Genomic DNA, 43,183 nt, shown 5'->3' with positions numbered 1-43,183 from the left:
AACATCATTGATAATTATAAAACACCTGAAGCAACATCATTAATTTCTAAATTATAAAAATACCGCGTAATACTGTTCTATATAATTAATTCGCGATGCGAATATACCGAAAAATGGTTTATTGCATCGAGATGAATCTTATATTAATAACGATCAGAACGAGGTTAATTTGAATAATCCACGATACGATTTAGTAAGCCGTGTACTGCACTGGGTAATGGCTTCTGTAATCATCTATGCAACAATCGCAGGGTATGTGATGCACTATGTCACCAGTCATCCAGAGCTGTTTTCTTTTCTGTCAGTGCTCAACATGTCATTGGCGACCGTTGCGACGCCACTGCTTGTGGTTCGTTATATCTGGAGCCACTTTCGCTCATCGCCAAACATGCCAACCTCTGTGCCTGAAGGGCAAAAATGCGTTGCCAAGCTTGCACACTCTTTGATGTATCTTGTGATGTTTATGGTTTTCAGCACCGGCTACTTAATGCTAAAAGAACCGTACTCTTTATTTTGGTTAGTGAGTGTAAATAATCTAATTACCGACTCTGCAATCAACGGCTTCTTTTTCTATTTACATCGTGCCAGTTGTATTGCCCTAGCCTGTTTAATTGTGCTGCATATCAGTGCCGCACTTAAACATCACTTTGTCTCGAGGAACTATGTATTGAAGATGATGCTCTAGATTCAGAGAATTCAACACGGTTTGCACAAAAAAAGCCATAGAATGTTCGCTATGGCTTTCTTATTTCAATTTGATTACTTGGTTTGAGTATCAAGCATCACTTGCCAGTATTCACACTTGGCCAAAAACTCTTTTAAATAAAGCTCTGGGTTAGCAAGCTTCTCACCGCCCTTAACATCAGCGCCAGTCACTCGCCAAAATCCACGAGTGACCAAGTTTCGATGATAAATAAAATCGTTGAGTTCATTGGCCTTCAAAGGAAGTTGCTCACCAAACGTATTTTCGTAGCGGCTTAGAGTCGAGGCTTGTTCACTTGGCTTCTCCCTTAAAAAGGTATCCAAATCCAAACCTAATGACTGTTGCTGCTCTTTTGATAAGGCTTTAGCTAATTTAGAGATCAAACTGAACAGAGCCAACTCAACTTTTTGAGACGCTAATAACGATGCACCTAATAGCGCATGTTCGTTGGAAATGTGTTGTTCTGTTGATGAAACGGTTGCTGTTGTCACTGTGTTAACCTCAAATAATCATAACGGGTGTTACTGAACTGGATAGAGTCTTTTCACTAAGCTGAATCTTATTCTTGTCATTAAGAAGAATCTTGCAGCTAAGCAGAGTCTTGCGCCTAAGCAGAATCTTTTAGCAGAACACGGTCAGCATCAATAATGGTGAAGCCTGATGCATCTTCATTCTTTTCGACTTGCACTAAACCTTTAAAACCAATCTGCGACAGCTTCTTCGCAAGTTGATCTGGTGCTGTTTCAAAAACAACATTCATAAAAGGTAAAGACTCAGCATCAACAAAACCATGCTCGTTAAACAGTTCCATTGCTTGAGATAAATGGTCTGAGTCGGTTAATTCGATAATTTCTACAACTTCTTCCAACAACATTTTCGATTCCATATTCGCCAGAAAGTGACTGACACAAGCACTTACGTTTTGCTCGCATACATCCCGATGCCCGAAGACACCCCTTTAGTAGTAGGGAGATCATAACATATTAATAATCGAAAAATATGTTTAATTTCCCTAACCTATTGGGAATATTAGAAAACAAGATAAATTGGTGAAGCATAGACAAGACCAATTCGTCTTATTGAAAGCAACAGCCTGATTTTGGGCAATTAGGCTAACGTAGCTTGAGAATCGCCCGTTTCTACAATCGATTCTTGTAACAAGCCAGCATAAATACCATTGTGCGCCACCAGTTGTTGATGATTACCTTGCTCAACAATTTCACCCTTTTCCAACACCAAAATGGTGTCTGAGTGACGAACAGTACTCAAACGGTGTGCAATCGCAATCACGGTTTTTTCCTTGAAAAGGCGCTGCATTGCTTTTTGAATCAGGTCTTCAGTGATTGAATCTACCGAACTGGTCGCCTCATCAAGCATCATCAATTGACCACCCTGTGCAACCGCTCGAGCGAACGAGATAAGCTGCGTTTGCCCTACAGACAAGTTAGAGCCGTTCTTTTCCAAGTGGAAGTCATAACCTTGTGGCAATTGTTCAATAAACTTATCGGCATAAACATAGCGCGCCGCCTGCTCAATCTCGGTACTTGATAGATGTTCTTTACCTAGTGCGATATTGAACGCAATCGTCTCTTCGAATAAATGCACATCTTGCATCATCATCGAGAACAAATGTGCCGAGTCTTCACTAGAGATCTGCGACAGCTCAATGCCATTCAACAAAATGCTGCCTTCATAGTCTTGGTAGGTTTTCGAGATCAAACGCAGAATCGTTGACTTACCTGAGCCTGTAGAGCCCACAAGCGCGATTTGATGCCCTTTCTCCAATACAAACGAGACATTCTTTAGAACGTACGGAGCATCATCTTTGTAGCGGAAGCTTACGTTCTTAAACTCCAGGCTCACAAACTGTTCGAGCTGTTTTTCAACCTTGTTAGATGGCAGCAGGTTGCGCCCTTCCTCTTCAGTCGGCTCAACAAACAGCTCTTCAATATGGTCAAACGCTGCAAATGAACTCTGAATCGAAGCAATCTGTGAAGTAAAGTCACGGATCGGAACAAACACTTTTTCTAAGGTGTTGATGAACGCAATCAGCACACCCAATGTGAGTGCCCCTTCTATCACTTGCTCAGAGCCATACCAGATCATAATCGCGATGGTGATAGAGGTGATGCCAGAGATAAACGAGAACAAAATCGCATCGTATTTATTGATCTTCTTCTGCGCTCTTAAAAACTCATCGGTATAGCCTTGGTAGCGTTGTTCGACTTGCTCTTCCGCTCGGTACATCTGAACGGTTTTCATGCCAAATAAGACTTCTTGCAAAAAGCCAATACCGCGAGCGAGCGAAGAACGAGTCACCTTATAGAGAGCACGAAGTCGGTTTCTCACATACACCGTCAAATACATCACTGGCGGCATAATGATCAATACAATCATCGTTAACTGCCAATCAATGAAGAACATCATCACCAACAGAGCAATGGTATTGATGCTGTCTTTAACTAGCCCGACAACCGACTGAACAAACGTCTCGCCGATGGTTTCCAAGTCACTGGTTAATCGTGAGAGCGTTACTCCAATCGGTGTGTTATCAAAATAGCTGCGCGGCAGTTTGAGCACGCGAGCAAACAATACTGATCGCATGTCAGTTATCGTGTATTGACCAGTTTTACGCAGGTTGTACGAATAGGTGGTATCCACCACATAACTCGCCACCAGCACGGCAACGAGATAGAAGACGTATTCGAGCAGGCCATCCATATCCCCGTGACTCAGGTGAACATCTATCACTTGAATGATCAGCCAAGGGAACAACAAGCTCGTGATGACAGAAAGAGGAAGCATTGCGATACCCAGAATCGCAGAACCTTTGTATTTCTTAGCAAACTTAAAAAAGTGCTTGAGGTACTTGAGATCAACACCTTTTAACATGCTGCTGCCTCCGTTTCATTCTGCTGTAGTTGCCATGTATCGTAATAGTAATCGCACGTTTTCAATAACGTGGCGTGGTCGCCCTTCGCGATCACTTTGCCTTCATTCAAGACGATGATTTCATCCATATATTCAAGGGCATTCACGCGGTGTGAAACCACAAGAACGGATTGATTTTCCAAACGCTTAAACAAGCCTTCTAAGATCCTACGTTCTGTTTCATAGTCGACAGCCGATAAAACGTTATCCATAATAATCAGGTCGGTTGGCTGCAATAAAGCACGAGCAATACTTAATCGCTGCTTCTGGCCACCAGACAACATGATCCCTTTTTCACCGACTAAGGTTTGATCGCCATGCTCAAAACGAGTGACATCACTGGCTAACTGACTTAGCTCTAAAACCTCATTAACCTGACTCTTCGCTAATTCAGTATCTGAACTACCAAAACGAATATTGTCTTCAACAGTTGCGGAGAACAAATAAGGGTCTTGAGTCACAGTTTTCACGTAACGACGTAAGTCACTGCGTGAGAAGCTAGTGATATCTCTTTCGCCAAGGAAAATAGAACCTTGTGGTACATCCAAGTGGTGGTTCAAGCAGTTTACTAAGGTTGTTTTACCCGCTCCGATTCCGCCTAGCACACCTACTTTCTTACCTGCAGAAATGTCAAAGCTGATGTCATCGAGAATCAGATGTTCTTCACCTGAATAGCTGAAGCTGAGGTTGCGAATAGAGAACGTTTTTCCCTTCAGCGATTCAACGTCTAACTCAGTAAGCTTACCTTCATCAAGCTCTGGAACTTTGGCATTAAGAATGGTTTGTGCACTTTGAATGCCCACCATGCCACGTTGATAAATGGTCGCGATTCTGCCTAATTGCATCAATGGCATTGCCAACAAAACGGAGTAAGTCAGAAAGGCGGTAATCTCACCAAGGGTTAGCTCTTGTCTCATTAACATGTAGCCACCAAGCCCAAGAATGATGATTTTCATCAGGTCATTGGCGTAGTCGAGTACCGGCATAAAGAAGACTTGGATACGTGTAATTTTAAGGCGGCATTCAAGTAATAACTGATTAAGCTTTTCAGTTTCAGCTTTCACCCAAGGTGACATCTGCTGGCTCTTAATCAAGTCAATCCCAGATAGGTAACTCATTAGCTGAGCAGACAGGTTTTGCAGACGTTTCATGTGCTCTAAATGCAGTGCTTTCATGCGTTTAAAACCCACACGGAAAATCACAAAAGCGATTGAGATAGGAATAATCGAATAAAGCGTTAATTCTGGCGATATGCGCCACATGTAAAGAGGTGTCAGCGACAACGCCAGCAGCGCATTAAAGAACTGGAGGAAACCCACACCAAACAACAAGCGTATGCCACCAAGATCATTATTGATAATGGATATTAGCCGACCAGAAGCAAAACGCTCATGAAAACTATTCGGTAAACGATTTAACTTTTTGAGCAATGTACTTTTAAGTGTAGCCTCTGTAATTCGCCCTGGATTAAGCGCGTAAATACGAGACAGAATACGTACTACTACCATAGCGACCGACATGCCAACTACCATCCACACATAACTTTGAAGTTGTTGATGGCCACTGGGAGAAGCATCATCAATCAAATCTATGGCGAGTTGAATATAGCGAGGGATCTCAACTTGCAACCAGTTGACGAGAAAAATGAACACAATCGCCAAAAAGTAAGAGGTGCGATTCATGCGCAGGTAATGGGCAATAAACTGTCTTTTATTCATAGTATTCTTTGTTTAGGGCAGGCTCACAGCGAGATTTAGCGATTTAACCGAGCAGTTTAGCTAAATAGGGTCATCGCTGAGGTAAAGGTACATCAAAAACACATAGTTGACAATATCAACCATATTTAATAATTAGTTTTCGCTATTACATTTTAGCATCGCTAGAAACAACTTTGCCGCCAAAAGTGGCGGCAAATAAATAGCTTAGCAGACTTGGGGCTGTTGACCTTTCGTGGTTAAGTTTTGTTCGATATAAAATCGTTTTAGGCGCGGCGAAGAGTATGTAGCCTAGCATTCTAAGCAAATATTCTTCAACAAAGCATAAAACGATTTTAGCCGAACCCTTCGGGCAGCTCTTGTGGTTCATTTCTACTGCGTTATCGGCTTTTCATGTAGGCCAACTACACGTCAAAACCTCTTCCTTGTATAAATTTCCCACAAGATGCTGCAAAACCCAGCTCGAAAGGTCAACAGCCCCAAGTATTGATAACGGCTAAAGCATCTCTTTGATAATCAAATGCAGCAGAAACGTTTCCCGCTCAATGCTCATGCCCTTTTTAGGGCTCTCTGCCATCGTCTTTTCGTTATGAGCGATCGCTTCATGGATATTCATCCACACCGGCTTCATCCCGTTTTTCACTTCATAATCTTCGTAAGCCGTTTCGCCAAGCTCACGATCAATCTTGCATGAGTAGCAGTAAGAAATCATGTGCATCATGTCTGCATCGTCTTTGTACCAAGGACGAAACTCTTCAAAAATACCGAACGGCTTGATGCTATGGATATTCTTCGCGCCAGTCTCTTCTTCAAGTTCACGAACCATACCTGCGATCACATCTTCACCTTCGTCCAAACCGCCACCAGGAATGGTGTAGTCGTGATAACGCTCTGTATAAAGCATCAAAATATCTTCGCCATCTAACACAATCGCACGAGCCGCGTTGCGCTTATATACCGTCTTATTGTCTAGGTGATCGATATCAGGGTGAATAGTGGTTTTTAGGTGTCTCATGATTCTGACTGCTCTACTGAATTTGGCGGCATCATATCATAATCATCAATAGATTCGAGGTTCTCCGTACCCCACAAGAACACATATCCTCTGGTTTTGATCGCAGTTCTCCCACGGCTATCGAGTCAAAGTAACCATCAAGTAGCACCTTATTGACGGAGGCCGTTCCTGTTATAACATCAGCTATGTCAGCTATGTCAGCTATGTCAGCTTGATCAAACACTCAAAAAGCACTTAAAAATAGCGAAATATCAACCTATTTCAATATCTTGACCAAATTAGGACAACCTTTTCTGAAATCTAAAATATACTAATTTCATAGAGCTTCTAATCTGGTTCTGTAGAACTTAACGCATTCGATTATAGAGTTATCACATAGGAGATAAACATGAAGAAAATTGGTTTGATGGCTGTATGTGCCGTTGTATTAGGCGGTTGTGCAAACGACTATGCAGAATATAGCGAAGGCCAACGTGTTTCAGTCGCTAACCCAGCAGCGGTTTATTGTGTTCAACAGGACGGTGAATTAGACACGGTTACTGAAAACAATCAGCGTACAACTTACTGTGTATTCGATGACGGCGAGCGCATTGAACAGTGGGAGTACTACCGCAATAACCATGAGCAAGATTCAGAAAACCAAAGTTAATCACTGTAAAAAAACACATGAGCCTTCTGGCACAATGTTATGGGCGATGATTACGTTCGAGCGGTTAAAAACATCGCCGAAGAAGGCACTGAACTTTTGGCTTACTGCCTGATTGCGTTTGCAAGCTTAAAGACCGTTATTGGCATCACCAAAAAAAAATAACGATTTATCGCCACCAGCGATGTGTGTGACCCGATTCCGGATCTAAATAACGATTCAATAAAGTCAGGTTAGTATCTAGTAGAGCTAGGTATTCCCTGACTTTTTTTACATCGCTACCCACTGAAGTCTGCTGGATACAGCGCTCCAATGCTGGGAGTAAACTCTCCACAATGTCAAAGTCAGATGAACGCCCAACGAGTTCCTTTACGGCTATCAGTGCTTCCAAAGACAGTCTTTCTGGCTCTTGTCTAACCAACTCCAAATCTCGCTTAAATGTGCCCGCACAGACACCTTCAAGATAAACTCGATAAGTGGTCAGTACATCCATGAGCAAAAACAATTGCCCTTGAGGGCCTTGATGAGGATATGGCACCGCCACATGAGCCTCTAACTGACGATCTATTTGCAAATCCACACCAAGCGCGGAACACCTGTCAACAAGCACTTTAAGCAAACCTTGCTCGTCCATTAGCGTTTGAATCTCAAAGATTCGTTGCAAGTGATAGTCATTCGACACAAACGTTATCTTTACACCTTGCCCACGAGTAAATAGACCACTCTCTATCATCTCAGCAGCTAAATTTTGGATGTTTTCTACAGTATTGGTTGAATGCTGCTCTAATAAAATCGCTCCCAGAGTAAACGGGACTTCGCGGAGGCTTTCCAACTCTCGAAAGTATCGGTGCATCGCATCAGCTTCCGAAACACTCTGCCCTTTGGTTACCCCACCACAAAAAGCGACCGCTGTGGACGAGCGAGGCTCTGCGTTCAAGGACTCCGCCAGATACTTCACCAAAGCATCAACTCGACTGATTCCTTCCTCAGTCAATTCATTCTCATTAAGCCGTTTACCCAGCACAATAAGGAGGTTATTAATGCTCATTTTATGTTCAAGTCTCGTTTTGGGGATTAGATGGAGTGAATTATGTATACAATACTTGTGAACAAAAGTATTTTGAAATTCTTATAAGTTGCTCGCAATAATGCTCACTATTGCAAAGCAACACAATAAGGTACTCGACAATCAAAGTGCAGCTTAAAAGCACAATAGCACGATCATAGGGTCCACAGGGCTACGCTGGTTAGCGTTAGTTTTAAACAGAGAACGCTTTCACATATATAAGTGAAACGAACAAAATACAAATTTTACACAGAGTTCGTCCATCGAACCGTCTTCACAGGAAGTTACTATGCTGTCTATTTTTGATATCTATAAAATTGGGGTTGGGCCTTCTAGCTCCCATACAAATGGACCAATGATCGCAGGGTTTAATTTTACCCAAAAGATTGAATCTGTACTTGACCAAGTTACCCGTATTCAAATCGACTTATACGGCTCACTATCATTAACAGGTATCGGCCACCACACTGACCGAGCAACCCTGTTAGGTCTACTTGGCAACCGCCCAGATACCATCAAAATAACCAGTGCTAATCTAGCAATGCGCAAAGCGATTGAAGACAAGTCTCTTATGGTGAGTGGTCACCATGAGATTCACTTCGATGTAGAGAGCGACTTGCTCTTTCACAAAACCAATCTGCCGCTTCATGAAAACGGAATGACAATCTCTGCGTTTGATGCGAGCGGTAAACTTTTGGATATGGAAACCTACTACTCGATTGGTGGTGGTTTCATCGCAACTGCAGATGAGCTGCAAAACGGCAAACAAGAGTCTGAAACCCAAGTTGAATTCCCTTTCTCATCTGCTGACCAACTCCTTGAGCTCGCTGATAAGAATGGAATGAGCCTTGGCGGATTAATCCTACGCAACGAAGTATCCTTCCAAGATATGGAAGCTATTGACCAAAAAGCAGATCAGATCTGGAAGGTGATGTCACTGTGTATGCAGCGTGGTTTTGATACTGAAGGTATCCTAGATGGTGGCCTTGAAGTCACACGTCGAGCACCCGCTCTTTTGAAAAAACTTGAAGCGAATGCCTCGATTGAGAACGATCCAATGGAGATCATGGATTGGATTAACCTATTTGCCTTTGCCGTAAGTGAAGAAAATGCAGCTGGTGGCCAAGTGGTCACATCGCCAACCAACGGTGCGGCTGGCGTTATTCCTGCAGTATTAATGTACTACCATCGCTTTATCAAAGAACTTGATACCAAGCAGCTCAAAGACTTTTTAGCGGTATCTGGCGCTATCGGTATTCTATACAAAACCAATGCGTCTATTTCAGGTGCAGAGGTAGGCTGCCAAGGTGAAGTTGGCGTATCTTCTTCAATGGCAGCAGCTGGCTTAACGGCCCTTCGTGGTGGCAGTAACGAGCAAATCTGTATCGCAGCTGAGATCGCGATGGAGCACTCACTGGGTATGACCTGTGACCCAATTGGCGGACTGGTTCAAGTACCATGCATTGAGCGTAACGCGATGGGCGCAATGAAGGCGATCAACGCATCACGTATGGCACTAAAACGTACGAGTAAATGTCTTATCTCGTTAGACAAAGTTATCGAGACCATGTACCAAACAGGTAAAGACATGAACAAGAAGTACCGAGAAACGTCGTTAGGCGGCTTAGCGGTGATCCACATGGCGCCACCGTGTGAATAGCAGACAAGAACACGAGTTCACAATACCCTTGTAGAAGGGTCATTCTTGTAAACTTAGTTTTCAATATCAAAACAAAGCCAGCCACCAAGCTGGCTTTTTATTGGCTCGAACCCAACCGGCAATTGAAAGTGATACTCACTTAAAAGCATATACCGAATGAGTCTCGCTAATTTTCCCTTTAATAGTTCATTACTTAGCCACAAATGAAACCGACTAATTTTTGCACAACCATGCATCCACTAGCAAAATCTAACATTGCAAATTTCATTCATGAGAAATATGAATGTACTCATAAGAAAAGATATATCGAGCAAAGTCCGGTTTGGGATAGATGTTTCAGTTTATGTATTACTATCAATGGTATTATAATTGGGTAATTACACTACATATTAATACTAATGTGAGAATAAAATAATGTGGAATAGATTAAACAAATCAATGATGTTCTGCCAAATGATGTTTGGACTTTCGTTCTATGGCGTCATGGTGATCTTGACTCGTTTCTTCCTTGAGGACCTGAACTACAACGAAGCCGACACCATGATGGTAGTTGGTGCTTTCTCTGCAATAGGACCGCTGTTTGCTATTGCCGGTGGTTTCATCGCCGACAAATTCTTAGGTGCTTACCGATCTCTAACTATCGCTTTCCTAGGATTCGCGAGTGGTTACGTTTTACTGGTACTCGGCGCAGCAGCAACCAATGTTCCTATGGCATTGTGTGGTATTGCGTTAGCAAGTTATGCACGTGGTTTGATGTCTCCTTCTTACCCAAGTCTCTACAAACGCACGTTCAAAACACAAGAAGATTTTGAAAACTGCTACCCTATCAACTACTCAGTAAACAACATTGGTGCACTGTTAGGTCAGTACTTATTCCCAATGCTAGTGCTTGTTGTTGGCTTCCACGGTGGCTTCCTTCTGTCTGCTGTTCTAGCAGGCGCGGCACTACTGATGATGTTGTTTGTTCGTAAAGGCCTTGTTGAAGCAAGTGCTGAAATCGACCAGCAACCAGTAAGCACTAAAAACTGGGCTGCTTTCCTAGGCTTATCTGCAGCAATGATCGGCTTAGTATTTTTCATGTTCTCTAACATGGATATTGGCCAAAACATCGTTTACGCGATCGGTGCTGCAGCCATTATCTACTTTGTCTCTTTGATGGTGAAATCAAAGAAATCAGACATGCTGAAAATGGGCACCATCTTAATCATCACATTCCTGACTACATGTTTCTTCGTGTACTACGGCCAAATGATGACATCGATGACAATGGTAGCAATCAACACCATGCGTGGTGACCTATTTGGCTTCATTCCTGTTGCACCAGAAGCGTCAATGGCAATGAACCCACTATGGTGTATGGTCGCTGGCCCTATTATCGCGGGTATCTTCTCTAGCCTAGAAAAGAAAAACATCAACTTCTCTACAGCAACGAAAGTAGGTTTCTCTTTCATCCTGACGGCTATCGCTTTTGGTATCCTGACAATGGCCGTGACTACCGTTGGTGAAGACGTTCTGATTCGCCCTGAAGTATTCCTAGCGATCCATTTCTTCCTAGCATTCGGTGAAGTAATTGTGGGCTCTATGGTAGTGGCGTTCATACTATCTGTGGCACCTAAGCACATCGAGAACTTCTCTGTAAGCTTATTCTCTGTAGCAATCGCACTATCAGGTATCGTTGGCGCGGTATTCTCAACGTCAATTGCACTAGAGAAAGGTCAAGAGATCACACAAGAGATCGTTCAAACAGTTTACGGCGACTACTTCCAAATGCTGACAATTCTTGCGGTAGTAATGGTAGGTATTGCAATGGGTGCATCTTTCATTATTCGTAAGATGCTAGAAGCAGCAAAAGCCGCTGATGAAACGATTGAACTAGAGCAAGCAAACAACTAATTCTGTTCGCTGAGCCAAACTAATCCTAAGAGCCCTTTAGTTTTCTAAAGGGCTCTTTTTTTGTCGGTTCTATTTCTTAATAGGATCTGTCGTATAAGTAGGTAGTACATGTGTAAATCAAAGTAAATGATAACTATTAGTATTGAGTGTTTTTTAGTTCAGGATTATGATGTGGAAATCAAAATCTAAGAGATCCTTATATGAGCAAACCTAGCCCTATCACATTAACCGTTACTCAAACCTCAACAATTACTCCAAACATGCAGCGCATAACGCTTAGCGGTGAGGGATTAAGTAAATACCCAACAGAATGTGCCGGCGGCTACATCAAGCTTTTATTCTCGCCACTCGGCACGACTGATTTAAGCCAACTAAACGAAGGTGAGCGCCCAACCATGCGCACTTACACCATTCGTCAGTACAATCCTGTAGAACAATGGATTGAAGTTGATTTTGTTCGCCATATCACTACAGATTTGCAATGTGGTTTTGCGGCTCGATGGGCAATGAATGCAAAAGTGGGTGACACGGTTTCAGTGGCTGGCCCAGGTTTAATTCAAGGTCTTAATCTAGAGTCAGACTGGTTCTTCTTAGTTGCAGACATGACCTCGCTCCCTGCACTTTCTGCAAAAGTAAAATCACTTCCAGAGCACGCAACAGGTCACGCTGTCATTCAGATCAATTCAGCATCAGACAAGCAAACACTTGAAGCGCCTCAAGGCATCAAAGTCACTTGGTTAATTGAAGATGAAACCTCAGAATCCCTTTCACAAACGGTTCGCAATTCAGAATGGTTAGACGGTCAGGTTTCGATTTGGACAGCGTGTGAATTTGAAAGTATGCGCGAGCTGAGACAATACTTCCGAAACGAAAAAGAAGTCGCGAAAGAGAACATCTACATTAGCAGTTATTGGAAGCGTGGCGTCACTGAAGATGGCCACAAAGTGTTGAAGCAACAAGATGCTCAAGCTTTAGCGGGTTAAGCCTGTTACTGCATACATCTTTTTGCTAGAGAAATAGAAAACGCCATAAATAGAAAACGCCCTTAGCGAAATTCATCTCGTTAAGGGCGTTTTAGTTTGAATCCGATGAAGATCAAAGCCGAAGTGTAAGATTAAATACTCTCCCCCACTTCAATCTCGTAACCGAGATCCAGCTTCGCTACCCAGTCATTGTTGCCTTGTAAACGCGCTACAACTTGCTCAGCAGCGACTTTACCGATCTGCTCCCTAGGTGTTACGACAGTCGCTAAACGCGGCGTCATCGCCACTGTGATATCGTGTCCGTGGAAACCTGCAATCGCCATCTGCTCGGGTACTTGAATACCACGTCGTACACACTCGTAAAAAGCACCAATCGCTAAATCATCGTTAGTACAGAAAATGCCATTCACTTCAGGGTGTTTCTCAAGTAGCTCACCAATCAGTTTTGCACCAAGAGTAAACGAGGAAGCGTCTTCCGTTTGCAGTGTCACAGGCGTTTTGTCGGCTTCTTGCATCGCATGCTCATATCCCGCCATTTTCAAGCGAGTACGTTCATCCATTCGAGCAGCCAAATAAGCGATATTGGTACGCCCTCGATCGAGCATGGTTTTAGTCATCGCTCTAGCCGCTTCGAAATTATCAAAGCCAACCGCTTGTTCAATTCTTGGAGACACCGAATCCATAATCTCAATCACAGGGATAGAAACGGTTTGGAGCATTTTACGCGCTCTATCGGTGTGCACGTTTTCTGAAAGGATAATCGCATCAACGTTGTAAGAAAGCAGTGAAGCGATGCTCTGCTCTTCCAGTTCAGCGCTATAGCCATAGTGGGCAATCATGGTTTGGTAGCCTGCGGGCGCTGTGACTTGTTCAATGCCACGGATAACTTCAGCAAAAACTTGGTTGGTTAACGAGGGAACCAAAACACCAATCGCATTGCTTTTTGCATTGGAAAGAATGTCTGGCGCACGATTAGGAATATAACCTAGCTCGTCTACTGCAGCGCTGATCTTATCGCGCAGAGCTTCTGATACTTGAGAAGAGTCTCGTAGGCAGCGACTGACGGTCATCTTAGTGACACCAACGAGGTTGGCAACATCTTGTAATGTGGGACGTTTTTTCTTATTCGACATAATTAGTAATTATTATTTTTGAGTTATGTTACTGGTAACAGTGTATCCGACTGACGTGGAATTTGAAGCCTAATTTAGTAAAATGTTGATACAGCGTCATAATTACAAACGCCCTCTTGTTGAGGGCGTTATTGATTGTTTAAGCGTTCACTTTTACTTCCGTTCTTGGAGACTGACTCCAAGTCACGTGAAACTTTTCAGCTTCATCTCTATCGACTCGCGAATAAGTATGAGAGCCAAAATAGTCACGTTGCGCTTGCAGCAGATTTGTAGGTAACACCTCACAACGTAATGAGTCGAAGTAACTCAGAGCAGAGCTGATTCCCGGCATCGGCACACCATATAAGGCCGAATTAGCCACAGCAATACGCCAAGCCAACTCACGCTCTTCCACTGGTTTGATGAAAGTCTCATCAAACAACAAGTTCGCCAACTCACTATTTTGTTGGTAAGCCGACGTGATACTTTGCAAGAAAGCAGCACGGATAATACAACCCGCTCGCCAGATCTTAGCTATTTGAGTGAAGTCTAGGTTCCAGCCTTCTTTGTCTGACGCTGTTTTCAACAAGTCAAAGCCTTGAGCATAAACAGACAGCTTGGCGCAGTAGAGAGCGTCATGAAGCTCAGAGACTACCTCCGCTTTGTCCAACTGGCTGGCATCCACAATATTGCCTTTTAGAAGCTGACTCCCTTGAATACGTTGTGATTTTTGACCGCTCATTGCACGAGCATAAACCGCCTGTGCGATGGTTGGTGTTGGGCAACCTTCTTGCAGGCTATTAACAGCCGTCCACAAGCCAGTACCTTTCTGTCCTGCTTTATCAAGCACAACCTCAACGAACGGCTTACCCGTTACAACATCTTCTTGTTGAAGAATGTCGGCGCTGATTTCCATCAGGTAACTGTTGAGAACACCTTGATTCCACAGCCCAAAGACTTGACCAATCTCTTGAGCTGGCATGTCCAGAACATCACGCATGAAATGATACACTTCGCAGATGAGCTGCATATCGGCGTATTCAATGCCGTTGTGCACCATCTTAACGTAATGACCGGTGCCAGAAGGGCCAACATACGCCGCGCACGCCTCACCCACTTCAAATTGAGCAACGGGTAAACCGTTCATATCCACTTTAGCAGCAATCGCTTCCCACATTGGTTTTACATATTGCCAAGCAGACTGGTCACCACTCGCCATCAGCGCAGGGCCAACACGCGCTCCTTCTTCACCACCCGAAACAGCGGTACTGAAGAAACGAAGCTTACCTTTGTAATTATGTTCACGTGTCTCGGTATCAGTCCACAAGCTGTTGCCCGTATCGATAACAATATCGTCGCTCTCCAAACCTGCATCAAGCAGATTATTTACGACGATATCGACCGGCTTTCCTGCAGGAACCGATAACGCAATAACACGCGGTTTTGCTATGTTCTGAAGCACATGTTCAAGGCTAGTGCCTTTGGTGAACTGACCTTTACCTTCAAAGGATTCATTAAGCTGCTTCGCTTCTGAATTTGCGCGATCGACGTTGTCAGCGTTTAAATCAAAACCCGCGACGTTGAATCCATTGTCGAGTAGGTTGAGCGCTAAGCTTTTGCCCATCACACCTAAACCAATCATCGCGATGTCATTTTTTATCTGAGTCATGGTTTAGCCTATCTGCTTAATTTGTTTAAGTGCACTTTCTACGACTTGCTCAACATCTTGCGAGATATCGACAAATAACGCTTCATCTAGCTCCGGTTCAACCAAGGTTTCAAACTGGCTTTTCAACATCTCTTGACCATTAAAATAATGATTTTCACGAGCTTTGTGACGATTCCAAATCGTATCGAAACTACCCTGTAGATAAACAATCACCAAGTCTTCATTGTTGTTGCGCAGAATATCGCGGTATTGCGGCTTTAGTGCCGAACAAGCGATCACAGCGCTTGGTTGTTCAATATATTGCTTATTCAGTGTTTCCAGCCATCCTTGACGATCTTCGTCTGTCAGCGGAATACCTTGACGCATCTTTTCTACATTGCTTTGCGGATGGAAGTCATCTCCATCAAAAAACTGGAGCGTTAATGCTTCTGCGATACGGCTACCAATCAGGCTTTTTCCGCATCCAGATACGCCCATCACGAGTATTTTTTTGCTTTTCATAAGGCAAGCCTTCCCTAAGCCCCAACCAAAACTGGGGCTGACAATCGAATCTAATAGTTAAACTTGTGTTGTTGCGGTTCGGTTCCTGACGCTAAGTCTGGTCAGGAACCTTCGCTGTTATTGCCACCAAAGCGCGAGTTGTGGAAAGACGATAACCAAGCCTAAAACCAACACTTGAAGTGCAATGAACGGCAGTAGTGACGTGAATATCTCACCCAAGCTGATGTCTTTTGGCGCTACCGATTTCAGATAGAACGCCGCAGGGCCAAATGGTGGTGATAAGAAAGACACCTGCATGTTTAGACAGAACACAACACCAAACCAAACTGGGTCGAAGCCAAGGCCAGTAATGATTGGAACGAAGATTGGCATTGTCAAAAGTGCTACACCGACCCAGTCAAGGAACATGCCAAGCACTAGCAAGATAGCCATCATGATTAACAGCGTAACCATTGCGTTGCCGCCACTTAGCGCAAGGATGGTTTCTTCAACAAAATCAATACCGCCCATCAGGTTGTAGATACCAACCAGAGCACTTGCACCGATACCAATCCACATGATCATGCCGCAAGTACGCATTGTTGCCATGGCACTCTCTTTCAGCATGTTGTAGTTCAGCTCACCACGGATTAGTGCACTGATCATAATACCAACCACACCCAAAGCAGAAGCTTCGGTTACTGAAGCGATACCTGTGTAGATACTGCCTAGAACGGTTGCTACTGAAAGCAGCGGGAAGAACAGAGCCTTGAAGTAGCTAGGTTGATTAGCGATGTCTTCTTCTGTCTCATCATCACTCGGAATCGGCGCAAGAGAAGGGTTTAGCTTACAACGAATCAATACGTAGCCGATGTAACAACCCGCGAGGATAAAGGCAGGTAAGAAAGACGCTTTAAACAAATCGCCAATTGATACACTGGCTGTCATGCCATAGATGATCAGTACGATACTTGGCGGAAGCATGGTGCCTAGCGCGCCACCCGCACAGGTTGTACCAATAGCAAGCTTACGGTCATAACCCAAGCGAAGCATTTGAGGCAGAGCAAGAATACCAAGTAGTACGGTTTCACCACCGATAACACCTGACATTGACGCCAATAACACGGCTACCAATAAAGTTTGTACCGCAACACCGCCGCGAACCTTACGGCCAACCGATTTCATGGCATCAAACAGGTCTCGTGCGATACCTGAACGGTCTAAGAGCGCTGCCATCAATACGAACATTGGGACGGCGAGGAATACATAACCAGAAGCAAAGCTGTAAGTTCGGCTCGCAATCAAAGGCAAGGCATCAGGGCCGAACCAACACAAGGTGAAGAAGATCGCCACGAAGCCTGTTACGAAGGCCAGCTGCATACCAGTGAGTAACAAGCCAATCATCATAACCAGCATGAGCAAACTGCCCCATGCGATACCAATAGAAGATAAATCAAACATCGTCACTCTTCCTTAGACCCATCAACTCTTGGATTAGGTGCAATACAAATTGGACAACAAGAACACACAAAACGACAAAGATCAGACCTTTAAGCAGCGCAGGATAAGGCGCGTTTAACACTGAGCCTGATGTCTCAAGACGAAATTCCCCCCAAGGTGCAAACCACGCTTCTTCTGCAGTGAAGTAAGCTGCGTAAGCGAGCATGCCTGCAAAGGCCAAACCAACAATGTGATGAACAAGATTAAGATACTTACGTGTTTGGTTAGACACTGAATCGTAGATAAGAACAACACGTACATGTTTATCAGCCGCGAAAGCGTAGATGCCGCCGATAATGAATAATGAACCACCGATAAATGAAGCCGTCTCGTGCACCCAAGTGGTTGGAGCGTCAAATGCATAGCGCATCACAACTTCGTAAAATGAAATCAATACAGTGAAGATAAATAACCAGCTAACTAAGTTACTGAATTTTATGATAAGACGATCAAGACCGTTTCTTGGCTTTTCATCGTTTTCAGCTGGTGCGTGAGGGATTTTGTCTGTCATGGGCCAAATTTCCTGGGAGAAAACGGGAGAGCAATGCCCTCCCCCATCAATAAGCTAAGTTTGAATTACAGTAAGCCGTTCTCTTCTAGGAACACGGTAACTGAGGTGTAAACTTTCTGTGCGTTATCAGAGCGCTCTGCAAATACTTTCCATTGACCTTTTGCGATCTCACGGAACTTCTTACGCTCTTCTTGAGACCAGTCATGAATCGTGATTTCTGGGTTCGCTTGTGCTTCTTTAACTGCTGCTTGGTCAGCCATCTTCAGCTGAGTTGTCATGTCGTAAGAGAAGTCACGAACTGACGTTTGTAGAATCGTTTGTAGATCAGCTGGCATCTTGTCCCACTTCTTCTGAGATACAGAGATATCGATAAGAGGCAGTGAGTGGAAGCCCGGTTGAACTGGGTGAGTAGCGATATCGTTCATGCCCGCTTTTTGGTTGGTAGAGAATACTGTGTAGTCCGCAGCATCAATTACGCCCTTGCTTAGACCGGTAAATACTTCAGAGCCCGGAAGGTTTACTGGAGTCGCACCCGCTGCTGCGAACACTTGTTGTACTAGACCTTCAGGTGCACGTAATTTAAGACCTTTAAGATCCGCGACACCGTCAATTGGCTTTTTAGAAATGAAAGACTCAACACCTGTTGTTGAAGCACCAACGAACTGAACACCGTAAGGCTTGTAAAGCTCAGTCATTAGCTCGTTACCGCCACCGTAGTTCATGTACTGAAGCAGTTGTGTTGTGTCTGACCATGCACCAACCATGTTACCGATAAGACCAAATGCTGGATCTTTACCAGAGAAGTAACCTGTTGCTGTGATGTGACCATCTAGGATGCCCATTTTGATCGCGCCTAGCGTTTCTGTGTGCTTAACCACAGCGCCTACAGGCAAAAGATCGATATCAATACGTCCGTTAGACATCGTCTCTACGCGCTCAGCCCACTTCTGCTGAACTTTGAAGTTCAAGTCACCAGAAGGGTCTGAAGATTGAATTTTAAGTTTAAAGTCCGCAGCCATTGCTGAAGTAGCAAATAGACCAGTGAGGGAGGCAGCAATCAGCGTTTTAGTCAGAGCTTTCATTTGGGTATCCTTATGAGTTTCACAGAGTCCGGTTTGTAATTATATGTTACCGGTAACGTTGAGATGGATGTTACCGGTAACTTTACAGCCTTGTCTATGAGAAGGATCACATCTTTAACATTAGTAAAACGTTTGCTATCAATAAGAAAAATGCGACTGAAAAGTCACATTATAGGTTGGAGGTAGGATTTAATTTCTTTTTAAGTCAGTGAGATAACTAAACCTGCAATGATGAAAACGACGCCTACACCGCATGTAACGTGCCACTTTTCCTTTAAAAAGTAGATCCCCATCACTACGCCGAAGATGATACTTACTTGCCTAAGTGCCACAACCAAGCTGACGTTCTCAGTCATGGTCATCGCAAACAACACCAAACCATAAGTCGAAGCCATCATGATGCCGGCCACTGTGGCTTTCTTTCGCAGTATCCAAGCATTAGTAAACTCGATTCTTTGGTTGGTTACGAATAACCAAACACTCAGCGGAATCACAATCGCCCAAAACTGAATGCCTAGGTAGAAAATCGCGGTGTGCTTGTTAGTAATGGTGGGTGTACTTAGAGGCTCTAATAACAGAAGCGCCTCTTTATCAATGATGGAATAGCCCGTGGTACCAATAGCGGCGATTAACGCCCACAACACGCCAAGGTTCAGATATGCTTTTAACCTAAGATCTGAAAACTGCTTTAGTGGTACAAACATACAGCCTAAGGTTATTAAAGTGAACCCAATCCATTGATTCGCTGACAATTCATAGCCGATCAACACCGTGCCTAAACCTACCATCAACACAGGCAGTGCTCGTGCCATTGGGTAAATAACACCGATATCAGCTTGTTTATAGGCCGCACCTAACCCAATCAAATAGATGATTTGACAGATCCCACTCAAGAAAACCAGTTGCCAGAATGGAAGTGAGATATTTGATAGCCCTACACTGTGAACATACCAGATCAAGTAAGGCGTTAATATCGCTGCGGCGGCAAAGCCAGAGGCTAAGAAGAATGACGAACCCGATCCTTGATTAGATTTACCTAGAACGTTCCAACCCGCATGAAGCAAAGCCGAAATAATCACGATTACAATGGCAGAGAATTCCATTTCATTCCTAAATTATTGATGAATTAGCACAACGGCTGACAACCGGTGATAAAAAAGGCCTCGGAATAAGAGACCTTTGATCGTTTCAATTGGGCAATACTGCATAATTGCAGATATGCCAGCATTCTAAAGTATGACTAGCGCTCTAGCTGTGCTATCGACTCAATGCTGATCGCATCATGACGCCAATACTCAATATCGCAGTCAATCAAATCACCGTTCTGATTGTAGTTAACACGCTCAACCACCATCGCTGGAGACCCAGACGTCGCACGCAGAGCTTGTGCTGTTTCGCCAAGTAAAGACGTTGTGCTTACTCGGTAACGGATCTTCTGATACACCACACCAAAGTGTTCTCGGTAGATGTCAGTCAATGATTTAGACAAATCATAGTCCAGCAAGTTGGGGAACAGCTCAGGTCGAATATAGTTCGTCACATACACAACCGGCCTGTCTTCAAGGTAACGAACTCTATCTACACGATAAACATCCGAAAAAGGTTGAAGCTCAAGAAGCCTAGTTGCTTCCTTGGTTGCTAACATGCCTTTCGCTGCCACTAATTCTGTTTTCGGCTTACGATTCTGCGACAAAGCCATATTAGTGAAGTTCAGCGTTTGCGTTGGGTCGTAGCGCAGTGGAGCTGGAGAGATAAACCAACCACGGCGGTCTTCTCGATAAATGCGCCCTTCAGCTTCAAGTGAAGACAAAGCTTCGCGCAAAGTAACTCGTGTCGTATCAAACGATTCAGCCAGTTTACGTTCTGCAGGCAACTTCTGTCGTGGCGTTAACATCCCCGACTCTATCTGCTCTACGATGACGTCTTTAATTTTTACGTACTGCACTTCATTTCCTTTCATTCTTGTTCTTGTCGTCAGCCATTCCTTGGCCAACTGCAATATAAATTGGTTCGCTAGCGTTTACGCCAAGCTTGGGTGCGCTTCTCGAATAACTTGTTGATTAACATATGAATCAACTTCGCACTCGCCGCAGATATCATGATCATCACCGCCATGGCGGCTGCTGCACCGGTCTGCCCCGCATCGTCCATATTCAATACTGAAACTGACGCAGGTATCGTATCGGTAGAATACAAGAATACTACCGCAGATGTCGTGGTAAGTGCATTAATAAACAGGTATGTCGCAATATCTAAAATCGCAGGCAGACAAACGGGCACCGTCACCTTAAAGAACAACTTGTATTGCGGTAGGTTAACTGAGGCCGCAGTTGCTTCAATTTCGTCAGGTAACTGCTTTAATGCCGTTAACGCCGTCATGTGTCCTACGGTGTAGTAATGAACCACGGTGTTGATAACCAGAAACGCCATCGTGCCATACAAGAAGTTAAGTGGGTTGCTCAAGTCATTGAAATAGAAGATATACCCCAAACCCAACACCATCCCCGGAACCGCCATCGGCACAACGCTGAGCATCTGCATTGCCTGACGAACTGGACCGAACGCTCTGCCTTTCTCAATGCCGTACGCACCTAGGAAAATCAGAACCGTACCGATAATAGCAGTCCAAGCACCGAGCGTTAGAGAGTTGAAGAACGGCGTCCAACCGTAGGTACTCATTTCTGCGAAGTTGTAGTTATTCAACGTGAGCGCTTTGTTCCAAGGCCAAAATGTGACCATAGAACCGTATATCGCCATACCCAACACGATAACCACAGCAGCAGAGATGATGGTGCAGTAAAGGAAACACATGCCATCACGCATGGTATTTGGTTCTGGTTGGTACGCGACAGAACGAGTATCAAACAAGCTCTTCTGTTTCTTTTGAACCCAGCGGTCAACGGTAAACGCAAGCAACGCAGGCAATAGCAGCAAGATACTGGTTACCGCACCCATAGAGAAGTTCTGTTGACCAACCACCTGCTTAAAGATGTCAGTCGATAGCACGTTGTAGCTACCACCTATCACCTTTGGCACACCAAAGTCACAAACCACCAGCGTAAACACAACGATCAGAGTGCTGATCAAGCCGTATTTTGCCGCAGGTAACGTCACCATAAAGAAAGTTTTTAACGATGAAGTATTGAGTGCTCGAGCTGCCTCATAAAGGCGAGCGTCAGAGGTTCTTAATGAGGTGGTCAGAATCATCAAAGCGTGTGGAAACGTCCAGAATATCAAACCCAGTGAGATACCAATCAAGCCATAAACCGAGTTGCCACCCAAGACTTCTTTAGCGATACCTTGGTTACCAAATAAGAAGATAAGACTGATTGCTGGAAGCAGCGACGGAGCAAGAATAGGCGCAGAACCCAGTACTTGAAAAAGCCCCTTAAAAGGCATGCATGAACGAGTTAGCGCATAAGCATAACCAAACGCCAAGACACCCACGACAACGGTCACTAACAACCCGAGCGTGAAGGTATTGCCCACCGACTGCCACAGGCTTTGAGACGCAAAATACGTAGCGAAATTCTGTAAGCCTACAAATTCACCATCTGCGTTCTGAACACTCTTTTCCAACATTGCCCACAGTGGCATCAGGATAAACAACGTCATGACCACAGACAAAAAGGCCAACAGCCCAAACAGAATTACGTTGTCTTTGCTTAACCGAGCCAGAAAAGGTTGTACTCGTCGTTGAATTAGCAGCTTAGATTGCATCATTTGAATCGATTCCATGATTGTTTACGCCGCCTCGTCTTTCATCACTTGCAAGCTTTTCGATGGGTAAGCTCTCAGACCTTCTTGATCGAATGCAACGTAACGAATATCACTGCGACGCAGCTTCAATCGGTTGAACTCTTTGACGGGTACATCCACGATGATCTCTTTCGCCGTTGAGTCATGTTGCAACTCGCACTCCACGCGATAAAACGCCCCTAAGAATTCGCTTGATACGATTCTCACTGGCAAGGATTCACTAAAACGATCAACAAACTGGATTTGCTCAGGACGAACCGCGATATCAAACATATCACCCTGCTTTGGTGTCAGGTTGTCTAACCCAGGCAATGGCAACATAGACTCAGCAATACGCATCTTGCCTTGAGCTGCTACAGAAGCTTGAATAAAGTTCATACTGCCGACAAACTCAGCCACAAAACGACTGACGGGTTTTTGGTAGATCTCTTGTGGAGCGCCCACTTGCTCGATAATACCGTGATTCATTACCACAATGCGGTCAGCCATGGTCAAAGCTTCATCTTGATCGTGCGTCACCATAATCGTGGTGATGCCCAATTTACGCTGCAATTGACAGATCTCGTCGCGCAGGTGTGTTCTTACTTTTGCATCCAATGCAGAAAGCGGTTCATCAAGGAGTAGCAGACCTGGAGACAAAGCCAAAGCACGAGCCAAAGCCACACGCTGCTGCTGCCCACCAGACAATTGATTTGGGAATTTCTGACCAGACGTCGGTAAGCCGATGGTCTCTAACCAAGACTCAACCGTCTCAAGAGCTTCTTTGGTCGACATGCCTTGGTTTTTAAGGCCAATCGCAATGTTTTCTTCCACAGTAAGGTTCGGGAACAAAGCGTAAGACTGGAACACAATGCCAAAGTCGCGCTTTTCTGGTGGTAAGAAGGTCGTATCCTTACCGTTCTGCTCAATAGAACCTGAAGTAGGTAAATCTAAACCTGCAATCGCACGTAATAAGGTGGTTTTTCCACAGCCAGATGGGCCAAGGAAGCAGACGAACTCGCCTTTATCTATCGATAGGGAAATGTCTTTTAACGCTGTGAATTGGCCAAATTGCTTTACAACGTTTTCAATATTCAAATAAGTTTGGTTGCTCATACTACAGCACTCTCTATATGGTATATACCAAATTTAAACTGAGAACATTGCAGTTAAGTGACAAATTTATAGAAGCTAAATGACAGTTATATTGCAGATATAATAAGCATTAAAGATCATTATTTGTTCAGCATTGAAACTTAATTCAACGTTGAAAGCCCTCAATGACTTGCCCAAAGATCACTGAGAGCCCAAATGTAAACTTCTAATTTAAACGCTAGATTAATCTATGATTTAACCTTGTCGGCTTTGCCCGCCGCACCAGCCAGCTTTGCCAATTGCTTATCCAGCCACAATGGCGTTTTACCAGAATCTTCCGCGTTCTCTTTTCTTCGTACCGCGTCACGCACCATCATCGCACCTACCCAACGAAATGGCTCTGGCGGGAAATGCCCAAGCGGTCCGTTGGTTAATCCGCAACAGGTCCAAGCGTTATCAGCTCCAAGTACCATAGATGAGAGAATCTTTCCGCCCATACGAGTTTGAGCCACACCATTACCTGAATAACCAAGCCCATAATAGATGTTGCTTTGGCCTTTCAGATTACCGAAAAATGGCAATCCGGTGACCGAACGATCTGAGCCGCCCGACCAGTTGTAATCGAATTCATTCTGCTCCAGTTTAGGGAACAATTTCTGGAAAGATTGACTGAGAATCGGTAGGTAGTTAGTCGTTTGGTTGAACATGCTTTCAACCTGATTCGCAAACGAGAATTTATTGCCGCCTTTGCCCAACATGAGTCGTCCATCCTCAGTGTCACGGTAGTAATGAACAAAGATACGTGAGTCCACTACCGCCGCTCCTTTTTCGGGACCAAACTGCTTGAGTTTTTCTGGAATAGGCTTAGTCACTACCATGTCAGACGAGACGACCACAATGCTGCGTTTGAACTCTTTAAAGTGATCGAGCATCCATGCATTGAGCGCTAAGATCACTTTATCGGAAGTTATCGCCCCACCCTTAGTTTGGACGAGAGCTGGTGAGCCGTAATCAAGAGAAGTCATTTCTGTATTTTCGTAAATTTCGACACCCAATTCGATCGCAACGCGGCGTAAACCTCTCGCCAATAAAGCTGGCTGAACGCTACCCGCAGCTTCTGAGTAGTAACCTTCAATGTGGCGATCCGACCCCGCTTTATCAGCTAAGGACTGATCACACTTCTTCCAGCTATTGATACCCTGCTTAACCAACTCATTAACGATAGGCTTCATTCCGCCCTTTTGAGATTCATTGGTTGCCGTGTAGTAAGTGCCACTTCTATAAAGATGCGCATCGATTTTATGCTCGTTACAGAAAGCTTCGATCTCGTAAATTACCTTTTCAGATTCCTTAACCAGCCATTTGGCTTGCTCTTTTCCATAGAGTTTTTTCAAGGTTGGATATTTGGTTGACCACGTCAGCATACACCCGCCGTTCGCCCCAGAAGCTCCGCTACCACATAGGCCTTTTTCAATCACGACAACATGCTTTTCGGGTTGCTGTTGTTTGATTAAAATCGCCGTCCATAAACCCGTATAGCCACCGCCAACAATGGCGATATCACAGTTGACGTCTTTTTGGAGCGGCTTAGCCGAATCTAACCCCGCATTGATGTTGCCAAACTCTTGTTCCAACGCTTGCTTGAACCAATATGAGTAGTGCTTTGTCATTTGTTGTACCTTACTTAAAACCTAAAGGCGTAAAACTAAAAAAGGAAGACCGAAGCCTTCCTTTACTGATTTCTAACTTCTAATGAACTAAATAGTTAATTAACTGAATAGATCGTCAGATTAAGATTTTGGCTCTGATTTAGCATCAAACTTCTCAGACCATGTTTTTAGAACATCAGCACGTTCGCTGCCCATGCGAGCGAAGTCCATTTTTGCCATGTTCTTTTCTACATTCGGGAAGTTCTCTGCTTTGCCTGTCACATCTTTGTGACCAACAACTGGGTACATTTCGATGTAAAGTTCATTCGCTGCTTTAGAGATAGACCAATCGATAACACGTTGCGCTGCATCCGAAGGCTTAACAAGGCCTACCGCTTCAGATTCCCAACCGATACCTTCAGGCGTAATCACAGAAAGCGGCGCACCTTGAGTTTTCAGCCTTGCACCGCGGCTCGCCATAGAAATACCGATAGCCACTTCACCCATACCCGCTTGAACACATGGCTTAGAACCAGAGTGCGTGTAGTGAGCGATGTTTTGATCTAGCTTCTGCATGTAGTTCCAACCTTGGTCTTCACCCATGTTTTGTAACCAAGCCGAAACCTGCATGTAGCCCGTACCAGAAGATGCTGGGTTTGGCATTGCAATGTGGCCTTTGTAGATAGGCTTCGTTAGGTCATCCCAAGATTTAGGTGCAGGTAGGTTCAATTGCTTAGCAACGACTTCATTGAAACAAACCGCATTGAAGAATGCATCGTTGCCATACCAAGCTTGAGTAGATTGCGGATCGTTAAGGTTTACACGCAACTCTTCTACACCTTGAGGTGTGTAAGGCTTGAGAATGCCCTCTTCTTTAAGCAAAGCCATTGAAGAACCCGCAAGGCCCCATACTACTTCTGCACGAGGGTTGTTTTTCTCGGCCAATAATTTTGCCGTCATGATCCCTGTTGAATCACGAACCCATTTGATGTTGATGTCTGGGTTTTCACTTTCAAATGCGTTTTTGTATTTCGCTAAAATGTCAGTTTCAAAAGCTGTGTAAACCGTCACTTCCTGTGCTGCATAAGCATTACCAGCTAGTAGAGTAACTAATGCTGCAAGTGATCCTTTCATAAAACGGTTTTTCATCATTTTCTCCAGTCAGGCCCGATGCCAAGGTTAGGAATTGCCAAGGTTAAAGTTGTTAAGGCTAGAAGCTCCATCTAGAGGCTTCTATATCCATAAATTCATTTAGGTTATTAGCACAGACCCTCACATTGGTATGCACCAGATTTCGAGTATTAAGCTAACTGGCTTTTATGACGATTAAATGAACAAAAAATGGCAATTTAAAGATCGGGAAATTTCTCAACACAAGTGACAAATTTGAATATGAAGCTTTTGTGAAAATAACGTTTGGGCTATTTACGACGGTTTAAATTGGTTGTTAAAGTAACCGCAAATATTGGTATAGTCCAAAATGCAAATAACGAGAATTGAACATGAGAAACGAATACTTACTGCTGACACCGGGTCCTCTATCTACTTCTGAAACCGTTCGCCAAGCGATGCTAAAAGATTGGTGTACTTGGGATGACGAGTACAACAAAGACGTTGTTGAAGTAATTCGTAGCAAGCTTGTGACTTTGGCGACTAAGCAGGCGGGATATACAAGTGTATTAATGCAAGGCAGCGGCACTGCTTCAGTTGAAGCAACAATCGGTAGCGTTATCTCTAACAACGGTAAACTTCTTGTTGTTGATAACGGTGCGTATGGTGCTCGTATTGCTCAAATCGCAGACTATTTAAACATTCCATGCCATGTCGTTTCCCCAGGTGAAACATCACAGCCTGACTTGAACGAAATGGAAACGGCATTGGCCATGGATTCAGACATTACTCACGTTGCGATTGTGCACTGTGAGACCACCACTGGCATGCTGAATCCAATTGAAGACATTGCCAAATTGGCAAAACAGCACAACAAAACCGTCATTCTTGATGCTATGTCTAGCTTTGGCGGCATCCCGATGGATATTGCTGACTTAGGCATCGACTACATGATCAGCTCGGCAAACAAGTGTATTCAAGGTGTGCCGGGGTTCGGCTTTGTTATTGCCAAGCAATCAGAACTGGAAAAGTGCAAAGGCCAAGCTCGCTCATTAAGCCTTGATTTATTTGACCAATGGCACTGCATGGAAAGCAACCATGGGAAATGGCGCTTCACCTCTCCGACTCATACGGTGCGCGCTTTCTACCAAGCTCTACTTGAATTGGAACAAGAAGGCGGCATCGAAGCTCGTCATAGTCGCTACCAAACCAACCAAACCACATTGGTTGTAGGTATGCGCTCTCTTGGTTTTGAACCTCTGCTAAATGATGATCTTCATTCACCTATCATCACCTCTTTCTATTCTCCAACTCATAGCGATTACCAATTCAAGGCGTTCTATGACCGTTTGAAAGAACAAGGGTTTGTGATTTACCCGGGCAAGGTTTCAAATGCAGACTGCTTCCGGATCGGTAACATCGGTGAAGTGTACCCATCAGACATTGAAGCTCTCATTGGCGCAGTTAAGAATGCTATGTACTGGGATATCAAGTAATGACGATAACTAACCAAGAGCCAGTGGTGAACGCGGCGCACTTTCGAAGTGAAGGTGATGTGAACACCACACCAGCACGCGAAAAATGGAACGAATCACTAAACGATGACGCGACTCAAGCGATGTTAAAACGTGATTCTGACGTATTTCTTCATCAAGCCATGTCAACGCCTTGTCTAGATACACTTGAAGCCGCAGAAGGCATCTACATACAAGATACGTCAGGCAAGAAGTACATGGACTTTCACGGCAACAATGTTCATCAACTAGGCTATGGTCATCCCCACATCATCAATAAAGTGACTCAACAAATGGCGTCATTGCCGTTTTCACCACGTCGCTTCACCAATGAAACTGCGGTTCAGTGCGCTGAAAAACTCACACAGATCTGCGGTGGTGATTTGAATCGCGTGTTGTTTGCTCCCGGTGGCACATCAGTGATCGGCATGGCGCTAAAACTTGCTAGACATGTCACCAACAATTTCAAAGTAGTGTCATTGTGGGACTCATTCCATGGCGCGTCACTCGATGCAATTTCAGTAGGTGGCGAAGCTTGTTTCCGCGAAGGCATGGGGCCATTAATGGCTGGCGTAGAACGCATTCCACCCGCGGTTTCCTATCGTGGTGCTTTTCCCCTTAATGTCTCTTTATCGCGTTGCGGGCAAAACTCAGGCGATAACAATGATACGGCATGTGATGTGCACTACGCCGATTACCTAGAATATGTGATTGAAAAAGAAGGTGGCATTGGTGCCTTCATTGCCGAAGCAGTGCGTAACACAGACGTTCAAGTTCCAAGCAAAGCTTACTGGAAGCGAATCCGTGAGATTTGTGATAAGCATAACGTCATGTTGATCATCGACGATATTCCAAACGGTATGGGTCGTAGTGGCGAATGGTTCACTCACCAAGCTTTTGATATCGAACCTGACATTCTTTGTATCGGTAAAGGTTTTGGCGGCGGCTTAGTACCAATCGCAGCCATGATCACTAAAGACAAATACAACACGGCAGCGCAAGTTTCTCTTGGTCACTACACTCACGAAAAAAGCCCAATTGGTTGCGCGGCAGCACTCGCCACCATGGAAGTGATTGAGCAAGAAAACCTACTTGAAAAAGTACAAGCGGACAGCGCATTCGTGCGTGAACAGCTGCTTCAAATGAAAGAGAAGTACCCAGTCATTGGTGACGTTCGCGGCATCGGCCTGCTTTGGGGAGTGGAATTGGTCACTGACCATATCACCAAAAACCGAGCGTACGATGAAGCAGAAGCAGTACTTTACCAATGTCTGAACGATGGCCTGAGCTTTAAGGTATCACAAGGTAACGTGATTCAATTGAGCCCACCATTGATCATCAGCCGTAACGAGCTAGAAGCCGCTCTGTCTGTATTCGAAAAAGCGATAGCAAAAGTCTGCAAAGACTTTGAGTACCTTTAAACCATCATCTAACCAATAACTTAAAACAATCATTTGTCTCCCAGAACAACTTGAGCTGGGAGAGAACAGAAATAGGACACGACTATGAACACAACATCACCTATCCAAGCAGTTATCTTTGACTGGGCTGGCACTATCGTTGATTTTGGATCATTTGCTCCAACCAGTATTTTCGTTGAAGCATTCAGACAAGGTTTCGACTTTGATATCGACTTAGCAGAAGCGCGTGAACCTATGGGGATCGGCAAATGGGACCACATCCAAGCAGTGGGTGGAATTCCAGCTGTTGACGCTCGTTGGAAGGCTCAGTTTGGACGTTCGATGACAAGTGAAGACGTTGACGCGATCTACGCGGCATTTATGCCTCTTCAAAAAGCGAAAGTAGCCGACCACGCAGCGCCAATTTTAAACGCGATTGAAGTAGTGAATAACCTAAAAGATAAAAACGTAAAAATCGGTTCTTGTTCCGGTTACCCACGTGAAGTGATGGATGTTCTAATTCCTGCAGCAGCAGATTATGGCTATCGTCCAGACAACGTGGTTGCAACCGATGACTTACCTCAAGGTGGTCGCCCTGCACCATTCATGGCACTTAAAAACGTGATTGACCTAGGCGTAACAAACGTTGCAGCCTGTGTGAAAGTGGATGATGCAGCCCCGGGCATTGATGAGGGTCACAACGCAGGCATGTGGACGGTAGGTCTTGTGTTATCAGGCAACGAAGCAGGCTTAACGTATCAAGAATACTTAGATGCAGACGAAACAACACTGGCAGCAGCACGAGAAAAAGCGAGCCTTAAGCTAAACAAGTCAAACCCTCACTACCTAATCGATACCATTGCAGACCTACCAGGTGTCATTGCAGATATTGAAAAACGTTTGTTAGTTGGTGAACGCCCATAACGGTAATCCCCCAGATTCCTCAACCAAACATTCAGTACACATGAAAATGAAACCTCGTATTGCCTAAAAATGATACGAGGTTTCTTCTTTTCCAACATTTGAGACAGCAATTAATTGACAAAAACCTCTGTAAATAGCACCTTAAATATATAATTTTTAACAATTTCATTGACCATAATAAGCAACTGCACTAACAATGTAATAACAGTTCCAAGATAGGTTCGACCTGAATCTACGCCTTGAACGATCTACTGTTGCAGTGTCCCAATCAGTAAGTCGTCGCTTTAAAGGCTCATTCAGATAACAATAAGAGTTAATCCAAGGATAAGATTATGAAAAAATTGTCAAAAATCATGTGTGCTGTGATAGCTGCTTCAGGTTTCGCTGCTGCTCCATCAATTGCCGCAACGACATACGTAGGCGCAAAAGTTGGCATGGGTTGGCTAGATAGCGCTTGTATCGACAACATTGATTGTGAAGATGATTCAGTGGCGGGCGGTATTTACGGTGGTTACAACTTTACCGATAACATTGCTCTAGAATTGAATGCAGATTACTTAGGTGATTATGAAACCAGCTTTAACAACAACGGAGCGACTCAAAGATACAGCGATTCTATCGTAGCCATTTCTTTAAGCCCAATGTATCGACTAGCGATTAAACAAGAGTTTGATATCTTCTTTAAAGCAGGTCCTGCTTACATCATGCACGATGACGAAGACGACGTTGTTTTAGCCTTAGGTATCGGTGCCGAGAAACAGCTTTCAGACGATTGGGCGCTTAGAGTTGAATACCAATACTTCGATGATTTTGACGATAAGATTATCCAAGACCTTAACTCTAACCTTGTTACCATTGGTCTAAGCTACAATTTCGGTACAGGTAACACGACAGCTTCAGCCGCAACAGTAGCTACTGCGGCAGCGGTAACCCAGGCTCCAGCTGAACCAATTGCAGAACCTGAAGCCGTTGTAGTTGAAGAAGAGACTGTTGTAATTAAAGCGCAAACTGAAAGCTTCTCTCAAGGCATGTTTGAGACAAACAGCACTGAACTGTCAACTGAGGGTGAAACTGCTCTAATGCCACTAGTAGAAGTGCTGCAAACTTACCCTCAATCGTCAGTCAATGTAGTTGGTCACACCGATTCAACAGGTGCAGCTGAGTACAACATGATGATCTCTAAGAAACGTGCTGCCGCTGTAGCTGCATACATCGAAGAGCAAGGTATTGAAGCAGACCGTATTACTGCTACAGGTGAAGGTGAAGAAAACCCAGTAGCAACAAACGATACTGCTGAGGGTCGTGCTCAAAACCGTCGTGTCGACGCAACGATCCCTGGTTTCGAATACCAAGAAGAAGTACAAGTTGAAGAAGTTATCGTAGAAACTGCTGAATAACAGCACTCTACCTTAGCCGAAATAATAAGGGCGGAGCACTCAAAATGCTCCGCCCTTTTCTTTATCTGTCTTTCTAATAAGCCGTAAAGTAACGGCCCAAAGCCAAGCTGTACAATCCGAAAACTAAACGATTTCCCAGCTGTGAGTCATTTCTACGCCAGCACCTAACATTAGACATACTGAACAGTATTTTTCTAGCGAGTCAGCACATACTTTTGCAACTAACTCAGGATCAAGGTTGTCACCCGATACTTCAAAGTGAATGTTAATCACAGTAAAGATTTTTGGCGCGGTTTCACGACGTGTGGTATCCAGCTTTGCATTACAGCCTGTGATGTTCTGGCCTGCAGATTTCAAACCATCAACCACATCAACAGAACTACAACCACCAGCAGCCATTAACACCATTTCCATCGGGCTTGGCGCAGTAGCACCACCACTTCCATCCATCACGACAGAGTGACCTGATTGAGATTGACCTAAGAATTTAAAGCCTTCGACCCATTTAACTTCTGCTTGCATACAGTTCCTTAGATGACCGATAACCGCCATCACTGTCTATTATTTATTGTTAGTACCGACACCCTACTACTGGCGGCATTTATGAGCAAGATTTTCTCGATGACATATTTTTTTCATGAATGATGCAATTTTTTCCATCTAAAACCTGTCTCTATTCGTACATTCAAAATCGAATGAGAAGAACGTCAAGATGAGGTATCTATGAATAAATTATCTAAAATATTGGTATCACTCGTGGTTGCGCTACCACTGATTTCGCTGTTTGTAAGCCAGACTGGCACTGCCAATACAATGGATAAAACAGCTAATTCAGGTAAAAGTGAAATCGCGACACTGGCTGGTGGTTGTTTTTGGTGTACAGAATCCGACCTAGAAAAGCTGACAGGCGTCACTGACGTTATCTCTGGGTACTCTGGTGGTAAACTAGAAAACCCAACCTACAAACAAGTATCCTCAGGCAAGTCTGGTCACATCGAAGTGATCAACGTGACTTACAACCCTGATGTTGTTAGCTATGAACAGGTTCTTGACCAATTCTTCAGACACATCGACCCAACCGATGACAAAGGTTCATTTGTAGACCGAGGTCCTCAATATCGACCAGCTATTTTCTATCATAACCAAGCACAAAAAGATGTTGCTCAGAACTTCATGATGGAGATCGACAAAGCTAATATCTTTGGTGAACCACTAAAAACAGAACTGATTGAATTTGAAAAATTCTGGCCAGCGGAAGACTATCACCAAGACTATTACAAGAAGAGTAAAGTTCGTTATAACTACTACCGCTACGCATCAGGTCGTGACCAGTACTTAGATAAAATCTTCGGGGACGATAGAAAAGAGAATCCACAAACTATCCGTCAGATCATCGACAGCAAAAATGCGACAGCTAATGCTAAGACCTACGTCAAGCCGTCTGATGCAGAGATCAAAGCGAAGCTAACCGCACTGCAGTACGATGTAACACAAGATGACGCGACAGAACGCCCGTTTGATAACAAATACTGGGATAACAAACAGGAAGGTATCTACGTCGACATCGTTACTGGTGAGCCGTTGTTCTCTTCAAAAGACAAATACAAGTCAGGTACAGGCTGGCCGAGCTTTACACAGCCAATCAGCGAGGCTTATGTCATCACAACTACTGACTACAAACTGCTTTACCCAAGAACAGAGGTTCGCAGTAAGTTTGGTGATTCTCACCTGGGACATGTATTTAAAGATGGTCCAAAACCAACAGGGTTACGTTACTGCATGAACTCAGCCGCAATGCGCTTTATCCCTGCGGATAAATTAGCGGAAGAAGGCTACGAAGAATACGTTGAGATGTTTGAGGGCTAAGCATTCAGCAATTAACGGTCAGCCTACGACAACAAAGCCAGCATATCGCTGGCTTTGTTTTTATTGACAGAGCTTTATTTATCAGCCCGTGAACCTAATTAACCAGTCAACACCGTGTCTTCTGGATATTTCAACAAGGAAGGTTCTGGGCGAGCTAGCATATAAGCCAAGGTCAAAGGACCGATACGTCCAATCACCATAACAACAATCATGATGTATTTACCGAGCTCAGTCAGGTTTGCGGTTAAGCCAGCCGTTAAACCAACCGTTGCAAAGGCAGAAATCACCTCAAACATGACTCGATCAAACGCTGCCTTTTCAGTAAGCATTAACAAAAACATCGCGGTGGTTAATAGCGCCCCACTTACCACAATAATGGCCAACGACTTTGTTACCGCTTGCCAAGTCACAGTGCGCTTAAACATCACCACGTGCTTTTTCTGACGTAGGAAGGTCCATGTTGCGACAAAAGCGACTGCAAAGGTCGAAACCTTAATACCACCACCTGTTGAGGTAGAACCTGCACCAATCAACATCAGTACAATCATTACCAACAATGCAGGCTGAGTGTACTGAGACAAATCCACACTATTAAAGCCAGCAGTACGAGCACTAGCCGACTGGAAAAATGCGGCTAGCCACTGCCCTTGAGTCGATAATCCTTCCATGGTTGCTGAGTTATTTCTTTCCAACAGCCAGAACAATACCGTACCTACCAACAATAGAGTCGGAGTGGCGGTTAGCATAATCTTGGTGTGTAAATGAAGATGTCGAAAACCTTTACGCCAGTTACTCGATAGGTCGCCGACGACTGTGAAGCCTAAGCCACCGAAAATAAACAAACCAGCTAACGTGAAGATCACCAATGGATCATCAACAAAACTCATCATACTGTCTGAAAACAGTGCAAAACCTGCGTTGTTGAATGCTGATATCGCATGAAAAAGTGCATAAAAGCTACCCGTTGACCATCCCATCTCAGGCACCCAGCGGAAACAGAGCAATACAAAACCGATAAATTCAGCCACTAATGCAAAGATTATGATCTTCTTAACTAATTTGCGAAGGTTAATCTTACGATCTTGGCCAAGCGCTTCTTTCGCGAGTGCTTGTTGTTTAAGGCTTAACCGAACACCGAACATGTATAGCAGTACTGCAGATAAGGTCATCTGCCCTAACCCGCCGACTTGCATCAAGAACATCAGTAAGATTTTGCCCGCCAAGGTGAAATGCTCACCCGTATCGACAACACCCAAACCTGTCACACTGATCGCCGAGGTTGCTGTAAACAGTGCATCCGTAAAGCTTAGGCCTGTCACGGAGAATACAGGCATCGTCAACAATATTGCAGAGGGGATAAGTACGCCTAAGAAACTCGTAAGGATAATCTTAGGTTCAGAGCCTTTACGCGGCTTTTTATCACTCTTAAGCGTGTAGAAAGTACCTTTTCGTTTTAACGAATTCATACTGTTACCTTATTGCCAATTACCAATTGCGTAGCTTTCTAGATAAGGTCTCTTTCGGCCCAGCGATGATCACCACATCCCCAATTTCTAAACTCACATCCAATTCTGGTGCTTTAGTGAGGTTCGGTCCTCGCTTGAAGCCAAGTACCTCAACACCATTTTCTTTACACAGCTTAAGGTCGCCAAGTTTCTTACCCAACAGTTTAGAACCAATAACAATCTCCGTCATCGCCAAGCCGCTGCCAAGATCGATAAACTCAAGAACGCGTCTATCCAACATCTTGCGCGCAACACGAATACCCATATCGCGCTCGGGCATGATGATATGGTCGGCACCAATCTTAGAAAGGATCTTGCCGTGAAACTTATCGTTCGCCTTTACCCAAACAGCTTTTGCGCCTGACTCTTTTACCACCAGAGTAGTCAGAATACTTGAGTTAACATCAGAGCCAATCGACACCATCACCATGTCGTAATCGTCGAGTCTTAACTCTTTGACGGTCTCCTCGCTTGTACAGTTCGCAACAATCGCTTGTGAAACAAAAGCCGCCGCTTCTTTCACTCGCTCTTCATCAATATCGACGGCGAGTACCTGTGCGCCTGAACTTTGTAGCTCTTTGCAAACAGATAAACCAAATCGCCCTAAACCGATAACTGCATATTGTTTGTCGCTCATTTGAAATCCTGTTTAGAAATTTTAATTACACGGGATAGCCAAACCTACATTAGTTTCTATCTCAAAAAAAGTTAGTTCTGCAAGAATAAGGTTATACTATTGTCATAATCGCTTGATTTATAAAGGTAGAGAACAACTCGAGTTTCTGCTAATTTCCAATTCATAATTTCTGCGGCAGCACACACAATGAATGAATTCATAACCCAAGTACAAACCTACATCAACCAGAGCCATAGTGATTGGGCAAACAGCGTCCTATTCATCACTATTGCGAGTTTTCTCGCTTGGGTAGCTTGGCGAATTATCCATAATCGCTTAGAAATTCTGGTTCAGAAAACCCCATTTCACTGGGACGATCTACTGCTAGAGGCACTAAAAACCCCTGTCAGCACGTTACTTTGGTGTTGGCCTGCTACTGTATCTGTCGGGCTCATCCTTCAAGACCAGTTTGGCAATGAAATCAACTGGTTAAAAACACTTAAGCACATATTAATTATCTGTACCTTCGTTTGGTTTACCTTACGAATGATCACTAACACAGAAGCCTATGTCTTAGAGCAAAAAAACAGAGACGAAACCACAGTACAAGCTATAGCGAAAGTCGCTCGCTTGTTCTTTATGGTGATGGGCGGCCTTACGATCATGCAAGCATTCGGTCTCAGCCTGTCTGGCCTTCTGACCTTTGGTGGTGTGGGTGGTTTGATTGTCGGTTTGGCAGCAAAAGATCTACTCTCGAACTTCTTTGGTGGCATGATGATCTACTTCGACCGACCTTTTAAAGTCGGTGATTGGATTCGCTCTCCCGACCGTCAAATCGAAGGTACTGTCGAACGTATTGGCTGGCGCATGACCATTATTCGCACCTTTGATAAACGACCGTTGTACGTGCCAAACTCAGTATTCAGTAACATTGTGGTGGAAAACCCATCGCGAATGCTAAACCGCCGAATTAATGAAACCTTTGGGCTTCGTTACGAAGACGCGAGCAAGTTAGCTGCTATCGTGGATGACGTAAAAGCCATGCTTGAAACGCACCCAGATATCGATGCTAAGCAAACGCTCATTGTTAACTTTGACAAGTTTGGCCCATCAACGCTGAACTTCTTTATCTATACCTTCACCAAAACGGTCAACTGGGTGAGATACCATGAAGTGAAACAAGATGTGCTACTGCAGGTGCTAGCAATCATTCACAAGCACAATGCAGATATCGCTTTCCCAACACAAACACTCAAAATCGACCCGCAAGGTTTTAGCGAAGTTCAAGATATGGCTATTTCAAATCCATCAGGTCATCAATAAGCAGCGTATCTACTGTTTATAGGTAACTAAATGGGTTATCGATAATGAAAAAGAGTGAAGCGTGGTAACATGGCGCCAGTATTTTAAAGCACCCAATTACCACGCTATGATTTTACCTGTCATTCTAGCCGGCGGCTCCGGAAGTCGTCTCTGGCCACTGTCTCGCGAGCTTTACCCTAAGCAATTTCTCAATATAGCCGGTGAGCAGTCAATGCTTCAGCAAACGCTTCAACGCCTGCAAGGTCTTGAAGAGCACTTGATGGATAGTAAATGCGATGCCCCTTTCATTATCTGTAATGAAGAACATCGCTTTATTGCCGCTGAACAAGCTCGAGCATCCAATATCCAACACAGTGGAATACTGTTAGAGCCAGTCGGTAGAAACACAGCCCCAGCTATTGCGCTTGCCGCCTTAAAGGCATTAAGTAAACCAGCGCTTAAAGAACAAAGCGCATACGATCCTATCTTGCTAGTGCTGGCTGCTGATCATCACATCGCGAAAACCTCTGAATTCCAACAAGCGATTAGTCGTGGTGTTGATTATGCAAAACAAGGCACACTGGTGACATTCGGTATAACACCTGACGCCCCAGAGACTGGCTATGGCTATATCAAGCAGGGAGAGCCTCTTTCCTCCAGTGTTAAAACTGATACTAATAGGACAGAGCAGCCAATCAATCACGCCTACGCCATAGAGTGCTTCGTTGAAAAGCCCGACCTAGCAACTGCAGAGCAGTACATTGATTCGGGACAATACCTATGGAACAGTGGCATGTTCATGTTTAAGGCATCACGCTATGTTGAAGAACTCGCCGAACACCACCCTGAGATATTAGCGGCTTGTAAACTCGCTCTTGCAAAGCAAAATACCGACCTCGACTTTATCCGTATAGACGCTGAAGCATTCAAAAGCAGTCCGAGTGATTCTATCGATTATGCCGTGATGGAAAAGACCTCACACGCCGCAGTGATCCCGATGGATGCCGGCTGGAACGATATTGGCTCATGGTCTGCTATTTGGGATGTAAGCGAAAAAGATGAGCACAATAACGTCATTGAAGGTGATGTGTTGACCGTCGACTCTCAACACAACTACATCCATGCTGAAAATAAGCTGGTTGCTACGGTAGGCGTCGATAACCTGATTATTGTCGAAACCAAAGACGCTATATTGGTTGCGAATAAAGACAAAGTTCAAGGCGTGAAATCGATTGTCAGCCAGCTGAATCAAGCAAATCGCACAGAACATGTTCATCACCGCGAAGTTTTTAGACCTTGGGGTAAATACGATGTAATCGATCTAGGCAAACGCGACAAAGTTAAACGTATCACCGTAAAACCCGGTCACAAGTTGTCGTTACAAATGCATCACCATAGAGCGGAACATTGGGTAGTAGTGGCGGGTACTGCGAAAGTGACCAACGATGAAAAAACCTATCTGGTTGAAGAAGATCAATCCACTTACATCCCTTTAGGCCATATTCACAGCCTAGAAAACCCAGGGGATCTCCCACTCGAGATGATTGAAGTACAAACAGGCAGTCATTTAAGTGAAGACGACATCATTCGATATCAAGACAGCTATGGGCGAGACGTGCGCAAGCAACAAGTCCAGTCATCAAAGCACAACCAAACGAAATAAAGCAGCGACAAATCGATGAAACCAACATTAGACCTGAGCTGCTTTAAGAACAACGATATCCGCGGCGTCATTGGTAAACAAATCAATGAGCCACTAGCCTACCTGCTCGGTAAGGCATTTGGCGAATACGTCCTGTCTGCTGCGCCTGAAACCCCATTCGATGGCTTGGCTCAAGTGGTGATTGGTCGTGATAACCGAGAAACGTCCCTTTCATTACAAGAAGCCATGACCAAAGGCTTAATCGAGTCTGGAATAACCGTCGTTGACCTTGGAATGACAGGGACTGAAGAAGTCTACTTTGCAACTTGCCACCTTGGCGCCATTGGCGGAACCCAAATTACGGCAAGTCATAACCCAATCAATTATAACGGAATGAAATTGGTCGGTGTAGACGCTAGCCCTATCAGCAAAGACAACGGCTTAGATCAAATTAAACAACGCATTGAGGCTCTAGAGCAAGAACCAGTCAGCGATCTACCGATCAGCTACGTACAACCCTCTAATTCTTGTAGAACGGCCAGTATTCTTGCTCCGTACGTCGAGCACCTACTCTCGTACATAACCCCATCAAAGCTGTCACCGATGAAGATTGTTGTTAACGCAGGAAACGGCGTTGCAGGACATGTCATTGATGCTTTAGAGAATAAATTTAACGAACTCGGTGTCCCTATCACCTTCATCAAAGTTCATCATAACCCTGATGGAAACTTCCCAAATGGTATTCCAAACCCTTTGATTAGAGAGAACCAAGCAGCCACTCGAGATGCCGTTTTAGAGCATTCTGCCAACCTTGGAATTGCTTGGGATGGAGACTTCGACCGATGCTTTTTCTTTGATGAACAAGGTAATTACATTGAGGGTTACTATATCGTTGGTCTGCTCACCGAAGCATTCTTACTTAAAGAGCCTAACGCCACTGTGTTGCATGATATGCGTATGACATGGAACACGATTGAAGTTGCTAACAAGCTTAGTGGAAACGCTATTGGCGTCAAAGCTGGGCATGCGCTCATCAAAGAAAAAATGCGAGAGCTGAATGCGGTGTACGGTGGAGAAATGAGTGCACATCACTACTTTCGTGATTTTGGGTATTGCGACTCGGGAATGATTCCTTGGCTGTTAGTGATTGAGTTGATTAGTAAAACTCAACAATCTCTTCACCAATTAACGAGTACCAGTATAGATAGATTCCCCTCTTCTGGGGAGATCAATCGAAGAGTCTCAGATCCAGAACAAGTCATGGCTTGCGTGTTATCGCACTACCAAGATAATGCCGTTGAAATCGTTCACACAGACGGGATCAGCGTCAATATGGGCACATGGCGCTTCAACTTAAGAAAGTCCAATACCGAGCCATTAATACGCCTCAACGTGGAAACCAAGCAAGATAGAACTTTACTGTCACTTAAAGTCGACGAGTTACTGTCTTTTCTCATTTAAGAATACTGATACTTTCAGTTTATAACTAAGAATTACAAAAAAGCCCTTACTAGCGATTGCTAATAAGGGCTTTAAATTTTCAGCCGCTTAGTGACTGGCTGTAATAATTAGATTACTTGTTACGGCGAGCTTCAACAGCGTCTGCCAGTTGGCGAAGTACTGTCTCAGTATCTTCCCAACCAATACATGCATCAGTCACAGATTGACCGTAAGTTGCAGCTTTGCCGTCAACCAAGTCTTGGCGACCTTCAACAAGGTGAGATTCAATCATCACACCAAAGATAGCTTTGTCGCCACCAGAAATTTGTGCGCTTACGTCATCAGATACGTTCATTTGACGCTTAAACTGCTTAGAGCTGTTTGCATGGCTGAAATCGATCATCACTTTTTGTGGAAGACCAGAAGCTGCTAGCTCTTCTTTAATCTTACCAACATGTTCTGCGCTGTAGTTTGGCTCTTTACCACCACGTAGGATGATATGACAATCAGGGTTACCTGCTGTCTCAACAATAGCTGAGTGACCGTACTTAGTTACCGATAAGAAGTGGTGAGAAGCGCTAGCAGAGCGAATAGCATCTGTTGCGATCTTGATGTTGCCATCAGTACCATTCTTGAATCCAACTGGGCAAGATAGGCCAGAAGCCAGTTCGCGGTGAACTTGAGATTCTGTAGTACGTGCGCCGATTGCACCCCAGCTGATTAGGTCAGCAACGTATTGAGGCGTGATCATATCTAGGAATTCGCTTGCCGTTGGCATACCCATGTCAGTTAGGTCCAGCAGTAGCTTACGACCTAGACGAAGTCCATCATTTAGCTTGAACGTATCGTTCATGTACGGGTCATTAATTAGACCTTTCCAACCAACTGTTGTACGTGGCTTTTCAAAGTAAACACGCATTACGATTTCAAGGTTATCACCAAGTTCATCGCGCAACACTTTCAAACGTTTACCGTACTCAAGAGCAGCTTCTGTGTCATGAATAGAACATGGGCCTACAATAACAAGCAAGCGGTCATCGCTTTCTTCTAAAATATTGTGGATCGCTTTGCGGCTTTCAAAGGTTGTAGAAGAAGCAACTTCTGTCGCTGGAAACTTTTCTAAAACAGCAACAGGGGGTAATAACTCTTTTACTTTGTTAATTCTTACATCATCAGTCTGGAACATTGCTTACTTCTTCCTTTTTTCTATCCTTGAGCTGAATGTACGTTGTCTCACGTCACTTTCTATCAGCACTAATCTTCTTGTTCCCTGTAACTTAACTAGTAAAAACTCTAGTTTCAATCACTAATTAAAAATAAACGCAATTTTTTTTGTGTTTTATATTTAAAACACCCTGTATACCATTATTTACACACTATCGATTGCGTATTTTATAAGAAAATACGAAGAGCCATTATTCAAGCTACATCATGTATGTAAAATTGTGTCGAACTTAAAAACAAAAAAGCTCACGTGATCAGCGTGAGCTTTTATTTAATTACATTCTTTTCAATGGCTTGACGACACTATCAAGCCCTTCAATCTTCAGAGCAAGACACAGTTTTAATAAATCGCCGAGTTCACCAGACGGGAATCCCTTTTTATCGAACCACAGCAAATATTCTTCAGGCAGGTCAATCAGTGTACGACCCGCGTACTTTCCAAATGGCATCTGCATTCGAGCCAACTTAATCAAGTTCTCTTTCTCTAGCATTATTCGCTCTTTCTATGCGTCATCTATGTTGTGTAGAGTATCACCTAAACGTTCTGCCCAATAGTTGATCGCGTCTTTGGCATCATCCAGCGAATCAATCATGGTTGAAAAATCTTTGTTACCCGCTTCACGGTCGATGGCTGCAAACAGTGGTGTGCCCTCTTGAGCATCACTGACCAATAACTCTACACTCGCACTCCCAACATTGGTGTGTTGGCCAGTTGTCACCTTAGAAATAGTTGACATCGCAAGGCCAAATGGCAGAACGCTGCTCGTTACAGCTAAGATCGGATTAGGCGTTTCAACGTTACTCAGAGCGATACTCAAGCGGAGCGTTTTTCCTGTCGGTTCATCGACAATCGTTTTATGAGGCGATATTTTCTCTTCCAAGCGCGAAACCATGTGCTCAGTAAGTTCCTGAATCTCTTCCTGATCCAACGAACCTTCTTCTGCTAAAACAAAAATTTGGTCGATCACTACAGAGTCGTAATCATCTAACTTGGATTTCAAACGCTGTGTGTCACGCAGCCCAACCCTTGCCCAAACCAAGTCGACGCCTCCGACAGGCCCAGCCTGAAAATCTTCGTAGCTGGTAAATTTAGTAGCTGTTCTAATTGGGCCGCCTGCACAACCAAACAAGAAAATGCTGGTTGCAACAAGCAAAAGGACTTTTAAAGAGTTCATAACGCACTTAGCTAAAATTAAGGAATCTAACTAAGTATGCCATACCCTATGTGAGAAGGTTGTAGAAAAAAGGGGTTAAAAATTAGAGCTAACTCTAAAATTAATCATGTTGAACAGTGTGAGCGTACTCTACAATCACTTGATTTCCTTCAATATAAGCATTTTGGATCTCACCATCAACACTCATTCTACTTTTCAGGTAGACCACTTTAGGGCCCGATTCATTACCCTCTTTTAGCGAAGGGAATACATTCCTTGGTTCCAAATGAAGTAAACGGCAAAAGTGACTGATGAAAGACATGGTCAATGGCGTCTCCCCTCTTAACACTCGTGAGAAATCAAGCTGGTTCATTCCTAGCTTTTTTGAAAACTCCATCTGCGTAATTCGCATTCGCGATTTTTGTGACATCCACGTTTGATACAACGCATCTCTGTCTTGTTCTGTGAATTCCATACCGACTCCTTTATATAATTCATACCAATCAATTGTCCGTTTTTTCATACACGACATGTCAGGGTTCGGTTAATGGAAACCAAAGGTTTGGTTTTGATATGAGTGCAATTGTTGTACAGAGCAGAACACAAAAACCCAAAAGCATTCACAAAAGCATTCACAAAAG

The 43,183-nt window shown here is 44.1% G+C and carries 39 protein-coding genes; 14 read left to right on the top strand and 25 right to left on the bottom strand.

The features are described from left to right. Positions 1-169 precede the first annotated feature (169 nt). Complete coding sequence (locus A142_RS06555; RefSeq protein ID WP_081324694.1) at positions 170-685, top strand: cytochrome b; 516 nt, start codon at positions 170-172, stop codon at positions 683-685. Positions 686-759: 74 nt separating this feature from the next. On the opposite strand, the gene A142_RS06550 is transcribed toward A142_RS06555, so the two are convergent. From A142_RS06550 to A142_RS06530, 5 genes are all read right to left on the bottom strand, one after another. Next, positions 760-1,194, bottom strand: coding sequence for a hypothetical protein (locus A142_RS06550; RefSeq protein ID WP_019820454.1), 435 nt, complete (start codon positions 1,192-1,194; stop codon positions 760-762). Between the two features lie 116 nt (positions 1,195-1,310). Continuing rightward, positions 1,311-1,577 carry a hypothetical protein gene (locus tag A142_RS06545; protein ID WP_017059525.1) on the bottom strand — a complete coding sequence of 89 codons (267 nt, stop codon included), beginning with the start codon at positions 1,575-1,577 and terminating at the stop codon, positions 1,311-1,313. Positions 1,578-1,810: 233 nt separating this feature from the next. Next, on the bottom strand, positions 1,811-3,595 hold the full coding sequence (locus A142_RS06540; RefSeq protein WP_019820452.1) for an ABC transporter ATP-binding protein: 1,785 nt from the start codon (positions 3,593-3,595) through the stop codon (positions 1,811-1,813). Continuing rightward, the gene (locus tag A142_RS06535) at positions 3,589-5,352 is read right to left on the bottom strand and encodes an ABC transporter ATP-binding protein (RefSeq protein ID WP_019820450.1); all 1,764 of its coding nucleotides are present in this window, start codon (positions 5,350-5,352) and stop codon (positions 3,589-3,591) included. The genes A142_RS06540 and A142_RS06535 overlap by 7 nt, the downstream gene beginning before the upstream one ends. Positions 5,353-5,845: 493 nt before the next feature. Next, positions 5,846-6,364 carry an NUDIX hydrolase gene (locus A142_RS06530; protein ID WP_019820448.1) on the bottom strand — a complete coding sequence of 173 codons (519 nt, stop codon included), beginning with the start codon at positions 6,362-6,364 and terminating at the stop codon, positions 5,846-5,848. Positions 6,365-6,752: 388 nt separating this feature from the next. On the opposite strand from A142_RS06530, the gene A142_RS06520 reads away from it, so the two are divergent. Together A142_RS06520 and A142_RS25540 are read left to right on the top strand one after the other, a co-directional pair. Further along, the gene (locus A142_RS06520) at positions 6,753-7,013 is read left to right on the top strand and encodes a putative hemolysin (RefSeq protein WP_017059521.1); all 261 of its coding nucleotides are present in this window, start codon (positions 6,753-6,755) and stop codon (positions 7,011-7,013) included. A 39-nt stretch (positions 7,014-7,052) separates the two neighbouring features. Continuing rightward, complete coding sequence (locus A142_RS25540; RefSeq protein WP_019820444.1) at positions 7,053-7,175, top strand: hypothetical protein; 123 nt, start codon at positions 7,053-7,055, stop codon at positions 7,173-7,175. A 4-nt stretch (positions 7,176-7,179) separates the two neighbouring features. Here the strand turns inward: A142_RS25540 and A142_RS06515 are convergent, their stop codons facing one another. Next, positions 7,180-8,058: a YdcF family protein gene (locus A142_RS06515; protein ID WP_019820443.1), complete on the bottom strand. Its 879-nt coding sequence runs from the start codon at positions 8,056-8,058 to the stop codon at positions 7,180-7,182. 307 nt (positions 8,059-8,365) lie between these two features. Here A142_RS06515 and A142_RS06510 point away from each other — a divergent pair, with 307 nt between their 5' ends. The 3 genes from A142_RS06510 to A142_RS06500 all read left to right on the top strand — a co-directional run bounded on the left by A142_RS06510 (position 8,366) and on the right by A142_RS06500 (position 12,612). Beyond that, the gene (locus A142_RS06510; RefSeq protein ID WP_019820442.1) at positions 8,366-9,736 is read left to right on the top strand and encodes an L-serine ammonia-lyase; all 1,371 of its coding nucleotides are present in this window, start codon (positions 8,366-8,368) and stop codon (positions 9,734-9,736) included. A gap of 414 nt (positions 9,737-10,150) precedes the next feature. Next, the gene (locus A142_RS06505; RefSeq protein ID WP_081324693.1) at positions 10,151-11,629 is read left to right on the top strand and encodes a peptide MFS transporter; all 1,479 of its coding nucleotides are present in this window, start codon (positions 10,151-10,153) and stop codon (positions 11,627-11,629) included. 200 nt (positions 11,630-11,829) lie between these two features. Continuing rightward, positions 11,830-12,612 (top strand): siderophore-interacting protein, encoded by a 783-nt coding sequence (locus A142_RS06500; protein ID WP_019820440.1) that lies wholly within the window; start codon positions 11,830-11,832, stop codon positions 12,610-12,612. A gap of 131 nt (positions 12,613-12,743) precedes the next feature. Here A142_RS06500 and gntR read toward each other — a convergent pair whose 3' ends face one another. From gntR to A142_RS06440, 12 genes are all read right to left on the bottom strand, one after another. Beyond that, positions 12,744-13,745, bottom strand: coding sequence for a gluconate operon transcriptional repressor GntR (gene gntR, locus A142_RS06495; protein WP_019820439.1), 1,002 nt, complete (start codon positions 13,743-13,745; stop codon positions 12,744-12,746). Between the two features lie 139 nt (positions 13,746-13,884). Next, positions 13,885-15,393 (bottom strand): NADP-dependent phosphogluconate dehydrogenase, encoded by a 1,509-nt coding sequence (gene gndA / locus A142_RS06490; protein WP_019820438.1) that lies wholly within the window; start codon positions 15,391-15,393, stop codon positions 13,885-13,887. 3 nt (positions 15,394-15,396) lie between these two features. After that, on the bottom strand, positions 15,397-15,894 hold the full coding sequence (locus tag A142_RS06485; RefSeq protein ID WP_019820437.1) for a gluconokinase: 498 nt from the start codon (positions 15,892-15,894) through the stop codon (positions 15,397-15,399). A gap of 117 nt (positions 15,895-16,011) precedes the next feature. Beyond that, the gene (locus A142_RS06480; RefSeq protein ID WP_019820435.1) at positions 16,012-17,334 is read right to left on the bottom strand and encodes a TRAP transporter large permease; all 1,323 of its coding nucleotides are present in this window, start codon (positions 17,332-17,334) and stop codon (positions 16,012-16,014) included. Further along, positions 17,327-17,884 (bottom strand): TRAP transporter small permease subunit, encoded by a 558-nt coding sequence (locus A142_RS06475; protein WP_019820434.1) that lies wholly within the window; start codon positions 17,882-17,884, stop codon positions 17,327-17,329. Before A142_RS06475 ends, A142_RS06480 begins: the two co-directional genes overlap by 8 nt. A 65-nt stretch (positions 17,885-17,949) precedes the next feature. Then, positions 17,950-18,966, bottom strand: coding sequence for a TRAP transporter substrate-binding protein (locus tag A142_RS06470; protein WP_019820432.1), 1,017 nt, complete (start codon positions 18,964-18,966; stop codon positions 17,950-17,952). Positions 18,967-19,166: 200 nt separating this feature from the next. Further along, positions 19,167-20,069: a multidrug transporter gene (locus tag A142_RS06465; protein ID WP_019820430.1), complete on the bottom strand. Its 903-nt coding sequence runs from the start codon at positions 20,067-20,069 to the stop codon at positions 19,167-19,169. A 137-nt stretch (positions 20,070-20,206) separates the two neighbouring features. Further along, entirely contained in the window at positions 20,207-20,911 is a 705-nt protein-coding gene (gene phnR / locus A142_RS06460) for a phosphonate utilization transcriptional regulator PhnR (protein ID WP_004730140.1), read from the bottom strand. Positions 20,912-20,979: 68 nt separating this feature from the next. Next, positions 20,980-22,689 (bottom strand): putative 2-aminoethylphosphonate ABC transporter permease subunit, encoded by a 1,710-nt coding sequence (locus A142_RS06455; protein ID WP_431306021.1) that lies wholly within the window; start codon positions 22,687-22,689, stop codon positions 20,980-20,982. A gap of 21 nt (positions 22,690-22,710) precedes the next feature. Continuing rightward, positions 22,711-23,820, bottom strand: coding sequence for a putative 2-aminoethylphosphonate ABC transporter ATP-binding protein (locus A142_RS06450; protein WP_019820426.1), 1,110 nt, complete (start codon positions 23,818-23,820; stop codon positions 22,711-22,713). A 227-nt stretch (positions 23,821-24,047) separates the two neighbouring features. Further along, positions 24,048-25,469 (bottom strand): FAD-dependent oxidoreductase, encoded by a 1,422-nt coding sequence (locus A142_RS06445; RefSeq protein WP_019820425.1) that lies wholly within the window; start codon positions 25,467-25,469, stop codon positions 24,048-24,050. A gap of 120 nt (positions 25,470-25,589) precedes the next feature. Further along, the gene (locus A142_RS06440; RefSeq protein ID WP_019820423.1) at positions 25,590-26,600 is read right to left on the bottom strand and encodes a putative 2-aminoethylphosphonate ABC transporter substrate-binding protein; all 1,011 of its coding nucleotides are present in this window, start codon (positions 26,598-26,600) and stop codon (positions 25,590-25,592) included. Positions 26,601-26,950: 350 nt separating this feature from the next. Between A142_RS06440 and phnW the strand changes: the two genes are divergently transcribed. The 4 genes from phnW (at position 26,951) to A142_RS06420 (ending at position 31,793) form a co-directional block, all read left to right on the top strand. After that, the gene (gene phnW / locus A142_RS06435) at positions 26,951-28,054 is read left to right on the top strand and encodes a 2-aminoethylphosphonate--pyruvate transaminase (RefSeq protein ID WP_029405294.1); all 1,104 of its coding nucleotides are present in this window, start codon (positions 26,951-26,953) and stop codon (positions 28,052-28,054) included. Then, on the top strand, positions 28,054-29,493 hold the full coding sequence (locus tag A142_RS06430) for an aspartate aminotransferase family protein (protein WP_019820420.1): 1,440 nt from the start codon (positions 28,054-28,056) through the stop codon (positions 29,491-29,493). Before phnW ends, A142_RS06430 begins: the two co-directional genes overlap by 1 nt. An 84-nt stretch (positions 29,494-29,577) precedes the next feature. Beyond that, the gene (gene phnX, locus A142_RS06425; protein WP_019820419.1) at positions 29,578-30,396 is read left to right on the top strand and encodes a phosphonoacetaldehyde hydrolase; all 819 of its coding nucleotides are present in this window, start codon (positions 29,578-29,580) and stop codon (positions 30,394-30,396) included. Between the two features lie 332 nt (positions 30,397-30,728). Continuing rightward, the gene (locus A142_RS06420; RefSeq protein WP_019820418.1) at positions 30,729-31,793 is read left to right on the top strand and encodes an OmpA family protein; all 1,065 of its coding nucleotides are present in this window, start codon (positions 30,729-30,731) and stop codon (positions 31,791-31,793) included. A 123-nt stretch (positions 31,794-31,916) separates the two neighbouring features. Here the strand turns inward: A142_RS06420 and A142_RS06415 are convergent, their stop codons facing one another. Next, entirely contained in the window at positions 31,917-32,315 is a 399-nt protein-coding gene (locus A142_RS06415; RefSeq protein WP_019820417.1) for an OsmC family protein, read from the bottom strand. A gap of 201 nt (positions 32,316-32,516) precedes the next feature. On the opposite strand from A142_RS06415, the gene msrB reads away from it, so the two are divergent. Further along, positions 32,517-33,659 (top strand): peptide-methionine (R)-S-oxide reductase MsrB, encoded by a 1,143-nt coding sequence (gene msrB, locus A142_RS06410; RefSeq protein WP_019820415.1) that lies wholly within the window; start codon positions 32,517-32,519, stop codon positions 33,657-33,659. Positions 33,660-33,757: 98 nt separating this feature from the next. Here msrB and A142_RS06405 read toward each other — a convergent pair whose 3' ends face one another. Next, a complete protein-coding gene (locus A142_RS06405; RefSeq protein WP_019820414.1) occupies positions 33,758-35,125 on the bottom strand; it encodes a TrkH family potassium uptake protein in 1,368 nt (455 codons plus the stop codon). Positions 35,126-35,144: 19 nt separating this feature from the next. Then, complete coding sequence (locus A142_RS06400) at positions 35,145-35,801, bottom strand: potassium channel family protein (protein WP_019820412.1); 657 nt, start codon at positions 35,799-35,801, stop codon at positions 35,145-35,147. A gap of 186 nt (positions 35,802-35,987) precedes the next feature. Here A142_RS06400 and A142_RS06395 point away from each other — a divergent pair, with 186 nt between their 5' ends. The 3 genes from A142_RS06395 to A142_RS06385 all read left to right on the top strand — a co-directional run bounded on the left by A142_RS06395 (position 35,988) and on the right by A142_RS06385 (position 40,185). Then, on the top strand, positions 35,988-37,103 hold the full coding sequence (locus A142_RS06395; RefSeq protein WP_019820410.1) for a mechanosensitive ion channel family protein: 1,116 nt from the start codon (positions 35,988-35,990) through the stop codon (positions 37,101-37,103). Positions 37,104-37,209: 106 nt separating this feature from the next. Next, positions 37,210-38,745: a mannose-1-phosphate guanylyltransferase/mannose-6-phosphate isomerase gene (locus A142_RS06390; protein ID WP_029405293.1), complete on the top strand. Its 1,536-nt coding sequence runs from the start codon at positions 37,210-37,212 to the stop codon at positions 38,743-38,745. A gap of 15 nt (positions 38,746-38,760) precedes the next feature. Then, a complete protein-coding gene (locus A142_RS06385; protein WP_019820408.1) occupies positions 38,761-40,185 on the top strand; it encodes a phosphomannomutase/phosphoglucomutase in 1,425 nt (474 codons plus the stop codon). A 112-nt stretch (positions 40,186-40,297) separates the two neighbouring features. On the opposite strand, the gene aroG is transcribed toward A142_RS06385, so the two are convergent. The 4 genes from aroG to A142_RS06365 all read right to left on the bottom strand — a co-directional run bounded on the left by aroG (position 40,298) and on the right by A142_RS06365 (position 43,017). After that, positions 40,298-41,350: a 3-deoxy-7-phosphoheptulonate synthase AroG gene (aroG, locus tag A142_RS06380; protein WP_019820407.1), complete on the bottom strand. Its 1,053-nt coding sequence runs from the start codon at positions 41,348-41,350 to the stop codon at positions 40,298-40,300. 313 nt (positions 41,351-41,663) lie between these two features. Beyond that, positions 41,664-41,879 carry a DUF3820 family protein gene (locus tag A142_RS06375; protein ID WP_004730103.1) on the bottom strand — a complete coding sequence of 72 codons (216 nt, stop codon included), beginning with the start codon at positions 41,877-41,879 and terminating at the stop codon, positions 41,664-41,666. 12 nt (positions 41,880-41,891) lie between these two features. Further along, positions 41,892-42,563 (bottom strand): DUF3313 domain-containing protein, encoded by a 672-nt coding sequence (locus tag A142_RS06370; protein ID WP_019820406.1) that lies wholly within the window; start codon positions 42,561-42,563, stop codon positions 41,892-41,894. 100 nt (positions 42,564-42,663) lie between these two features. Next, positions 42,664-43,017, bottom strand: coding sequence for a hypothetical protein (locus A142_RS06365; RefSeq protein ID WP_017630160.1), 354 nt, complete (start codon positions 43,015-43,017; stop codon positions 42,664-42,666). Positions 43,018-43,183 lie beyond the last annotated feature (166 nt).

Origin of the sequence: Vibrio splendidus 12E03 (assembly GCF_000272105.2) — a bacterium.
GTDB lineage: Bacteria > Pseudomonadota > Gammaproteobacteria > Enterobacterales > Vibrionaceae > Vibrio > Vibrio splendidus_I.
This window is presented reverse-complemented; position numbering and strand designations above follow the sequence as displayed.

Bases quoted from the DNA above. Each gene is read 5' to 3' on its own strand.
- A142_RS06545 (WP_017059525.1), bottom strand. From the start codon at position 1,577: ATGTTGTTGGAAGAAGTTGTAGAAATTATCGAATTAACCGACTCAGAC.
- A142_RS06540 (WP_019820452.1), bottom strand. From the start codon at position 3,595: ATGTTAAAAGGTGTTGATCTCAAGTACCTCAAGCACTTTTTTAAGTTT.
- A142_RS06535 (WP_019820450.1), bottom strand. From the start codon at position 5,352: ATGAATAAAAGACAGTTTATTGCCCATTACCTGCGCATGAATCGCACC.
- A142_RS06530 (WP_019820448.1), bottom strand. From the start codon at position 6,364: ATGAGACACCTAAAAACCACTATTCACCCTGATATCGATCACCTAGAC.
- A142_RS06520 (WP_017059521.1), top strand. From the start codon at position 6,753: ATGAAGAAAATTGGTTTGATGGCTGTATGTGCCGTTGTATTAGGCGGT.
- A142_RS25540 (WP_019820444.1), top strand. From the start codon at position 7,053: ATGGGCGATGATTACGTTCGAGCGGTTAAAAACATCGCCGAAGAAGGC.
- A142_RS06515 (WP_019820443.1), bottom strand. From the start codon at position 8,058: ATGAGCATTAATAACCTCCTTATTGTGCTGGGTAAACGGCTTAATGAG.
- A142_RS06510 (WP_019820442.1), top strand. From the start codon at position 8,366: ATGCTGTCTATTTTTGATATCTATAAAATTGGGGTTGGGCCTTCTAGC.
- A142_RS06505 (WP_081324693.1), top strand. From the start codon at position 10,151: ATGTGGAATAGATTAAACAAATCAATGATGTTCTGCCAAATGATGTTT.
- A142_RS06500 (WP_019820440.1), top strand. From the start codon at position 11,830: ATGAGCAAACCTAGCCCTATCACATTAACCGTTACTCAAACCTCAACA.
- gntR (WP_019820439.1), bottom strand. From the start codon at position 13,745: ATGTCGAATAAGAAAAAACGTCCCACATTACAAGATGTTGCCAACCTC.
- gndA (WP_019820438.1), bottom strand. From the start codon at position 15,393: ATGACTCAGATAAAAAATGACATCGCGATGATTGGTTTAGGTGTGATG.
- A142_RS06485 (WP_019820437.1), bottom strand. From the start codon at position 15,894: ATGAAAAGCAAAAAAATACTCGTGATGGGCGTATCTGGATGCGGAAAA.
- A142_RS06480 (WP_019820435.1), bottom strand. From the start codon at position 17,334: ATGTTTGATTTATCTTCTATTGGTATCGCATGGGGCAGTTTGCTCATG.
- A142_RS06475 (WP_019820434.1), bottom strand. From the start codon at position 17,884: ATGACAGACAAAATCCCTCACGCACCAGCTGAAAACGATGAAAAGCCA.
- A142_RS06470 (WP_019820432.1), bottom strand. From the start codon at position 18,966: ATGAAAGCTCTGACTAAAACGCTGATTGCTGCCTCCCTCACTGGTCTA.
- A142_RS06465 (WP_019820430.1), bottom strand. From the start codon at position 20,069: ATGGAATTCTCTGCCATTGTAATCGTGATTATTTCGGCTTTGCTTCAT.
- A142_RS06455 (WP_431306021.1), bottom strand. From the start codon at position 22,689: ATGATGCAATCTAAGCTGCTAATTCAACGACGAGTACAACCTTTTCTG.
- A142_RS06450 (WP_019820426.1), bottom strand. From the start codon at position 23,820: ATGAGCAACCAAACTTATTTGAATATTGAAAACGTTGTAAAGCAATTT.
- A142_RS06445 (WP_019820425.1), bottom strand. From the start codon at position 25,469: ATGACAAAGCACTACTCATATTGGTTCAAGCAAGCGTTGGAACAAGAG.
- A142_RS06440 (WP_019820423.1), bottom strand. From the start codon at position 26,600: ATGATGAAAAACCGTTTTATGAAAGGATCACTTGCAGCATTAGTTACT.
- phnW (WP_029405294.1), top strand. From the start codon at position 26,951: ATGAGAAACGAATACTTACTGCTGACACCGGGTCCTCTATCTACTTCT.
- A142_RS06430 (WP_019820420.1), top strand. From the start codon at position 28,054: ATGACGATAACTAACCAAGAGCCAGTGGTGAACGCGGCGCACTTTCGA.
- phnX (WP_019820419.1), top strand. From the start codon at position 29,578: ATGAACACAACATCACCTATCCAAGCAGTTATCTTTGACTGGGCTGGC.
- A142_RS06420 (WP_019820418.1), top strand. From the start codon at position 30,729: ATGAAAAAATTGTCAAAAATCATGTGTGCTGTGATAGCTGCTTCAGGT.
- A142_RS06415 (WP_019820417.1), bottom strand. From the start codon at position 32,315: ATGCAAGCAGAAGTTAAATGGGTCGAAGGCTTTAAATTCTTAGGTCAA.
- msrB (WP_019820415.1), top strand. From the start codon at position 32,517: ATGAATAAATTATCTAAAATATTGGTATCACTCGTGGTTGCGCTACCA.
- A142_RS06405 (WP_019820414.1), bottom strand. From the start codon at position 35,125: ATGAATTCGTTAAAACGAAAAGGTACTTTCTACACGCTTAAGAGTGAT.
- A142_RS06400 (WP_019820412.1), bottom strand. From the start codon at position 35,801: ATGAGCGACAAACAATATGCAGTTATCGGTTTAGGGCGATTTGGTTTA.
- A142_RS06395 (WP_019820410.1), top strand. From the start codon at position 35,988: ATGAATGAATTCATAACCCAAGTACAAACCTACATCAACCAGAGCCAT.
- A142_RS06390 (WP_029405293.1), top strand. From the start codon at position 37,210: ATGATTTTACCTGTCATTCTAGCCGGCGGCTCCGGAAGTCGTCTCTGG.
- A142_RS06385 (WP_019820408.1), top strand. From the start codon at position 38,761: ATGAAACCAACATTAGACCTGAGCTGCTTTAAGAACAACGATATCCGC.
- aroG (WP_019820407.1), bottom strand. From the start codon at position 41,350: ATGTTCCAGACTGATGATGTAAGAATTAACAAAGTAAAAGAGTTATTA.
- A142_RS06375 (WP_004730103.1), bottom strand. From the start codon at position 41,879: ATGCTAGAGAAAGAGAACTTGATTAAGTTGGCTCGAATGCAGATGCCA.
- A142_RS06370 (WP_019820406.1), bottom strand. From the start codon at position 42,563: ATGAACTCTTTAAAAGTCCTTTTGCTTGTTGCAACCAGCATTTTCTTG.
- A142_RS06365 (WP_017630160.1), bottom strand. From the start codon at position 43,017: ATGGAATTCACAGAACAAGACAGAGATGCGTTGTATCAAACGTGGATG.